Origin of the sequence: Kitasatospora sp. NPDC001527 (assembly GCF_040298605.1) — a bacterium.
GTDB lineage: Bacteria > Actinomycetota > Actinomycetes > Streptomycetales > Streptomycetaceae > Kitasatospora.
The window spans coordinates 1-55,961 of record NZ_JBEPAM010000050.1; the positions used below are offsets into that span (position 1 = coordinate 1).

The following is a 55,961-nucleotide window of genomic DNA, read 5'->3' on the forward strand; positions in this document are numbered from 1 at the left end:
CGCCCCCCCGGGGCCCCCCCGGGGCGCGCGGCCCCCCCCCCCCCCCGCCCCCACCCCCCCCGGGGGGCGGGGGCCCCCCCCCCCCCCCGCCCCTCGGGTCGTCGTTCAGTCCTGCGGCGTGAAGTACGAGACCAGTTCGGCCACGCCCGGCTCGACGTTCTTCCAGGAGCCGGAGAAGCTGAGCACCGCGATCGCGGCGGTCGGGAAGCCGCCGAGCCGCAGCCGCTCCAGCGCGTCCCGGTCGCCCTCGTCGCCGGCCAGCACCTGGGTGAGGCCGAGCACCCCGGGGTTGTGGCCGACCAGGACCAGGTCGGCGTACTCCTCCGGGGTCTCCTGGAGGACGGTGATGATCTCGCCCGGGCTGGCCTCGTAGACCCGGCTCTCGTAGACGGTCCTGCGCGAGCGCTTCGGCAACTCGTGCGCGGCGAGCTTCCACGTCTCCCGGGTGCGCAGGGCGTCGGAGCAGAGCACGTAGTCGGGGTTGATCCCGGAGTCGGCGAGCCAGCGTCCGGCCTCCGGGGCCTGGTGGCGGCCCCGGTCGGCCAGCGGCCGCTCGTGGTCGTCGACGCCGTTCGGCCAGTCGGCCTTGGCATGGCGGAGAACGATGATCCTGCGGGGCGTGTCGGCGCTCATACCCAGCAAGCTTGGCAGAAAAGCCGGCCGGGAGCGCGATGCCGCCCGATGCCGCCACCCGGCGGGGCGGGCGGTGCCATCATGCGGGGTTCAGCGGGACACCGCCCGCCGTCAGCCCAGGTTCTGGGCGACGGTCGCGACGATGACCAGCAGGACGACGATGCCGACGATCACCGCGGCGATCTGGCCGAGCTTCTTGTGGCCGTCGGTGGGATTGGGTTCGAGAACGGGCATGCCCGGATTCTCCCACCCCGGACACGCCCGTCCATCACCGCCCCCGTCAGGCCGCGGCCGGAACCCGCTTCGGAACGGCCTCGTCCTCGATGTGCCGGGCCCGGGCCGCCCGCAGGCCGAACAGCATCTGCGGCACCAGCAGCAGCGCCAGGAAGCCCAGCGGCAGGTACCACTCGCCGGTCGCCTGGTAGAGGCGGCCGATCAGGATCGGGCCGGGGATCGAGATCAGGTAGCCAACGCCCTGGGCGAAGGCCGACAGCTGGGCCACCCCGCCGGCCGTCCGGGCGCGCAGGCCGATCATGGTCAGCACCAGCGGGAAGGCGCAGTTGGACAGGCCCACCAGGACCGCCCAGAACCACGGCGCCCCGGCCGGGGCCAGCGCCAGGCCGAGGTAGCCGACGATGCCGAAGGAGGCCAGGACCACCACGAACAGCCGCTGGTCGCCGCGGCGCGCGGCGAGGTTCGGCAGCACGTAGGAGACCGGCACGCCGATCACCATGGTCAGCGCCAGCAGCACGCCGGAGACGCCCTCGGAGACGCCGGCGTCCTGGAAGATCTTCGGCAGCCAGCCCATCACCACGTACGCGCCGGTGGCCTGGCAGCCGAAGAAGCAGGCCAGCGCCCAGGCGGTGCGGCTGCGGGTGATCGGCAGCTTCACGCCGGCGGCCGAGCCGGCCGACGCTCCGCCGGGCTCCTGGCGCCGGGTGAGCAGCGCCGGGATCCAGAGCAGCAGGGCGAGGGCGCCGAGCGCGGCCCACACCCCGAGGCCGACCCGCCAGTCCCCGCCGAGCGCGGTGGTCAGCGGGACGGCGACGGCCGCGGCCAGCGCGGTGCCGGCCGACAGCGCCATCGAGTAGAGGCCGATCATCGGCCCGACCTTCTCCGGGAAGTACCGCTTGATCACGACCGGGATCAACACGTTGGCGACCGCCACACCGGCCAGCGCGAGCGCGGTCAGCAGCAGGAAGACGGCCGTGTTGCCGGCGAAGGAGCGGGCCAGCACGCCCGCGGTGATCGCGCCCATGCCGGCGGTGACCACGGCGACGGGGCCGAGCCGGCGGGCCAGGCCGGGCGCGGCGAAGCCGAACAGGGCGAAGCAGAGCGAGGGGACGGCGGTGAGCAGGCCGGCCACCGTCGGGCTCATCCCGAGGTCGGCGCGGACCTGGTCGAGCAGCGGCCCGAGGCTGGTGACCACGGGTCGGAGGTTGAACGCGGCGGCGGCGATCGCGAGGGCGAACAGCCAGCCGAGGGAGCGGCGGTCGGTGGGGGCGGGCCGCCCGGCCTGCGGCCGGGCCCCGGCCCGGGGGGACGCGGCGGCGGGATCTGCGGTGTCTGCTGCGGACGACATGCGGGCCATCATAGAATGATGGGATGAATTAGCGCATCCTCGAATTGGCATGATGGCCCGACCCACCCGACCCAAGGAGTCCCCCGTGGCGCTGTCCTCGCCGAGGCGCACCCCGCTGTCCGACCAGGTGATCGCCCAGCTGCGCGGCCAGATCACCTCCGGCGAGTGGCCGGTCGGCTCGCGCATCCCGACCGAGGCCGCCCTCGTCGAACAGCTCGGTGTGGCCAGGAACACGGTGCGCGAGGCCGTCCGCGCGCTCGCCCACAACGGACTGCTGGACATCCGCCAGGGCTCCGGCACCTACGTCCTGGCCACCAGCGAGCTCGCCGGGGTGATGCACCGCCGCTTCGCCGACGTCGACCGCGCCCAGGTCGCCGAGCTGCGGGTCACCCTGGAGACCTCCGCCGCCGGGCTCGCCGCCACCCGCCGCACCGACCGCGACCTCGCCCTGATCGACGCCGCCCTGGCCCGCCGCGAGGACGCCTGGAGAGCCGGCGACGCCGAGGACTTCGTCCAGGCCGACGCCGCCTTCCACCAGGCGGTCGTCGCCGCCGCGCACAACGACGTCCTCGCCGCCGTCTACGCCGACCTCGGCGAGGTCACCCGGGCCCACCTGCGCCACGACGTCGGCCCCGAGCTCATCGCCGAGCGCTACCTCGGCCACGGCGAGATCGTCGACGCCATCCGTGCCCGCGACCCCCAGCGCGCCTCCCACGAGGCCGGACGCGCCATCGGCGCCTGCGCGGACGCCGAGGCCTGACCCCCCGGGGCCGGCTCCCGCCCACGTCCCCGCCGCGATCCCCGTCCCGCCCTCCGAAGGCGCCCCTCACGCCTTGCCGGGGGCGGGATTTGGCGTGCTAACGTCCCGTGAAAATTCGCGGACGGCCGGGCTCCGGCCAGGTGTGCACACAACGGGGAGAACTGATGGCGGATCCGGACCTGAAGCTGGGCCAAGGACCGGCCGGGGGGCCGACGAAGGTGTCGACGGCAGCCATCGACAAAGCCGCCACCTCACTCGACGGCATCGCCAACGACAGCACCGCGGCCGGGAAGACGGCCGACGAGTCGACCGAGGCGGCGGCCTCGAAGCTGAGCGGCTGGGACACCGCGACCGCGCTGCGCGGCGCGCTCAAGGAGTGGCACGAGCAGGTGTCGCAGCTCAACGGCCGGATCAACCAGGAGGCCGGGATGATGCGGCAGACCCACTCCAACTACCTGAGCGTCGAGCACGGCATCGCCACCTCGTTCACCGGAAAGGCGTGAGCGCATGAGCCTGCTCGGATTCGAGGACGTCCTGAAGGCCGACCCGTCCGCGATGGCCAAGGCCGCCGCCGACTGGACGGAGATGGCCCGCAAGTACCAGCTGATCCAGCACCGACTGGAGAACGAGGTGCTCTCCGTCACCGGCGACCAGGGCCTGTGGCTGGGCTCCACCGCGTTCGCCGCCAACATGCACGTGACCTTCACCCGGCAGCAGAGCATCGACGCGCAGACCGAGGCGAAGGCCGTCGCCTCCATCATCACCGATGCGAAGAACGACTTCACGGAGGCGCAGAAGAAGCTGAAGCAGGCCGTCGCCGACGCCCGGGCCGACGGCATGAAGGTGACCGGCACCGGCGCCGTGATGTTCGACGCCAGCACACTCGACCCGGCCACCCGCAGCGCCTACCACCACGAGCCGGACTACCAGCGCGAGCGCAACGACGCCGCCCGCGCGTGGGCACAGAAGATCAAGATCTGTGTGGAGGAGGCGACCGCCGCAGACCAGCGGGCCACCCTCCAGCTGCGCCGCGCCGCCAAGGTCGGCGACCTGATGAACGAGTTCAACGGCCAGGCCGTCGGCGGAGGTGACGAGGCCGACGGCCGGCGCGCCGCCGACCTCGCCTCCCGGCTCAAGGACGGCAAGAAGCTCAGCCCCGAGGAACTGGCCGAGCTCAACAACCTGATGAAGGCCAACTCCGGCAGCCCCGTCTACGGCCAGACCCTGCTCAACGCGCTCGGCCCCGAGGGCACCCTGCTGCTCGCCGACGAGTTGCAGGTCCGGACCAACGACCGGGACGGCAAGAACAAGGGCGAGTACGGCGAGCTGCAGACCAACCTCGCCAACACCATCGGCGGCGCCACCCGGGACACCAACAGCAAGTTCTACCAGGACTTCCGCAAGGGCCTGCAGGAAGCCGGCGTCAAGAACATCAACGAGCGCCACTTCGGCGGCCGGACCGAGCCGATCTACGGCTACCAGACGCTGACCACCCTGCTCCAGCACGGCAACGCCGGGTACGGCTCGCAGTTCCTGAACGACCTCGGCACCGACATCCTCAAGGCCGAGCGCGACGACAGGAACCGCTGGTCCTCGCACCAGTTCAACGGCCCGCGCCCGGACCTGGTGTACGACCCCGTGGACGGCGTGCTCAAGCTGATGGGCCAGAACCCGGAGGCCGCCACCCAGTTCCTCGACCCCAAGGGGCCGGGGGCCGAGGACCGCCTCGCGTACCTGCTGCGCGACCGCGAGTGGCCCACCTCGTACGTCAACACCCTGTACGGGCCGCCGATGGTCGACAAGACCACCCACCAGGCCGGCCTCGCCGCCGCCATCGAGGCCGCCGCCACCGGCGACGTCCCGGGCGAGGGCAGCCACCACGGCGGCCCGCACACCCCGGCGCAGGCACGGGTGATGCAGGGCGTCGTCGACGCGCTGGACGCGGACGGCAAGGGCGCGGAGGACGTGCACGACGACCTGAAGATGCCGCTCGCCAACGCGCTGTCGGACTACGTCGACGACACGCACCAGATTCTCAGCCAGCACCACACCAACGCCGACCACAACGGCGTGTGGGAGGAGAACGGCGAAGGCCACCTCGGCGGGACCGCCGATCACCTCATCCGGGTCATGCGCGGCGTCTCCGACGAACCGGAGGCCTACGCCACGCTCTACAACGCCGAACGGGCCAAGGCCGCCGAGGCCCTGGCCGCCATCCCGGGCAATCACCAGTACGGCCCCGACCGGGCGCACAGCATCGGAGCGGCTCTGGGGGCCTACGACGCGATCCGGTCGGACGTCATCCTGGACGAGAAGGACGACCGGATGGAGTGGGCCGAGAAGACCGGGGAGTTCGCCTCATCGGTGAACGGCGTCGTGACCGGGTTCATCCCGGAGGTCGGGGACGTCGCCGGCGCCTTCGTCGACGCCGGCATCAGCGGCTGGGTGGACGACGTCAAGAAGGAAGCGCAGGACGCGGGCAACACCAAGAACTCCGACAAGCACTTCGCCGCGCTGACCCAGAGCCAGGTGATGGCCGGTGAATGGGGCCGGCGGAACCACCTGAGCGTGGACGCGACCGAGGCGGTCTCCCAGGGGCTGGGATCCGGCCACGACGACGGCCTCACGAACGCGTTGATCGCCCTCGGACGGAACGGCCAGCAATGAGGTTCTCGCGACGTACCTGGGCGATCGCCGTCGGCGCCGTCGTCCTCGTCCTCGGAGTGGGCGGCTATGTCTCCTGGCAGTACCCCAACCTGCTCCTCCCGGACCGGCTCTGCGACGGCGCCGTCTCCGCCGCGGACGCCGAACGAGTCCTCGGCGACGGCAAGATCGTGGTCGCCGACAGCGACGTGTCGACCGACCGCGACGACCCGGACGCCTACTGCGCGATCAGCCTCAAGCGCGGCGGCAAGTACGTCGCCGAGATCCACCTGCGCACCAGGAAGGCCGAGCTGTTCGAGCTCTCGCTACGGGCCGATCCGGCGATGTCCCAGCCGGACCGGGGGCCGGTCGGGGCATTCGGCAACGCCCGCGGCTGGCTGCTGATGGCGCCGGGCTGCCGGCTGGCCGACCTGGACACGCACCACTATCCGAAGCGGGACGCCGACGCGGTCACCGTGGACGTGGTCCGCGACAAGGAGCCCGACCCCTACCGTTTCGTGCGCGCGGACACGAGCGCGTCGCCCGAGTCGCGGCAGGGGATGGCCCGGCTGGCCGCCGACTTCGCGGCGGCGGTCGCCCGCCGCTCCGGCTGCGGGTCGGCGGAGGTCCCCGACGTCCACCTGACCACCGGCGAACAGATCGGGCAACCCGTCGTCGGCGGGCAGCTCTGCGGGGTTCCGGGGGCCACCGCCACGAAGGAGCTCCCACCCGGGACGCGTCAGGACATCAGCAGTCCCACGGCACCGGTCCAGAGCTGCTGGATCCACAACGGCACCCGGCAGGAGCTGCTCTACGAGTTCACCGCCACCCTCGACACCCGCTACCCGGACTTCGCCCTCCACATCGACGACAAGCCGCTGGGGGCGCCGCCGGGCGGCTGGCGGGGCGCCGGTGACGGCAGCACCGTGGTCGCGCCCTGCGGAAGCGGCAGTCTCACCCTGCACGCCTTCGGGTTCGCGATCACCGGTTCGCCCCCGCCCGTCGAGGCCCCGGCCTTCCGTACCTGGGCCAACGCGATGGCCGCCAAGTACGGCTGCGAGCCGGTCGCGCCCACGTAGGTCGAAACGCCGCTGCCCGGAACCCCTCCTCCTCGGGAGGGGTGCCGGGCAGCGGCGTTCGCGGGAGGCGTCAGGCGCCGATGGCGTGCAGGCCGCCGTCGACGTGGACGATCTCGCCGGTGGTCTTCGGGAACCAGTCCGACAGCAGGGCGACGATGCCGCGGCCGGCCGGCTCCGGGTCGTTCAGGTCCCACTTCATCGGCGAGCGGGTGTCCCAGGTGGCGGCCAGGTCGCCGAAGCCCGGGATGGACTTGGCGGCCATCGAGCCGAGCGGGCCGGCCGAGACCAGGTTGCAGCGGATGTCCCGCTCGCCCAGGTAGCGCGCCAGGTAGCGGTTGGTGGACTCCAGGGCGGCCTTCGCCGGGCCCATCCAGTCGTACTGCGGCCAGGCGAACTGCGCGTCGAAGGTGAGGCCGACGACCGCGCCGCCGTCCCGCATCAGCGGCAGCAGCGCCATGGTCAGCGACTTCAGCGAGAACGCCGAGACGTTCATGGCGGTGGCCACGGACTCCCACGGCGTGTTCAGGAAGTTGCCGCCCAGGGCGTCCTGCGGGGCGAAGCCGATCGAGTGGACGATGCCGTCCAGGCTCGGCAGGTGCTCGCGCACCTGGTCGGCGATGTTCGCCAGGTGCTCCTCGTTGGAGACGTCCAGCTCCAGGACCTTGACCGGGTGCGGCAGCTTCTTGGCGACGCGCTCGGTCAGGCTCGGCCGCGGGAAGGCGGTCAGGATGACCTCGGCGCCCTGCTCCTGGGCCAGCTTGGCGGCGTGGAAGGCGATGGAGGACTCCAACAGCACACCGGTGATCAGGATGCGCTTGCCCTCGAGGATTCCGCTCATGTCAGTGACCCATGCCCAATCCGCCGTCGACGGGAATGACGGCTCCGGTGATGTACGCGGCCTCGTCCGAACCGAGGAACCGCACGGTGGAAGCGACCTCGGCGGGCGCCGCGTAACGGCCCAGCGGCACGTCGGCGACGATCTCCGCGCGGCGCTCGTCGCTGAGCACCGCGGTCATGTCGGTGTCCACGAAGCCGGGGGCGACCACGTTGACGGTGATGTTGCGCGGCCCCAGCTCGCGGGCCAGCGAACGGGCGAAGCCGACCAGGCCCGCCTTGGACGCGGCGTAGTTGGCCTGGCCCGGGGAACCGGAGAGGCCGACGACCGAGGAGATCAGCACGATGCGGCCCTTGCGGGCGCGCATCATCAGCTTGGACGCGCGCTTGACCACGCGGAAGGTGCCGGTGAGGTTGGTGTCCAGGACGGACGTGAACGCCTCCTCCGACATCCGCAGCAGCAGGGTGTCGTGGGTGATGCCGGCGTTGGCGACCAGCACCTCGACGGCGCCGTGCGCCGACTCCACCTCGGTCAGCGCGGCGTCCACCTGGGCGCTGTCGGTGATGTCGCAGCGCACCGCGAGCACGTCGTACTTGGCCAGCTGCTCGGGGACCTCACCCGACCGGCTGGTGATGGCGACCTTGTCGCCCGCCTCGGCGAAGGCCTGGGCGATCGCGAGGCCGATGCCCCGGTTGCCTCCGGTGACGAGAACCGAGCGGCTCAACGATCCACCTCTCTCCTGTGTGTGCGCACGCCGTGATGCCCGCGTACCACTCCGTGATGTCCGCGTACGTCGCAACGAGGTACGCGATGCGACGCTATCGGTCGCCGCGCCGCGGCGGCGAATCGGTCTCCCACAGCGCCGCACCGATGGAACTGTCGGTACCCGACAATCCGTGTCCGGCCGGTTTTCGCGCGATTCGCCCACCGCCGCACACCGGATTGTCGTGTCCACTGAGTGGCCCGTTCGGGAACCCGGCGGCGGGGCACGCCCGTTGTGCCCCCTGGTGCGGCACGATGCCGGGGCCGCCGCACCGGGGCCGACCACGGCCCGCAGCCGGACAGGGCCCCGGTGACGAGCGGAGGCGGAACGCGGAATGAGCGAGGCACGGGCCGGGACCACCCATCGACGCGGACGACTGGTGGCGCTGGCCGCGCTGGCGGCCGGTGCGGGAGCGGTCGCCTGGGCGCTGCGCGACCTCCCGGCGGCGTTCGGCCGCCGGCCGGACGGCGAGCGGGAGGAGCGCCTGCGCAACTCCCCCCAGTACCGCGACGGCGTCTTCCACAACGCGCCCTCCGAGCTGGCCCGGACGCCCGCACCGTCCGGCATCGACCCGGACACGGTACGCCGGGTGCTGTTCCAGCGCGACGGCCGCACGCCGGGCCGCCCGGTGCCCACCGTCCGCCCGGCCGACGGCGCGGACGCCGCCGCCGAGGGCGTGGCGGTCACCTGGTACGGGCACGCCTCGGCGCTGGTCGAGATCGAGGGCTCCCGGGTCCTGCTCGACCCGATCTGGAGCGAGCGCTGCTCCCCCGCCGCGCAGATCGGCCCGCGCCGGCTGCACCCGGTGCCGGTGGAGCTGGAGGAACTGCCGCAGGTGGACGCGGTGCTCATCTCGCACGACCACTACGACCACCTGGACATGGCGACGGTCCGGCGGCTGGTGCGCAGCCAGTCCGCGCCGTTCGCGGTGCCGCTCGGCATCGGCGCCCACCTGCGCCGCTGGGGCGTGCCCGAGCACCGGATCATCGAGCTGGACTGGGACGAGACCTGCACGCTCGGCGACCTGGCACTCACCCTGACCGCCGCCCACCACTTCTCCGGCCGGGGCCTGACCCGCAACACCACCCTGTGGGGCTCCTGGGTGGTCGCCGGGCCGAACCGCAAGGTCTACTACACCGGCGACTCCGGCTACTTCGAGGGCTACGCGCGGATCGGCGCCGAGCACGGCCCGTTCGACGCCGCGCTGGTCCAGGTCGGCGCCTACGACCCGGCCTGGGCGGACATCCACATGACGCCCGAGGACGCCGTCCTCGCCCACCGGGAGCTGAACGCCGGACTGCTGCTCCCGGTGCACTGGTGCACCTTCAACCTGGGCCTGCACCCGTGGGCCGAGCCCGTCGAGCGGCTGCTGGTGGCGGCCAAGGAGCGGGGCGTGCCGCTGGCCGTCCCGCGCCCCGGCGAGCGGGTGGACGTCGACAATCCGCCGGAGCTCGACGGCTGGTGGGAGGGCGTCTGCTAGCCGTCCGGCCGCCGCACCGGAAATGCGCTGGCCGAAACCCCTTTGACGGGCAATGATGCGGTTCGGGCCTCCCCTCGCCGTTCGGGGGCGTCCGAACCGCCGTCCGCCCGACCAGGGAGCCCGATTGCCTCCGCTGCCCCCGACCAGCACGCCCCCGTCCCGCGGCGGTGCCCCGCGCGCCGTCGACCCGCTCTTCCTCGGCTACCCGTTGCACGCGCTCGCCGACGCCGCCCTCACCCGGGCCCGCGAACTCGGCGCCGCGCACGCCGACTTCCGCCTGGAGCGGGTCCGCAGCGCCTCCTGGCGGCTGCGCGACGCCCGGCCGGCCGGCACCTCGGACAGCGTCCAGCTCGGCTTCGCCGTCCGGGTGCTGCTGGACGGCGCCTGGGGCTTCGCCGCCGGGGTCGACCTCACCCCGGACGCGGCGGCCCGGGTGGCCGCTCAGGCCGTCGCGGTGGCCCGGCTGTCCGGCGGCATCAGCCGCGCCGCGGGGTCGGCGCAGCGGGTCGATCTCGCCGGGGAGCCGGTGCACCGGGACGCCACCTGGGTCTCCGCGTACGACGTGAACCCCTTCGAGGTGCCGGACGCCGAGAAGACGGCGCTGCTCGCCGAGTGGAGCACCCGGCTGCTGGCCGCCGAGGGCGTCTCGCACGTCCAGGCGACCCTGCTGACCGTCCAGGAGAACAAGTTCTACGCGGACACCGCCGGCACCGTCACCACCCAGCAGCGGATCCGGCTGCACCCGGTGCTGGAGGCCACCTCGGTGGACGGGCGCACCGGGGCCTTCGACTCGATGCGCACCCTGGCCCCGCCGGCCGGGCGCGGCTGGGAGTATCTGACGGGGGTACGGGGGTCGTCCCCCGATGGGCAGAGCCCGACGGGGACCGGCTGGGACTGGGACGCCGAGCTCGCCGAGCTGCCCGTCCACCTGGCCGAGAAGATGAAGGCGCCGAGCGTCGAGCCGGGCCGCTACGACCTGGTGATCGACCCGTCCAACCTGTGGCTGACCATCCACGAGTCGATCGGCCACGCCACCGAGCTGGACCGCGCCCTCGGCTACGAGGCCGCCTACGCGGGCACCTCCTTCGCCACCTTCGACAAGCTCGGCTCGCTGAAGTACGGCTCCGAGCTGATGCACGTCACCGGTGACCGCACCGCCGAACACGGCCTGTCCACCATCGGCTACGACGACGAGGGGGTGGCCGCGCAGTCCTGGGACCTCGTCAAGGACGGCGTCCTGGTCGGCTACCAGCTCGACCGCGCCATGGCGAAGCTCAAGGGCTTCGAGCGCTCCAACGGCTGCGCCTTCGCCGACTCCCCCGGGCACGTCCCGGTGCAGCGGATGGCCAACGTCTCGCTCCAGCCCGTCGAGGGCGGCCCGTCCACCGAGGGCCTGTTCGCGGGCGTCGAGAACGGCCTCTACATCGTCGGCGACCGTTCGTGGTCAATCGATATGCAGAGGTACAACTTCCAGTTCACCGGGCAGCGCGCCTACGCCATCAGGAACGGCGAACTCGCGGGCCAGGTCAAGGACTTCGCCTATCAGGCGACCACCACCGACTTCTGGGGCTCGATGGCGGCCGTCGGCGGCCCGCAGACCTACGTGCTGGGCGGCGCCTTCAACTGCGGCAAGGCACAGCCCGGCCAGGTCGCCGCGGTCAGCCACGGCTGCCCCTCGGCGCTGTTCCGCGACGTCAACGTGCTCAACACCCAGCAGGAGGCGGGTCACTGATGACCGCGACGATGCAGCCCCACGAACTCGTCGAGCTGGCGCTCGGCCTCTCCCGCGCCGACGGCTGCGTGGTGATCGCCGACGAGGAGTCGACCGCCAACCTGCGCTGGGCCGGCAACGCGCTGACCACCAACGGCGTCACCCGGGGCCGGCGGCTCACCGTGATCGCCACGGTGGCCGGCGCCGAGGGCACCGCCTCCGGCGTGGTCTCCCGCGAGGCCGTCGGACCGGACGACGTGGCGGAGCTGGTCCGGTCCGCCGAGGAGGCCGCCCGCGCGGCCGGTCCGGCCGAGGACGCGCAGCCGCTGGTCACCGCCGCCGAGCAGCCGAACTCGCCGCACTTCACCCGGCCGCCCGGGGAGACCTCCATCGAGGTGTTCGAGGAGTTCGGACCGGCCCTCGGCCGGGCCTTCGCCCGCGCCGCCGGGCAGGGCGAGCTGCTGTACGGCTTCGCCCGGCACGAGGTCGTCACCAGCTACCTGGGCACCTCCACCGGCCTGCGGCTGCGCCACGACCAGCCGACCGGCATGGTCGAGCTGAACGCCAAGACCGCCGACCTGTCCGGCTCGGCCTGGGTCGGCGCCGCCACCCGGGACTTCTCGGACGTGGACGTCACCGCCCTGCACGCCGAGGCGACCAAGCGGCTGGGCTGGGGCGCGCGCCGGATCGACCTGCCGGCCGGCCGCTACGAGACGCTGCTGCCGCCGTCCGCCGTCGCCGACCTCATGGTGTACCTGACCTGGTCGTCCGGCGGCCGGGACGCCTTCGAGGGCCGGACGGTCTTCTCCCGGCCCGGAGGAGGCACCAGGATCGGCGAGAAGCTGACCGGTCTGCCGCTGACGCTGCGCTCGGACCCGCTCGAACCGGGCCTGGAGTCCGCGCCGTTCGTGCTGGCGCACGCCAGCGAGGACGAGGCGTCGGTGTTCGACAACGGCCTGCCGCTGACCGCCACCGACTGGATCCGGGACGGCGAGCTGGCCTCCCTGGTCACCAGCCGGCACTCGGCGGCGCTGGGCGGCCTGCCGCTGCGCCCGGCGGTCGACAACCTCGTCCTGGAGACGGCCGGCCAGGAGGCCGCGCCGACCCTGGACGAGATGATCGCGCGCACCGAGCGCGGTCTGCTGCTCACCTGCCTCTGGTACATCCGCGAGGTGGACCCGGCGACCCTGCTGCTGACCGGCCTGACCCGGGACGGCGTCTACCTGGTGGAGAACGGCGAGGTGGTCGGGGCGGTCAACAACTTCCGCTTCAACGAGTCGCCGGTGGAGCTGCTCGGCCGGATCACCGAGGTCGGCCGCACGGAGCGCTGCCTGCCGCGCGAGTGGAGCGACTGGTTCACCCGGACGGCGATGCCGCCGGTCCGGGTCCCGGGATTCAACATGAGTTCGGTCAGCCAGGCCTCCTGAGGCCCTGGCCGACCGGGGGGAGGATCGAGCCGATGGACGAGAAGCGCGTGGTCAGGACCAGCAAGACGCTGTCGCGCATCCTGCGGCACGACCCCGGCCGGGTCGGGGTCACCCTGGACCCGGCCGGCTGGGTCGGGGTGGACGTGCTGCTCGGCGCGCTGGCGGCCCGGGGCACCCGGCTGACCAGGGCCGAGCTGGACCACGTGGTGGCGACCAACAACAAGCGCCGCTTCGCCTACTCGCCGGACGGCCGCTCGATCCGGGCCAGCCAGGGGCACACGGTGGCGGTCGACCTCGGGCTGGCCGCCACCGAGCCCCCGCCGGTGCTGTTCCACGGCACCGCGACCCGGAGCCTGCCGGCGATCCTCCGGGAGGGCCTGCGCCCGATGGCCCGGCAGGACGTCCACCTCTCGGCGGACACCGAGACCGCGACCCGGGTGGGCGCCCGGCACGGCCGGCCGGTGGTGCTCCTGGTGGACGCGGCCGCGATGGCGGCGGCGGGGCACGAGTTCCGGGTGAGCGCCAACGGGGTCTGGCTGACGGACACGGTGCCCCCGGAGTACCTCTCCCAGGGCCATTAGGAGCATGTCCGCGGACCCGGTCTCGTCGGCGGCCGCCTCCCGGCGTACCGTGAGGAGGCCGCGCGGCGAGGCGCGCGGGTGCGTGAACGAGGGCGGTTTGGGACATGGGCAAGAGCGCCGACGGCGAGGTCTACCGGATCACGGGGGCCCGCAGCAGCCTCAGCGAGGACGTCCGAGGACGGCAGCGCCGGTACGTGGCCTCGATGCTGCTGCGGATGCTCTGCGTGCTGCTCGCGGTGGTGCTGTGGGACGTCCAGCGGTGGCTGGCGTTCGCGGCGCTGGCGGGCGGGGTGCTGCTGCCGTACTTCGCGGTGCTGCTCGCCAACGCGGGCCGGGAGCGGGCCCCGGGCCTGCCGTCCACGTTCGACGTGCCGCCGGACACGCCGCTGATGCTGGGCCCGGGCGGCACCGGTGGCCGCGGTGCGGATGTGACGCAGGGTGCTGATGGGGCCGGGCGTGTGCCCACGGATTCTTCACAGGACGTGAGCTGACCGTCCGTTTTGAGCCACTATCCACCCGTTGCCCGGCTGGAAAGCTCAAAAGAAGCTCAGATTAATCATGCAAGACCTCCCCATACCCACCCCACGCCGTGACATACTGCGTACGCGCTCCGCATCCCCCGTCGGAGCGACGGACCGACGCCGGGCGGCTCCCCCCGTGGCTGCCCGGCGTCGCCATGCCCGCAGCCCTCTCCGTCCGGGGTTCGGCTCGCCTCCGGGCCGCTCGCACGTGCTCGGGCTCGCTCGCGGTTCTCAGCAGGGCGCGTGACAGACTGGCGGTGACCACGCCCCGCCGACCGCCGAGGACGACCGACGATGCTGCTGCCCGACGCCCCCCAGCCGCAGACCCCGATCTGCTCCGCCAAGGGCTGCCGCGCGGACGCCGTCTGGGTGCTGGTCTGGAACAACCCCAAGCTGCACACCCCGGACCGCCGCAAGACCTGGCTGGCCTGCGACGAGCACCGCGAGCACCTCTCGCAGTTCCTGGGCGTGCGCGGCTTCCTCAAGGAGGTCGTCGGCTTCGCCGAGTGGACCCCCGAGGAGGACTGAGCCCCGGAGCCCGTCCCCGGCTAGCCGCCGATGGCCGACATCGGGCGGACGGGCTGGTGGAAGTCCGGGTCGTCGATGCCGGCGCCGGCCTTCTTGCCCCACATCGCGGCGCGCCACAGCTCGGCCAGCTCGGCGTCGCCGGCGCCGGAGCGCAGGGCGGTGCGCAGATCGGTCTCGCCGGTGGCGAAGAGGCAGTTGCGGACCTGGCCGTCGGCGGTGAGCCGGGTGCGGTCGCAGGCCCGGCAGAACGGGCGGGTCACCGAGGCGATCACGCCGACCCGGGCCGGGCCGCCGTCCACCAGCCAGCGTTCGGCCGGCGCCGCGCCGCGGGTGGCGGAGGGCTCGGGGGTGAGCGCGAACCGGGCGGACAGCCGCTCCAGGATCTCCTCGGCGGTGATCATCGCGGAGCGGTCCCAGCCGTGCTGGGCGTCCAGCGGCATCTGCTCGATGAACCGCAGTTCGTAGCCGCGCTCCAGGCACCAGGCGAGCAGCCCGGGCGCCTCGTGCTCGTTGACGCCGCGCATCAGCACCGCGTTGAGCTTGACCGGGGTGAGCCCGGCGGCCTCGGCCGCGGCCAGGCCGGCCAGCACGTCCGGGTGGCGGCGGCGCCGGGTGAGGGTGTGGAAGGTGTCCTCGTCGAGGGTGTCGAGCGAGACGTTGACCCGGTCCAGGCCGGCTGAGCGCAGCGCCGCCGCGGTGCGGGCGAGGCCGATGCCGTTGGTGGTGAGCGAGAGCTCCGGGCGCGGGTCGAGGGCCGCGCAGGCCTCGACGATGCCGACCAGCCCCGGGCGCAGCAGCGGCTCGCCGCCGGTGAACCGGACCTCCTGGACGCCGAGGTCGCGCACGGCGACGGTCACCAGCCGGACGATCTCCTCGTCGGTGAGCAGCTCGGGCTTGGCCAGCCACTGCAGGCCCTCCTCGGGCATGCAGTAGGTGCAGCGCAGGTTGCACCGGTCGGTGAGGGAGACCCGCAGGTCGACGGCGCGGCGGCCGAAGGTGTCGAGCAGCACGGCGGTCCCTTCCCGAGTGAGGCGCCGCCGGAAGGCGGCCGGCCCGGCCACCGTCACGGCGGGGCCGGGCCAGCTTAGTCATCGTTTGTCCGTCAGTGGGCGCCCAGCCCGGTGAGCGAGCGGACCTCCAGTTCAGCGTACTTCGCCGGGTCGGCCTCGCGGCGGGCGAGGACGGTGCCGACCCAGCCGGCCAGGAAGCCGACCGGGATGGAGACCAGGCCGGGGTTCTCCAGCGGGAACCAGTGGAAGTCGGAGTGCGGGAAGAGCGAGTTCTTCGCGCCCGAGACGACCGGGGAGAAGAGCACCAGCACCACCGAGGAGATCAGTCCGGCGTAGACCGAGCTGACCGCGCCGACGGTGTTGAACCGCTTCCAGAACAGCGAGTACAGCAGGGTGGGCAGGTTCGCCGAGGCGGCCACCGCGAAGGCCAGGGCGACCAGCGCGGCGGTGTTGAGCTTGTCGGCGAACAGGCTGAGCACGATCGCCACCGCGCCGATCCCGGCGGCGGCCCACTTGGCGACGTGCACCTCCTCGCGCTCGGAGACCTTGCCGCGCCGGATGACGTTCGCGTAGAGGTCGTGGGCGAAGGAGGCCGAGGAGGCCAGGGTGAGCCCGGCGACGACGGCGAGGATGGTGGCGAAGGCGACCGCGGAGATCACCGCGAGCAGCACCGCCCCGCCGGTGGTGCCCGCGCCGCCGCCGAGCTTCTCGGCGAGCTGCGGGGCGGCGGTGTTGCCGGCCGCGTTGGCGGCCTTGATCGCCTTGGGGCCGACCAGCGCGGCGGCGCCGAAGCCGAGCGCGAGGGTCATCAGGTAGAAGCCGCCGATGATGCCGATCGCCCAGAGCACCGACTTCCGGGCGGCCTTGGCGGTGGGCACGGTGTAGAAGCGGACCAGGATGTGCGGCAGGCCGGCGGTGCCGAGCACCAGGGCGAGGCCCAGGCTGAGGAAGTCCAGCTTGCTGGTGCCGGTGGCGCCGTACTTGAGACCCGGTTCGAGGAAGGCGTTGGCCTTGCCGCTGGCGTCGGCGGCGGCGCCGAGCAGGGAGGACAGGTTGAAGTGGTACTTGGCCAGCACCAGCACGGTCATCAGCGCGGTGCCGGCGATCAGCAGCACCGCCTTGACGATCTGCACCCAGGTGGTGCCCTTCATGCCCCCTATGGCGACGTAGAGCACCATCAGGGCGCCGACCGCGACGATCGTCCACCGCTTGGCGCCGTCGCCGCTGACCCCGAGGAGCAGGGCGACCAGGCTGCCGGCCCCGACCATCTGGGCGAGCAGGTAGAAGATCGACACCACGATGGTGGAGATCCCGGCGGCGGTGCGCACCGGGCGCTGGCGCATCCGGAAGGCCAGCACGTCGGCCATGGTGTAGCGGCCGGAGTTGCGCAGCGGTTCGGCGACCAGCAGCAGTGCGACCAGCCAGGCGACCAGGAAGCCGATGGAGTAGAGGAAGCCGTCGTAGCCGAACAGCGCGATGGCGCCGGCGATGCCGAGGAAGGAGGCGGCGGACATGTAGTCGCCGGAGATGGCGAGGCCGTTCTGGAAGCCGGAGAAGGCGCGGCCGCCGGCGTAGAAGTCGGCGGCGTCCTTGGTCTGCCGTCCGGCCCAGACGGTGATGCCGAGGGTCGCGAGCACGAAGACCCCGAACAGGGTCATCGTGAGGCCGCGGTGGTCGGTGGCGGAGCTGGCGAGCAGGTTCATTCGGCGGCCTCCCGGGGGGCACGGACAACCGCACCGCGCGCCTCGCGGATCGCGGCCGCGCTCGGGTCGATCCTCCGGTCGGCGTAGCGCGCGTACCAGGCGGCGATGGCGAAGGTGGAGACGAACTGCAGCAGCCCGAGGACCAGGGCGATGTTGAGGTGCCCGACGACCTTGGTGGCCATCAGGGCGGGGGCGTAGCCGGAGAGCAGCACGTAGAGCAGGTACCAGACCACGAAACCGATGGTGACGGGGAAGGCGAAGCTCCGGAACGAGCGCCGCAGGGTGCGGAACTCCGCGCTCTCCTCGATGACTTGGGTTTCGCTGGGGGCGGTGGTGATCGGCGGCGATTCCACTCTGTCTCCTCACTCCTTCGGCGTAGCGGTCGCACCAGTGGAAACGATCGGACGTGAGCGAAGTCACAATCCGGATGGGCGCCGCGCAATGCTAGGAGGGTCGCGCTTCACTCGGAAGAGTTTGACCGTGATCAGTCAAACATTCACTCTTTCGCCGTAACCGCCCGATCGAAAACCACCTATCCGGGCACACCAAAGGGGTGGCCCGGCGAACCGGACCACCCCTGGTGGCGCGTCAACAGCGGTACGTCAGAAAGCGATCCGCACCTTCAGGGCCGAACGGTCGTCCATCGCCCGGTAGCCGTCCGGAACGCCGTCGAGGTCGACGGTGCGGTCGAAGACCAGGCCCGGCTCGATGGCACCGGACAGGACGTCCGGCAGCAGCTCCGGGATGTAGGCGCGGGCCGGCGCGACGCCGCCGTTGAGCGAGACGTTGCGGCCGAACATCTGGCCGATGTCCACGCCCGCGCTGCCGCCGTGCGGCACGCCCACGTAGCCGACGGCGCCGCCGTCCCGGGCGATCGACACGGCGGTGCGCATCGACTCCTCGGTGCCGACCGCCTCCAGCACGGCGTGCGCGCCCTGCCCGCCGGTCAGCTCCCGGACCGCCTCGACCGCCGCCTCGCCGCGCTCGGCCACCACGTCCGTCGCGCCGAAGCGGCGGGCCAGGTCGGTGCGGGCGGTGTGCCGGCCCAGCGCGATGATCCGCCCGGCGCCCAGCCGGTGCGCGGCCAGCACCCCGCACAGGCCCACCGCGCCGTCGCCGACCACCGCGACGGTGGCGCCCGGCCGCACCCGCGCCGAGACCGCCGCGTGGTGGCCGGTGGCCATCACGTCGGAGAGCGCCAGCAGCCCCGGCAGCAGCTTCTCGTCGCCCTGCGCCTCCTTGGGCAGCTTCACCAGGGTGCCGTCCGCGAACGGGACGCGCACCGCCTCGCCCTGCCCGCCGTCCGAGCCGACCTGCCCCCAGAAGCCGCCGTGCGGGCAGGAGGTCTGCAGGCCCTCGCGACAGAAGTCGCACGTGCCGTCCGACCAGACGAACGGCGCCACCACCAGGTCGCCGGGCCGGAAGCCGCGCACCTCGGCGCCGGCCTCCTCCACCACGCCGAGGAACTCGTGCCCGATCCGCTGCCCGGCCACCCGCGAGGAGACACCGCGGTACGCCCACAGGTCGCTGCCGCAGATGCAGGCGTTCACCACCCGCACCACCGCGTCGGTCGGGTGCCGGACGGCCGGGTCCGGCACCTCCTCGATCCGGATGTCGTTGGGACCGTGGATGACGGTGGCGCGCATGGGGCTTCGTCCTTCGCAGAGGTGCCCGCCGGGGTGGTGCGGGCAACCGGAAAACAATCGACCAGATGTACGACGACTGCACCGTCCACTCTATTCCGGCGCGCCCCTCCCAACCCTCCGGGCGACCCCGGGGTCGCGGCGAACCGCCGTCCGCGGTCACCGGAGGGCCTTATTCTGTTGGACCATGTACGCCTTCCAGCCCGAGACCCCCGAAGCGGCGCCGCGGACCGCGGCCGTCCCGGCCCAGCGCTCCGCCGCCCCCGCCGGCGGTTTCGCGGTGGTGGACGTCGAGACCACCGGCCTCGGCCGCACGGACCGGGTGATCTCGGCGGGCGTCTACCGGCTGGACGAGGACGGCGACGTCGTCGACCACTGGTACACCCTGGTCAACCCGGAGCGCGACCCGGGCCCGGTCTGGATCCACGGCCTGACCGACGACCTGCTGGCCGGCGCCCCGACCTTCCCGCAGATCGCCGACGAGTTCGCCGAGCGGCTGCGCGGCCGGGTGCTGGTCGCCCACAACGCGCTCTTCGACTGGAACATGATCTCCCGCGAGTTCTCCCGGGCCGGCCTGCACGCCCCGGTCGAGCAGCGGCTGTGCACCATGGTGCTGGCCCGCGACCTGCGGCTGCCGCTGCCCAACGGCAAGCTGTCCTCGCTGGCCGCGTACTTCGGCGTCCACCAGCGCCAGGCGCACAACGCGCTGGACGACGCCCGGGTGCTCGCCGAGGCCTTCCGCCCCAGCCTCCGGCTGGCCCGCTCGGGGGGCGTCCCGCTGCCGTTGCAGACCTGCGTGGCCGTCACCGACCTCGGCGAGGACGCGGCCTCCTCGCCCGCCCGCGGCTCCTGGACCGGCGCCGCGTACCGGCAGGCCAAGAAGCGCCCGCCGTGCCCCTACCCGAACCCCGGGCGCTGGGAGGACGGCAAGCCGCTGGTCCAGGGCATGCGGGTGGCGTTCACCGGCGACACCGCCACCGACCGCGAGCTGCTGGAGGACCGCGCCGTCGAGGCCGGCCTGCACATCGCCACCTCCGTGAGCCGGCTCACCAGCCTGCTGGTCACCAACGAGCCGGACAGCTGGAGCGGCAAGGCCCGCAAGGCCCGCGAGGTCGGCACCCCGGTGGTCGGCGAGGACGCCTTCCTCCAACTGCTGCGCGAGGTCGCCCCGCACCCCGGTGCATGAGCCGGTTGTGAACAGGGCGTACCGTGCCCATGTGTACCGTTTTCTGCTCTCCCGGCGCTGGCTGATCACCCTGTTGATCGCCGTGCTGCTGGTCCCCACGACCATCCGGCTGGGGTTCTGGCAGTTCCACCGCCACGAGGCACGGGTGGACCGCAACGAGCTGATCGCCCAGGCCCTGACCGCCGAGCCCGTGCCGTACGACACCCTGTCGGCCACGCCCGGGTTCGCCGTGCCCAAGGACCTCACCTGGCGCCCCGCGACGGCCACCGGGCAGTACGACACGGCGCACGAGTTCGTGGTCCGCAAGCGGACCGACTCCAGCGGGGACAAGATCGGCTACTTCGTGGTCACCCCGCTGGTGCTCGCCGACGGCAAGGGGAGCGTCCTGGTCAACCGCGGCTGGGTGCCCTCCGGCACCTCCGCCGCCGAGTACCCGGCCGTCCCCGCCGCACCGGCCGGCCAGGTCACCCTGACCGGCCGGCTGCGGGCCGACGAGTCCGCCTCCGGGAGCGTCAAGGACCGGGCCGGCCTGCCGGACCGGCAGTTCACCCTGATCAACAGCGCCCAGCAGGCCAAGGAGAGCGGCGCCGCCCTGCTCGGCGGCTACCTGGAGCTCACCGCCACCGAACCGGCCCCGGCCGACCAGCCCGAGCTGCTGCGCGAGCCCAACCACTCCGACATCGGCCCGCACATGGCGTACGCGATCCAGTGGTGGCTGTTCACCGCGCTGATCCCGGTCGGTTTCGTGGTGATGGCGCGGCGCGAGGCCAAGGACCGCCGCAAGGAGGCCGCCGAGGCCGAGGGCCTGACGGCCGCCGTCCCCGCCTGAGCCCGTCCGGGCCCGGGCCCGTTTCCGGCCCGGGCCCGTCCGCTCGGAGCCCGTCCGCTCGGAGCACGTCCGCTCAGAGCACGTCCGCCAGGTCGCGCAGCAGCCGGGCCTTGGCCCGGGCGCCGACCACCGACTTCACCGGCTCGCCGCCGCGGAACACCATCAGCGTCGGCATCGACAGCACCCCGTAGGCCGCCTGGGTCTGCGGATTGTGGTCGACGTCCACGCTGACCACGGTCAGCCGGTGCCCCTCCTCCCGGGCGATCTCCGCCAGCACCGGCACCATCTGCCGGCACGGCGGGCACCAGTCCGCCGTGAAGTCCACCAGCACCGGCCCCTCTGCGGCCAGCACCTCCGCGGCGAAGGTCTCGTCCGTCACCGTCGCCACCCCTGCGATCTGCACCATGGCCTACCTCTTCTCCCACTCGTCCCGGTCGAGGGCCGCCGGTGCGGCCCATTCGCACTGCGGCGCCTCCGTGGCGGCCCCCGCGGCGAGCGCGTCGCGCTCCCGCTCGGCCCGGGCGTACTGCTCGGACACCCGGGCACGGACCTCCTGGAGCCGGTCGATGCACTCGTCCAGCTCGGACAGCTTCCTCCGGTAGACCTCCAGCGAGGCCGGGCAGGAGTCGCCGTGCGGGTGCCCGGCCTGCAGGCACTCGACGAACGGCCTGGTCTCCTCCAGGCCGAAGCCGGAGTCCTGCAGGGTGCGGATCTGCCGCAGCAGCCGCAGGTCCTCCTCGCCGTACGCGCGGTAGCCGTTGCCGGCCCGCCGGGCCGGGAGCAGCCCGAGCTGCTCGTAGTACCGCAGTGCCCGGGTGGTCGTCCCCGCCCGCTTCGCCAGCTCACCGATCCGCATGTCCGGCCCCTGCCCTTCCGGCCGCCGTTCGAACGCCGCCGGGAACGACGGTAGACCTTGACGCGGGCGTCAACGCCAGCGCCGGAGCGGGCCGGTCGGTGCCGGGTGTCGTCCGGTGCCGGGTGTCGTTCAGTGCTGGGTGTCGTTCAGTGCCACGGACCACCCGCTCGGCGCCGTCGGGTCCCGTTACCCGCCGTCCGGGCCGACCCGGCAGGATGGCCCCCATGGATCTCGGACTGCAGAACAAGGTGTACGTGGTCACCGGCGCGACCCGCGGGCTGGGCCTGGCCACGGCCCGGGAGCTCGCCGCCGACGGCGCCCGGGTACTGGTCACCGGCCGGAGCCCGGAGGCGGTGGACGCGGCCGTCGCCGAACTCGCCGCCCTCGGCGAGGGGCCGCGGGCGGTGCACGGACTGGTGGCCGACAACGCCGACCCGGCGACCGCCGAACGGCTGGTCACGGCGGCCGTCGAGCGCTTCGGCCGGCTGGACGGCGTGCTGATCAGCGTCGGCGGACCGCAGGCCGGCCCGGTCGCCACCGCCCCCGAGGAGGCCTGGCGGGGCGCCTTCGAGTCGGTCTTCCTCGGCGCCCTGCGGATCGCCCGCACCGCCGCCGCGGCGCTCGGCGAGGGCGGGGTGATCGGCTTCGTGCTCTCCGGCTCGGTCCGCCAGCCCATCGCCGGCCTCGGCATCTCCAACGGGCTGCGCCCGGGCCTGGCGATGGCCGCCAAGTCGCTCGCCGACGAACTCGGCCCGCGCGGCATCCGGGTGGTCGGCCTGCTGCCGGCCCGGATCGACACCGACCGGGTGCGCGAGCTCGACGCCCTCGGCGGCGACCCCGAGGCCGCCCGCGCCCGGCACAGCGCCGACATCCCGCTCGGCCGCTACGGCACCCCCGAGGAGTTCGGCAAGGTCGCCGCCTTCCTGCTCTCCCCCGCCGCCTCCTACCTCACCGGGGTCATGGTCCCGGTGGACGGCGGCGCGCTGCGCGGGCTCTGAGCACCCCGCCGCGAGCGGCCGCGCGGCTCAGGCGACCCGCGGCCGCTTGTGGCGGTGCCGCCGCCGGGTGACCTCCGGCCGGGACGCGACCACCCGGATCCGCAGGTCCGCGGGCAGCTCCGGCAGGCCCAGGCTGGCCCGCGCCCCGCTGCGCGGGCCGGTCTCGAAGTGCTCGGCGAGCGCGGCCGGATCGCCGCCCGGGGTCATCCGCACCGCCGCCCGCAGCCGCGGGTGCCGCCGGTCGCGGACCAGCCGCACACCCACCCGCTCGACCTCCGGCAGCACGACCGCGTCGCTCTCCACCGCCTCCTCCAGCGCCTTGGTCCGCAGCCGCAGCCGCAGTCCCGGCGTCTCCGGGGTCGGCAGCACCACGGTCGTCGGACCGGTGCGGCGCAACTGCGCCAGCAGCCACCAGGCGATGCCCGCGACCACCACGGCCAGCCCGGCGATCACCACCGGCCACCACCAGGACTCCGCCACCCACCGGGTGCGCGAGCGCCCGCTCACCACCGGCTGGTCGGGCGAGGTGAGCGGCCACCAGGACGGCGGGTCGACGCCGAGGCGCCCGTAGAGATCGAGCCCGCCGGCCAGCACCAGCACCCCGGCGGCCAGCAGCGCCAGCCCGACCACCCCCAGCAGCAGCCGGTTGACCGTGCCCCGGCTCACCCGGCGCCACCGCCCACCGGGGCCGCGGTGTCCTCCGGCGACGGCCCGGCGCGCCGCCGCCGGCCCGCCATCCGCACGTCCAGCCGCAGCGGCCGGGCCAGCGTGACCGCCGCCAGCTCCTCGCGCAGCCGGCGCTGGACCGAGGCCGGATCGGCCGGGCCGGCCAGGGCGATCCGCACCCGGCGCCGGCCGACCCGCACCCGCAGGTGCTCCACACCCGGCAGTTCGGCGGCCCGGTCGGTCAGCAGGGCGGCCACCCCGGCCCGGTCGATGGCCGCGGCGGTGTCCCCGTGCGGGCGCAGCGGAAGCCAGCGGCGCAGACCGGGGGCGAGGGCGAGCCAGAGCAGCCAGCCGCCGAGCACCGCGCCCACGCCGGCGCCGATCAGCACCGCCGGGTCGTCCAGGTGCCGGGTGGCCAGCTCGTCGGCCAGGTCCGCGCGCCACTGCCGGGCCTGGTGCCCGGTCCGCACGGCGATCACGTCGTACAGCAGCCCCCCGGCGACGACCAGCAGCACGGTGGCCACCACGGTGGCGGCGGTGGTGCGCGGGGCACGCGGCCGGCGCACCTTCACCGGCGCGGGCCCGGGCGGCCCGGGGGCCTCCTCGGCCGCCCCTTCCCGGCTGCTCATCGGGCACCGTCCGGGACGAGGTGCTCGACCACCACCACGACCTCGGCCACCCGGGTTCCGGTCAGCGTGCGGGTGTCGGCGGTGACGCGGTCGCGGACGGTGCGGGCGAGGGCGGCGAGGTCGGCCGGGAAGGGCAGGTCGACGGAGACCCGGACGGTGACGGGGGCACTCGGGGTGGCGGGGCCGGTGACGGTGACCCTCGGCGGGCCGCCGCGCGCGCTCCGGCCCTGCCAGGCGTCGGCGAGCGCCTCACGGGCGGCGCGGGCGGCGATCCGGGCGTAGACGCGGTCGGCGATCCGCAGCCGGCCGCGGGCGCCGGGCTCCCGGCGGGAGGGTACCGGGACGAGGGCCGCCATCAGCGGCGCCGGTCGCGGCTGCGCAGCAGTTCGCCGAGCTCACCGGGCTCCAGGTCGCCCTCCAGCAGGCGGCCGACCACGAAACCGACCACCCCGAGCGCCGCCACCAGCAGGAACGCCGCGAAGCCGCCGAAGTATCCGGCGAAGCCGAGCGCCATTCCCACCACCAGGCCGACGATGGCCAGGTTCATCCGTTCCACCTCGTATTCCGCCGTGTTCCGCCGTCTCGCGCCGGCTGGCGCCGCCGACTACTTCAGCTTGGGCCGCTGTCCGGAGGAGGGAACCTCCTCTTCCTCCTCCACGACGTCGGGCTCGTCGGGCAGGTGGACGTCGTTGACCGCGATGTTGACCTCGACGACTTCCAGCCCGGTCATCCGCTCGACCGCGTCGATGATGTTCTCCCGCACCTGGCGGGCGAGTTCGGGGATGACGACGCCGTACTCGACCACCAGCGCGATATCGATGGCGGTCTGCTTCTCCCCCACCTCGGCCTTGATGCCCCGCCCGACGCTGCCGCGCCCGCCGGGGACCCGGTCGCGCATCGCGCCGAAGGTGCGGGCGAGGCCGGAGCCGAGGGCGTGGATGCCGTTGATCTCGCGCGCGGCCATCCCGGCGATCTTCTCGACCACCCCGACGGCCAGCGCCGTGCGGCCGCGCTCGCCGACCGACCCGGAGGCGGCCCCCGGGCTCGCCGGCGAGGCGGCGGGGGTGGGGGCACCGTGCGGGGCGTTCTTGTGCAGGGTGGCGGGCGTCGGAGTGTCAGGCATGGCTCATCTCCCGTCGTGCGGCTCCAGCTATATCGCAAATCGCTCCAACTCTGACATTTCGCCACGAATCCCGCCCCCTGAGCGGCCCGGACGGCCCGAACGCCGCAAGGCCCGGTCCGTGGGTGCGCCCCACGGACCGGGCCTTGCGGTGCGGTCCGGGCCGGTCAGTCGCCGAGGCCGGCGAGGTCGCGCAGCCGGCGGGCCTGTGCCGCCCGTTCGGCCGAACGCTGCTCGTCGTAGGAGCGGCCGGCGGCGCCCTGGAGCAGGGCCTTGGTCTCGATCACGGCGTTGCGCGGGGCGGCCAGCAGGGCGGCGGCGAGGTCGCGGGCGGCCGCGTCCAGCTCGGCGGCCGGCACGGCGAGGTTGGCCAGGCCGATCGCGGTGGCCTCCGCCGCGCCGACCCAGCGGCCGGTGGCGCAGATCTCCAGCGCCCGGGCGTAGCCGACGAGTTCGGTCAGCGGCTTGGTGCCGGTGAGGTCGGGGACCAGGCCGAGCGAGGTCTCCTTCATGGAGAACTGGACGTCCTCGGCGACCACCCGCAGGTCGCAGCCGAGGGCGAGCTGGAAGCCGGCGCCGACGGCGTGGCCCTGGACGGCGGCGACGGTGACCAGGTCGGGGCGGCGCCACCAGGTGAAGGCCTCCTGGTAGCCGGCGATGGTCTCGTCGAGCTCCTGGTCCCCGGAGGCGGCCAGTTGGAGGAAGCCGGGCTCGCCGGGGATGCCCTCCGGGGTGAACATCGCGCGGTCGAGGCCGGCGGAGAAGGAGACGCCCTCGGCGCGCAGCAGCACCACCCGGACGGTCCCGGGCAGCTCGCGGCCGATGGCGGTGAGGGCGCGCCACAGGGCGGGCGACTGGGCGTTGCGCCGCTTGGGCTGACAGAGGGTGACGACGGCGAGTTCGCCGTCGATCTCCAGACGGACGCCGTCCTGCTCCCGGGTCGGGGTCTGCGGATCGGTGGCGGGAGCGGTCATGCGGGGACCTCCGGTGGCGAGGGTGCTTGGCTACCGGAGAGTAACAAAACTGGCGGCGCGACGGCAGGGGTCGGCCGGCGGACACCACGCGGCGACGGGCGGCCGGGGCGGCGCGCCGGCCCGGCATGACGATCGGCGGCCGGTTCGCTCTGGCCGGGGGCGGACGATCAGCGGTCGTCCCTCCGGTCGGCGCCCTGCCGCCGAGTCATCCGTCCAGTGAATTGACGGAGCGTCAGGAACCAGCTCCAGCAGGAGCTTTGTTCTTGCCCCGCGTGGCACCGCCGCGGCCCCGGAGAATCACTCCGGACTCGCTCAGCATGCGGTGCACGAAGCCGTACGAGCGACCGGTCTCCTCCGCGAGGGCGCGAATGCTCGCCCCGGAGTCGTACTTCCTCTTGAGATCGGCCGCGAGCTTCTCACGCGCGGCACCGGTCACCCGGCTGCCCTTTTTCAGAGTCTCGGCCACCCGTGCCTCCTCGTAGCGTTGCTCGGTCAGATTCCCATGATCACCCATCCACCGCGTCCTGGCCACCCATTCGACAAGGTCCATGCCCGGAACGGGCGGTCCTGCGGTGGTGATCCGAGCGCACAAGGGCGCTCACGCTGAGTGCACGCCCCCGGGAGCGTGCCGCCGTTCGACGCGAAAGGGCTGATCAGCAGCGTGGTCCCGGTCACGATCGGGTGGCGGGCCGACGGAAGCTCCTCAAACGGAATGCAGGACCCCTTCATTCCCGGACACGCCGGAAGGACTAGTTTTTCTGGCCCAAAGAGGGGAGGGCCCGTCGACGGCCGGCCGGAGGGCAAAACGAAGGCCCGGTCGTCCGTACGGACGACCGGGCTCCGGGAGAAAGGGATCAGGCCAGCGTGACCAGGTCGGCGTAGGCCGGGCTCCAGAGGTCCTCGACGCCGTCCGGGAGCAGGATGATCCGCTCCGGCTGGAGCGCGTCGACCGCGCCCTCGTCGTGGGTGACGAGCACGACCGCACCGGAGAACTCGCGCAGCGCGCCGAGGATCTCCTCGCGGCTGGCCGGGTCCAGGTTGTTGGTCGGCTCGTCGAGCAGCAGCACGTTGGCGCTGGAGACCACCAGGGTGGCCAGCGCGAGACGGGTCTTCTCACCACCGGAGAGCACCCCGGCCGGCTTCTCCACGTCGTCCCCCGAGAACAGGAAGGAACCGAGGATCTTGCGGACCTGGACCAGGTCCATGTCCGGCGCCGCCGAGCGCATGTTCTCCAGCACCGAGCGGTCCGCGTCCAGCGTCTCGTGCTCCTGGGCGTAGTAGCCGATCTTCAGGCCGTGGCCCGGGATCACCTCGCCGGTGTCCGGCTGCTCCACCCCGGCCAGCATCCGCAGCAGGGTGGTCTTGCCGGCGCCGTTGAGGCCCAGGATGACGACCCGCGAGCCCCGGTCGATGGCCAGGCCCACGTCGGTGAAGATCTCCAGCGAGCCGTAGGACTTGGACAGTCCGCTAGCCGTCAGCGGGGTCTTCCCGCACGGGGCCGGGTCCGGGAAGCGCAGCTTGGCGACCTTGTCGTTCGCCCGCACCGTCTCCAGCCCGGACAGCAGCTTCTCCGCGCGGCGGGCCATGTTCTGCGCGGCCACCGTCTTGGTCGCCTTGGCGCGCATCTTGTCCGCCTGCGCGTTCAGCGTGGCGGCCTTCTTCTCGGCGTTGGCCCGCTCGCGCTTGCGGCGCTTCTCGTCGTCCTCACGCTGCTGCTGGTACTGCTTCCAGCCCATGTTGTAGACGTCGATGGTGGAGCGGTTGGCGTCCAGGTAGAAGACCTTGTTGACGACCGTCTCGACCAGGTCGACGTCGTGCGAGATGACGATGAAGCCGCCCTTGTAGGTCTTCAGGAAGTCCCGCAGCCAGGCGATCGAGTCGGCGTCGAGGTGGTTGGTCGGCTCGTCGAGCAGCAGCACGTCGGAGTCGGAGAACAGGATCCGGGCCAGCTCGACGCGGCGGCGCTGACCACCGGAGAGGGTGTGCAGCTCCTGGTTGAGGATGCGGTCCGGCAGGCCCAGCGCGGCGGCGATGGTGGCGGCCTCGGCCTCGGCGGCGTACCCGCCCTTGGTGAGGAACTCGGTCTCCAGGCGGGCGTACTTCTTCATCGCGTTGTCGCGGGTGGCGCCCTTGCCGTTCGCCATCCGGTCCTCGTTCTCGCGCATCTTGCGCAGCACGCTGTCCAGGCCGCGGGCGGAGAGGATGCGGTCCTTGGCGAGCACGTCGAGGTCGCCGGTGCGCGGGTCCTGCGGCAGGTAGCCGACCTCGCCCGAGCGGGTCACCGTGCCCGCCGCCGGGATGCCCTCGCCGGCCAGCACCTTGGTGAGCGTGGTCTTGCCGGCGCCGTTGCGCCCGACCAGGCCGATCCGGTCGCCGGGGGCGACCTTGAAGCTCGCGGACTCGATCAGGATCCGGGCGCCGGCACGCAGTTCGAGGCCGTTGGCGGAAATCATGGCTGGGACTACTCCTGGGACGTGGGCGGGCGACCGGACGAGGTTCGGGCCGGGAGGCGGGAAGGGGCGTCGTCGACGGGGGCTCGGCGGACCGCGCGGGGCGGCGCCGCTCGCCCGTCAGTGCCCGGAGAGAACAGCCATGACGGCAAGTCTACCGGGCCGCTCGGGTGACCCCCGAGGACGAGGTCCGCTCCGGCCGCTACTGCTGCCGCGCGCCGTCCCCGGCGCAGCCGCCGACCGGCGGGACGGCGGCGAACGGCTCGGCCGGGCTGCCGCAGGCCGCCTCGGGCGCCGCCGCCCGGGTGTCGAAGACCTTGGGCGCGACGATCGGCCCGTCCGAGATCAGCACCCGGCGCCCGTCCAGCGCCTTCATCGTCACACCGGGACCGGCGTTCAGCTGCCAGCCGGTGTTGTCCAGCCGGTAGCCGGAGATCCCGCCGGAGACCTGCTGCCCGCTGCCGTTGGTGCAGCTGCGCGGCACCAGCACCGCGAAGTCGGTGGCCGCCGTGCGCTCCGGGTCGTAGACGCAGTTGCCGGCCGGCTTGGAGTTGTAGCGCAGGTCACCGTCGGCGTCCCGGAAACCCATCGTCAGCTCCGGTGTGACCACCGCCACCCAGGGCGCGGACTCCTGCACGGTGTACAGCGAGGCCGCCGCCCGCACCTTCGCCTGCTGCTTGCGCTGCTCCTCGGTGCGCTTGTCGGCGCCGGGCTCGCCCGCGCCGCGCAGCCAGTCGGCCAGCCCGGGCACCGCGCGGTGCCAGCGCACCTGCTGGTCGCCGGGGCGCACCGAGGTGACCAGGCCGTCGTCCCAGACCACCACGGCGTTCTCCCCGGCCATCTCCAGGTGGAGCGCGGTGGCGCCCTCCCGCTGGTAGGACCAGGCGTGCTCGCCGGTGGCCCGGTGGTACGCCTCCAGGCCCGGGCCCACCCGCAGGTCCAGGTCGGCCGCGTCCAGCGAGGCCGTGGGGTCCGCGCTCGCCTCCGCGGCGCCCTTCGCGGCCACCCGGTCGCCGAACGGGACCGGCTTGTTGGCGTGCGCGGCGGCGCCCGCCACAAGGACCAGCAGCACCGCCAGGGCAGGGAGGATCGATCGGGGGCTGAGGGCACGCGACTTCCAGGACACGGGCGGAGCGTACCTTTCGGCACCCGCGCGAGTCAGCCGGGCTCTCCCGTACGGCCGAACGGCCGAACCCCGCCCGGCGGTTCCCGGCGCCCCGGGCGGGCCCGCCCGCCGACCTGCGCCGTCGGGGCCCGCACCGGCCCGGCGGGCCCCGGAACGGGGCTCCGCGGTAGGGCGCCCGGGGCCACCAGGACCGTTACGGAGGTGATACACGGCACACCTGAACGGCGTTCGAATATCGCCCACTTTAGGGTGACATTCGGCATTTCCTCGCCCGGTCGGCCCTACTGTCGGCAAGGGGTCCGCCACTCTGCGTGGCCCTCCCCGATCCGTCCAGCCCTGCTCCGCCCAGCCCGTGGCACCGTCCGGGGCGACGTCCGAGGAGACACCATGCGATTCGGCCGCCTGGCGCTCGCCGCCGCCACCCTGCTGCTGCTCACCACCGCCAGCGTCCCCGCCGGGACCCCGCTGGGCCAGACCGAGCGGCACTCCCTGTCCTCCGACGCGATCGCGCCCCACGCCCCCGCCCCGCGGCCCGCCGTCCAGCGCCCGGCGCACGAGCCGCCCTTCGGGGCCTTCGTCGGCTCCTGGGACAGCTACATCCCGCAGATCGGCCGCTACGCGCAGTGGCTGGGCGACGCCAACCTCCAGGTCGGCCACACCTATCTGGCGGGCAACGGCTGGGCGGACATCGAGGGCGAGCCGATGGTGCTCGCCATGTGGTCGCAGTGGCGGCAGGCCGACCCGTCCCGGATGCTCGTGCTCGGCGTGCCGATGCTGGTCCCGAGCGAGACAGGCGTGCCGGACGGCGAGGTGGCCCGGCTGCTCGGCCAGGGCGCCCGCGGCGACTTCGACCGGCACTTCCTGCGGCTGGCCCGCCGGCTGGTCGCCCTCGGCGGCGCGGACACCGTGCTCACCCTCGGCTGGGAGATGAACGGCGTCACCTACACCCACCGCTGCAAGCCCGACCCGGCCGCCTGGAAGACCTACTGGCGGCGGATCGTCACGGTGATGCGCTCGGTGCCCGGGCAGCGCTTCCGCTTCGACTTCGCGCCCAACCGGGGGCTGGACGCGATCCCGTGGACCAAGTGCTACCCGGGCGACGACGTGGTCGACATCATCGGCATGGACAACTACGACCAGCCGGCCGGCGGCACCTTCGACGACTACGTGCGCGAGCCGTACGGGCTGCAGGACCAGGTGGAGTTCGCGGCCAAGCGCGGCAAGCAGGTCTCGTACCCGGAGTGGGGGCTGTTCCGCAACGGGGACAACCCGGAGTTCGTGCAGCGGATGGTGGAGTGGATCCGCACCCACGACACCGCGTACCAGACCGTCACCGACTACTGTCCGCACGGCTTCTGGCAGTGCGAGCGCAACCCGCGCTCCAGCGCGCGCTTCCGGCAGCTGATGACCGGCTCCCCCGGGGCCCCGGAACCGGCCGCGCCGGCGGCCCCGGCGGCGCCGGCGCCCTCGGTCGGTCCGGCGTCCCCGGCCTCACCAGCGTCCCCGACCGGGCCGGCGCCGTCGGCCGGCGCGAGCCCCGCTCCGACGGCGCCGCCGGTCCCCGGTCTGCCGGTCGGGCCCGGGATCCCGGTGCCGCCGACCGCTCCGACCGCGCCCACCGCGCCGATCGCCCCCGCCCCGCCGACCCCGCCGGCGGGCCTGCTCGGGCTCCCGTAGCGGCCGGCGGGGCCGGGGCGGGGGCTCAGCTGCGGCGGCGGGCCGCCAGCGCCTCCTTGAGGCGCGGCGCCCGGGTGCTGAGCAGGTGCACCGCCGCCCGCCGGCCGCGTACCGCGCCGCTCCGGGCGGCGGCCGCCGGGGCCGCGCCGCGCGGGCCGAACAGCAGCCGTTCGTTGGGCAGCCGGTCCGGGCGCCAGCGCTGCTTGTACGGCTCCTGGCCGCGCAGCAGGCTTATCACCGGGATCCCGGCGCCCAGCGTCTCGTCCAGCGCGGCACCGAACAGCAGGCCCGCGATGTCCAGCCGCTCCCGCAGCTCCGGGTGCGCGCCGTACAGGTAGAGGCCGCTGAAGGACGGACAGAGCAGCACCAGGTCGACGGCGACCAACTCGCCGTCCAGCCAGAACTGGTGGACGGCCGCCCGGCCGGTGGCGACCAGCCCGGCGGTGGACTCGGCGAGGTGCCGGGCGAACCGCTCGGTGCGGTGCTCCGGGGTGACGCCGCGCTCCTGCCACTGCAGGAAGTGCAGCCGCAGCAGCCCGTCCAGCGCCCGCGGCACCTCCTGCGGGCTCGTCGCCCGCACCTCCACACCCGACTCGGCGATCTTGCGCAGCTTGACCCGGGTGCGCTGGGCGGTCTTGCCCGGCACCCGCTTGAGCAACTGGTCCATCGGGGCGGCCGGCAGGTACTGGCAGAGCGAGTCGGCGTACCGGCGGCGGCGGCCGCGCCACTGGTCGAAGACCCGCTGCACGGCGGCCTCCGGGCGGACCTCGCGCAGCTCCAGGCTGTGCCAGGGGCGGGTGAGCGGCAGGGCCGCGGCGAACTCGGCGGCGGCGCGGTCGGCGCAGTCGTCGTCCAGCAGCACGTCGGTGAAGTCGATCAGCCCGGCGCCGAGGCCGGTCAGGCCGCCGAACGGGCCGCCGCGCCGGCGGAAGGCGCCCGCGCCGACCAGCCGGCCCTCCCGGCGCACCAGCACCACCAGCAGGGCTCCGGGGGTGCCGTAGTGGCGCCACCAGGAGCACTGCCAGGCGGCGGACTGGAAGAAGGTGGCCGTCCGGCAGCGGGCGACCAGGTCGTCCCACTCCTCGGCCAGGGTGTCGAGGGCGTCGTCCTCACGGCGCAGCTCGGTGGTCCAGCGGGGGGCGCGGGCCTGGGCGGGCAGGCCGGCCACGGGGGTGACGGCCTCGGTGCTCATCGTCCGCTCCCGGAGGCCGCCCCGGCCCCGACGGGCTCGGGCTCGGGTACCGCGGCGGGGTCGGGTACGGCGGCGGGCTCGGGTACGGCGGCGCGCGGACGCGGGGTGGTCGCGGCCGGCGCCTCCCCCGCGGGGGCCGCTCCCGCCTCGGCCGGCGCGCCGTTCCGGCGGCGGGTCATCATCACCAGCGCGCCGATCAGCACCCCGGCCGCGCCGCCGACCGCGACGTCCAGCCGGCCGGAGGGCGTGGTCGGCTTCTCGGGCTCCGCGGCGGCGGCCAGCGGGACCAGCCGCACGCCGGTCTCCTTGCTGGTGGTGTTGGCGAAGGCGACCAGCGAGCGGGACACCGCGTCGGCCGCCAGCACGGCCTCCTGCGGCCGGTCGCCGGTGCCGGTGATCTCGATCATCGGGGCGTCCGGCGAGGTGGTGCCGTGCACCAGGGTCTCCAGCTCGCCCAGGCCGTGCCCGGTCTCGGCGGCGGCCCCCGCGAGCACCTGCGGCTGACCGGCCAGCCGGCCGTACGCCTGGGCGAAGTTGACCGCGGTGACGGCCTCGCCCTGGTTCTCGGGCACCACGATCACGTAGGAGTTGGCGGCGTACGAGGGCTGGGCCACGAGGGCGTACCCGGCTCCGGCGACGGCACCCAGCGGCACCGCGAGGACCACCGGCCACCAGCGGCCGACCAGCCGGCGGACACTACTGCGCGGTTCGGTCATGGGGAACTCCTTGGCTGTGGGGGCCGCCCGGCCGGCGGCCCGGGGACTGCGGGGGTGCTGTCGGCTCAAACCCCGGCCAGCCGGTCGTAGAGGGCACCGAGGTCGGCGGCCACCCGGACGATGTCGTAGTGGCCGACCGCGGGGGGCCGGGGCAGCGGGTCGGTGGTGTGGCCGTCGAGGCGGCGCCGGTCGCGCAGGTCGCGCAGCGCGGCCGTGTAGGCGGCGGCCTCGGAGGGGATCCGGCGGGCCTGCGGGGCGGCGCCGGGCGGCAGTTCGTCCAGCGCCGGGCAGGCGCTGTGGCGCACCGGCAGGCCGGCCGCCAGCCCCTCCAGCACGCCGAGGCCGAAGGTCTCCTCGGCGGAGGGGGCGGCGAGCACGTCCAGGGCGGTGAGCAGGTCGGGCACGTCGTCGCGCTCGCCGGTGAGCACCAGGCGGTCGCGCACGCCGAGGGCGGCGGCCCGCCGCTCCAGGGCGGTCCGCTCGGGGCCCTCGCCGATCAGGACCAGGCGGGCCGCGCCGTCCAGCCCGGCCAGCGCCTCCAGCAGGACCGGGAAGCGCTTGCCCGGGACCAGCCGGCCGATCCCGCCGACCACCCAGCTCCCCGGTGGCAGGCCGAGTTCGGCGCGCACCCGGGCGCGGGTGGCGGCCCGGTCGGCGGACGGGCGCCGGTAGCGGGCGGCGTCGATGCCGTTGGGGATCAGCTCGACCCGGGCCGCCGGGACGCCCCAGGCGTGCAGGGTTCCGGCGACCTGCCGGGAGACCGCGACGGTGGTGGTGCCCAGACGTTCGGCGGCCAGGTAGAGGCCCTTGACGCCGCGGGTGACCGGGCGGCCCTCGATCACCCCGGCGTGCAGCGAGTGCTCGGTGGCGACCACCGCCCGCACCCCGGCCAGCCGGGCGGCCGCCCGGCCGTACAGTCCGGCCCGGTAGAGGTGGGTGTGCACCAGGTCGTAGCGCCCGGCCCGGATCCGGCCGGCCAGCCGGGGCAACGCGCCGACGTCCCGGTTGCCGCGCATGCCGAGGTGGTGGACGGTGACGCCCTCGGCGCGCAGCGCGGCGGCCACCGCACCGGGGTTGGTCAGCGCGAGCACCTCGCAGTGCTGGTGGGCCGGCAGGTGGCGGAGCAGCAGCTGGAGCTGGCGCTCGGCTCCCCCGGAGGCGAGGCCGGTGACGATGTGGAGGATCCTCACTGCCCTCTCCGGCGGCGGTCGGCGCGCGCCGCCAGGCGCTGGCGGCGCAGCTCGGCGACGGTGTCGCGCAGCCGGTGGCGGCCGCGCTTGGCGCGCAGGCGCCAGGCGCCGTCGCGGTCGCCGACGTAGCAGCGCGGCAGCGCGTACCGGCCGGTGAGCGGGGAGTGCCCGATCGCGCAGGCGTAGTCGTAGCCGGCGTCCCGGACGGCCTGGGTGGCGGCCAGGTCGACCGCGCCGTAGGGGTAGCAGAAGCCGGTGACCGGCCCGTCGACCACCTCCTCCAGGACCCGGCGGCTCTCCCTGGTCTGGGCGGCGAGGACGTCGGCGGGCAGGCCGGTGAGCGCCTGGTGGCCGAGGCCGTGCGAGCCGATCTCCCAGCCCGCGGCGGCGAGGTCGGTGACCTCCTGGACGGTGAGCAGGGTCTTCCGGGGGCCCTCGGTGTCCCAGTCGTTGGCGCGGCCGAGCAGGTCGGCGACCACGTACGCGGTGGCGGTGAAGCCGTACGCCTGGAGGATCGGCACGGCGTACCGGGCGAAGTCGGCGTAGCCGTCGTCGAAGGTGAGGCCGACCAGCCGGTCGGCCCGCCCGGCCGCCCGGGCCCGCATCAGCTCCCGCACCGAGACCCCGCGCCGGCCGCGCCGGTGCAGCCAGGCGATCTGCTCGGCGAACCGCTCGGGGCTGACGGTCAGCTGGTACGGGTCCTCCTTCTCGACGGCCACCGAGTGGTACATCAGGATCCACGGCGAGGTGGTCTCGGTGAGCGGCGCCTCGGGCAGCGGGCGCCGGCTTCTGGGCAGTTGCGCCGGTGGTCTGCGGATGGCGGAGCGCGGCGTACCGGTCCGTGACGCGTCGGTGCGCGGCAGGTCGGTGCGCCGGCCGACGGCCGCCGGGGCGGCGAGCCGGCGTGCGCCCGACGGGAACGACCGGACTGATCCCCGTTCAGCATCCATGGGGAGGCTTCCCTTCATCGGCGACAGGTGACGGGCCGGGGACCGGTCCCAGGACCCGCAGGGCGGCACGGACGGGGCCGCGGACCTCGCGGGCGCCCAGGCCGGTGCCCAGGGCGGCGAAGGCCAGCGCGACGGTGAGCCCGCCGAGCGCGGTGGAGAGCAGGGGGTCGGCGGCGAGGCCGGCGGCGGGCGTGCCGAGCGCGGCGGCGCCCGCGGCCGCGGCCAGCAGCCGGGCGTGGCCGCCGAGGACGCGGCGCAGCCGCAGCGGGATGCCGCGCAGGACCAGGCCGTGCAGCAGCAGCGCCGCGGTGGTGGTGATGCCGGCCGCGTTGCCGGCGGCCAGGCCGAGGGCGCCGAACCGGGGGGTGGCGAGCAGGCCGACGGTGACGGTGACGACCAGGCCGAGCGCCATGGCGGCGGCCGGGTACCAGTCGAGCAGCCGGCGTCCGCCGTCCTCGGGGCTGGGGTCGCCGGCCCGCCGGACCACCGGGCGCAGGGAGAAGTAGGGGCGGATCATCACGCCGATCAGCGCCTGGGCGAGCAGTCCGAAGCTGTAGACCCGGATGACGGCGGCGGTGGCGGCGGTGTCCCGGGGACCGAAGGCGCCGCGTTCGAAGAGCAGCTCGACCACCGAGGGGGCGCAGGCCATCAGGAAGGCGGTGCCGAGCAGGACGACCGCGGCCGCCTGGCCGAGGTCCTTCTCCACCCGGTCGCGGGCGGCGGTGACGTCCCCGGCGGCGAGCGCCCGGGCGACCAGCGGGAAGGTGACGGTGCAGATCAGGATCCCGGCCGTCATGGCGAGCTGGGAGACCTTGGCCGCGTAGTTGAGGTGCGAGATGGTGCCGGGCGGCAGCGCCGAGCCGAGGAACCGTTCGATGAAGACCTGGGCCTGGCGGGTGAGGGTGAACACGCCGACCGGCAGCAGGGCGAGCGGGATCAGCACCAGGGCGTTGCGGGAGCGCCGGGCGGCGCCGGGGCGGCCCGGGCCGGACCGCAGCCGGCGCAGGAACGGGCCGACCAGCAGGCCGGCCATCAGCAGGCTGCCGAAGGCCACCCCGATCGCGGCGGCGCGCACCCCCCACAGCGCGTGGCAGGTGAGCAGCACGCCGAGGATGCCGAGGTTGTAGGCGACGTAGATGCCGGCCGGGGCGGTGAACCGGTGGTGGGCGCGCAGGGCGGCGGCGAGGTAGCCGGCCACGCCGAACGGCAGCACGGTGATCGCGGTGATCCGGGTGCAGGTGACGGCGAGGTGCGGGTCGGCCAGGCCGGGGGCGAGCAGGCCGACGAGCCGGGGGGCGCCGAGCGCGGCCCCCAGCGAGAGGGTGGAGAGGGCGAGCAGCAGCCAGGGCAGGGTGGCGCGGACGAGCTGGCGCACCGGGTCGGGGCCGTCGGGGCGCTCCTCGCGGAGCACCAGGGCGAGCGCGAAGGCGGGCACCATGAGGAAGGACATGGCGTCCTCGATGAGCAGCGGCGCGGCGGTCTCGGGCACCGTCCAGGCGACCAGGAAGGCGTCGGTGCCCTGGTTGGCGCCGAAGTAGCGGGCGAGCAGGAGGTCGCGGAGCAGGCCGAGGGCGGAGCCGGCGGCGCTGAGGACGGCGGTGACGCCGAAGGCCCTGGCGAGGAAGCCGCGGCGCGGGCCGGCGGCGGGCGCGGCGGCGGGCGGTGCCTGCCGGGGGGCGGGCAGCGACGGGGAGCCGAGCGTGGTCGGCCGGTCGGTGGTCATGCGCCGGCTCCGGTTGTCGCCCGCTCGCCTCCGGGGCGCTCCGACCCGCTGCCCTTCGGCTCGGGGCGGGACGGGCGGGCCGGGCGGGTGGTCACGGGGCGGGCGGCGTGGGCGGCGAGGCCGAGGACGACCGAGGTCAGCACGGTGGTGGTGCCGCCGATGTCGGCGTAGAGGAAGTCGACCAGGACCCAGGTGAGCAGGGCGAGCGCGGCGAGGCCGGGGCCGCGGGCGGTGCGCAGGCAGCCGAGGAGCAGGCCGAGGAAGAGCAGGCCGTAGGCGGCGATGCCGAGGAGGCCCTGTTCGCTGAGCACCAGGAGGTACATGTTGTGCGGGGAGAGCAGCGGTTCGCGCTGGAAGCCGATGGTGGCGTCGGCGGCGTCGCTGCCGGAGGAGAGCCGCAACGGGGCGTGGCTGTCGCGCAGTTGCTGGAAGGCCTTGGGTCCGGCGCCGGAGACGGGGTGGTCCTGCCAGATCCGCCCGGCGGTGGCCCACAGGTCGTAGCGGTCGGAGACCGACTGGTCGGGGGCCTCGGAGACGGAGCCGATCGAGCTGAGCCGGGCGGTGACGCCGGAGCCGCCGAGGCCGAACCCGCCGACCAGGACGACGGCGGCGGCCGTGCCGAGCACCGCGCCACGGACGGCGAGCCGGGCGTCGGCGCGCAGCAGCAGGACGGCGGCGGCCGCGGCGGTGGCGATCCAGCTGCCGCGGCTGAAGGAGACGGCGAGCGGGAAGGCCAGGAAGGCGGCGGTGACGAACAGCGCCCGCCGCCACCGGGCGTCGCGCTCGCCGAGGCCCAGCGCCAGGGCGGCGAGCAGGCCGTAGCTGACGACGGTGGACATCGCCATGATGTCCAGGGCGCCGAAGGTGCCGACGGCGCGGATCGGACGGCCGGTGTAGGAGGCGCCGGTGCCGGTGAGGAACTGGTGGGCGCCGACCACGCCCTGGATCAGGGCGGCGGTCACGAACGAGCCGAGGACGAGCCGCTGGTCGGTGCGGTCGCGCAGGGAGCAGAGCACGGCGGCGGGCACGAGCACGAAGACCTGGGTGAGCCGGACGAAGCCGGTGAGGCTGGTCGCCGGGTCGATGGAGCCGAGGGTGGCGACCGCGGCGGCGAGCACGATCGCGCCGAACCGCACGGCGTCGGCGCGGCCGATCGCCGGGGTGCGCCCGCGCAGCAGGTTCACGGCGGTGAGCGCGACCAGGGCGAGCGAGGCGAGGTCGGCGGCCGTGACGTGGACGGCGGCGGCGACGTCCTTCTCCCCGGTGGGGACGCACACCAGCAGCACGGTGGCGGCGGCCGGCAGGCTGGGGCGTTCGTGGACGACGCGCCCCGCGCGCCGTAACAGCTCGGCGGGGCGCGGGGGTGCGGCGAGGGTCAGGGCCACGGCGTTGATCAGCTCCCGTCCGGGTGGAGCATGAGGGCCGCGGTGCGGCACAGGATCTTGACGTCCTGCCAGAGGCTCCAGCTCTCGATGTAGCGGTTGTCGAAGCGGGCCCGGTCCTCGATCGAGGTGTCCCCGCGCAGGCCGTTGACCTGGGCAAGGCCGGTGAGGCCGACCGGGACGCGGTGGCGGTCCGCGTACTCGGGGTAGGCCTGGCTGAACCGCATGACGAAGTAGGGGCGTTCGGGGCGCGGGCCGACCAGGCTCATGTCGCCGCGCAGCACGTTCCACAGCTGCGGGAGCTCGTCGAGGGAGCTGCGGCGCATCAGCCGGCCGACGGCGCCCATCCGGTGGTCCTGGGAGATGTTCCAGCGGGTGGCGGACTCGTGCTCGTTGCTCGGCCGCAGGGTGCGGAACTTGAGGACGGTGAAGACCCGGCCGTCGAGCCCGGTGCGCTGCTGGCGGAAGAGCACGCCGGGGCCGGTGTCGAAGCGGACGGCGAGCGCGCACAGGGCGAGGACGGGCGCGAGCAGCAGCAGGCCGATCGCGGCGGCGGTCACGTCCAGGGCCCGCTTGGCGGCCCAGCCGGGACGGCGCGTCGCGGCGCGGCCGACCCGCAGGCAGGGGAAGCCCCAGAGGTGGTCGGCGCCGGCCAGTCGTCCGGCGGCGAGCGAGCCGTACTCGCGCAGCGCGGGCACCAGCCAGACCTGGCAGCCGAGCCGGGCGGCGTCGCGGAGGGTGGCGGCGGTCTCGGCCTCGTCGGCGGCGCCGGCGGTGGCCACCACGTGGTGGACGCGGTGGCGGCGGATCTCGCGTTCCAGGACCTCGCGACCGCCGAGCACCGGCAGGTCGGTGTCGCCGGCGAGCAGCGGCGGGTCGGCGTCGAGGAAGCCGACCGGGCGCATCCCGTACTCGCCGCGCTCGCTGAGGGCGGCGGCGACCCGGCGGCCGAGCCGGCCGGCGCCGAGCACCAGGACCGGGCTGGGGCGGCTGCGGCGGATCCGGCGCACCAGGTGGTAGAGGAGGGCGCGGCCGAGGACGGCGAGCACCAGCTGGGTGCCGAGCAGGACGGTGAGCCGGGCCGGGGTGGCCGGGCCCGAGTCGGGCCAGCGGCCCTCCAGGCAGCCGGCGAGGCTGATCGCGAAGGCGGTGGCGACGACGGCCCGCGCGGTGAGGGCGGGCAGTTCGTCGAGCACGGAGAGGGTGAGCCGGGTGCGGTAGAGGCCGCCGGCCAGGTTGAGCAGGACCAGCAGGGGCAGCAGGGCGGCGACACCGAGCAGCGGTGCGACCCGCACGGCCGGGTCGAGGGCGCGGTTGGCGGTACCGGTGGCGGTGCACAGGGCGAGCGCGTCGACGGCGACCAGGGCGACGGGCAGTGCGAGCCGGGTGCGGACCGGGCGGCGGTGCCGGCGGGGCGGCGGGGCGGTGCGGGTCTGGGCGGACCGCGTCGGGCGGTCGAGCAGCCCGGTGGCGGGGCGGGGCGCTCCGGACAGGGGCCGGCCCGGCCGTGGCACGCTGTCGTGGTCAATGGTCATCGGCGGACGAACTCCCCTGCTGTGTGCCCGGGGTGACGGCGGTCCGGCACCGGTTGGCCCGGGGCGGCCGTCCCGGCCCGGTGAGTGCGGTCCTGACAGCTCCTGCTGCCGCTGACGGCATTCGGTTTTCCCGCGAATTCCCGGCGCGAAATCGAAACGAAGCAGGCAAACTCAGACGTTACCGAAAACCTGGTTGAATGCTGGAAGTTGACTTGCCGTTTCATTCCAGCCGCCCATTAATAGGTATTTCGGATTTAGCCCCCCACCCACAACCGGTGGAGGGTGCGAATACGTCGGCGCCTGAACGGCGGGGCATTCACGGCATGTGAAACGATCAGATCCGCTGCGGGACACGGGCCCGGCGCCGTCCGGGCACCGGCCCGGCGCCCAGCAGATCCCGGTAGAGCGCGTCGACCTGTTCGACGACCGATCGAACGTCATGACGGGCCGCGGCGTGCTCGCGCAGCCGGGCACCGCGTCGCTCGCATTCGATCGGATCGGACAGCGCTTCGGCCATTCGGGTGATGAGCGCGGAGACGTCCTCGGAAGGCACCAGGGCGCCGGCGCGTTCGGACGGCGGCAGGCACTCGCGGGCCCCGGGCACGTCGGTCAGCAGCACCGGCCGGCCGGAGGCCATCGCCTCCAGCGGGGCCAGCGCCATGCCCTCCCAGCGCGAGGGCAGCACCACCAGATCAGCCGCGGCCAGCCAGGGCCGCGGGTCCGCGACATCGCCGACCAGCCGGACCCGGGACGGCTCGGCGCCCTCCCGGACCACGGCGGCCAGCCGGGCCTCCTCCGGGCCGCCGCCGACCAGCGCCAGCCGGGCCGCCGGCACCCGGCGCCGCACCTCGGGCCAGGCGGCGAGCAGCACGTCCTGCCCCTTCTGGCGGCAGAGCCGGCCCACGCAGACCGCGAGCGGGGCGGCCGGCTCCAGGCCGAGCGCGATCCGGGCGGCCCGGCGGTCGGCGGGCGCGTAGTGGCGCACGTCCACGCCGTTGGGCACCACCGCCCAGTCGGCGTGCAGCCCGGCGGCGACGCCGTCGGCCCGCTCCTGGACGGAGACGCAGAGCAGCCGGTGCGCCCAGCGGGTCGCGTACCGCTCCCAGCGCAGGGTGGCGGCGGCGAGCGCGCCGTCCACGGCGGCGAAGGACCAGGCGTGCGGCTGGAAGACGGTCGGCACCGCGCCGCGCACGGCCAGCCGGCCGGCCAGTCCGGCCTTGGCGCTGTGCAGATGGAGCACGTCGGGCCCGGCGGCCCGGACGATCCGGCGCAGCCGCCAGACCTCGGCGGCGGTGGCCGGGCCGGGCGAGCGCCGGGCCGGCCACTCCTGGACCAGCGCGCCGACGGCGGCGGCCTCCTCGGCGAGCCGGCCGCCGGGCGGACAGGCGACCAGCACCCGGTGGCCGGCCTCGCGCTGACCGCGGACCAGATCGACCACGACGCGGGCCACTCCGCCGTCGACGGGCTGCGAGATGTGAAGGATCGTCATATGCACAAGCGGCGAGCCTAGGCTGGCCGCGCGGCGCCCGGTGGCCGTCGTCACCCGCAGGTGGCGGGGCGTCCACCCGTACGGCACGCCGCTCGTACGGGTGGACGAACTCGTCGAATTCCTGGACGAGTCGAGGGTGAGGTCCGAAAGACCGGAACCCGGTGGTCCAGCGGGGCTCAGCGGACCTCGGCGGCCAGGTTGGCGAGCACCTGGTCGTGGATCCGGTTCAGGCCCTTGGGCGCGAAGGTGCGCTCGAAGAAGCCGCCGATACCGGTCGCGCCCTGCCAGGTGGCCGTGACGGTGACCTTCGTCCGGCCCTCGCCGGCCGCCGCGACGGTCCAGGTGATCACCATGCTGGAGTTGGCGTCCTTCTCCACCAGCTGGTCCGGGCGCGGCGCCGAGACGGTGAACAGGCAGTCGCGGATCCGCTTCTCGGTGGCCTGCAGCTTCCAGTGCACCTGGGTGCCGGCCCCGGCGCCGCCGACCCGGACCTCGTACTCGCTGTACTGCTCGGGCAGCAGCTTGGGGCGGGTCACCTGGTAGTCGGCCAGGGCCTCGTACACCCGCTCGGGGGCCGCGTCGTAGACCCGCTCGGTGGTGGCCTGCACCTGTCCCATGGTCGTGCTCTCCTTGTACGGTCGTCCGGCGCCGGATTGTCGTCCGGGTGGTACCGGCAAGCCAATCACAGCGGACCCCGGACGGCGGGCGGCGCCCTCCCCGGCGGAGCGGACGTTAGGGTGGCGGATGTGCTCGAACAGGTGACAGCAGTGCGCTACGTCGACCCGCTGCGGGCCGGCGGTTCCGTGCCCGGTGTGGTGGAGACCGACGACCTGGGCACCTACGTGGTGAAGTTCAGCGGAGCCGCCCAGGGCCGCAAGGCGCTGGTGGCGGAGGTGATCGTCGGCGAGCTGGCCCGGCGGCTCGGCCTGCCGGTGCCCGAGCTGCGGCTGGTCGACTTCGACCCGGCGGTCGCCGACGGCGAGCCGGACCCCGAGATCCAGGAGATCCTGCGGGCCAGCCGCGGGCTCAACCTCGGCATGGACCTGCTGCCCGGCGCCCGCGACTTCCGGCCCGGCATGATCGAGGTCGACCCGGTCGAGGCCGGCCGGGTGGTCTGGCTGGACGCGCTCACCGGGAACGTCGACCGGACGGTGCACAACCCCAACCTCATGGTCTGGCACCGGAAGCTGTGGCTGATCGACAACGGCGCCGCACTGGTCTTCCACCACCGCTGGTCCGCCGCCGAGGCGTCCGTCGGCAAGCGGTACGACCTCAGCGCGCACGCCCTCGGCGGGTACCGCCCGGACGTCGCGCTGGCCGACGAGGAGCTCGGGCCGCTGGTCACCGTCGGGCTGCTGGAGGAGGTACTGGCGCTGGTACCGGACGCCTGGCTGGCCGACGAGCCGGGATTCGGCTCGGTCGGGGAACTGCGCCGGGCCTATGTGAACCACCTGGCGGCGCGGGCGGTGCTCTCCGCCGAGTGGCTGCCGGAGGGGTTCTCCACCCCGGAGCAGCTGCGCGAGGCGGAACGGCGGCGGGCGGCGCGGACCAGGGCGGGGCGGCCGGCCTGGCTGCGGGAGGTGCCGGACCTGCACGGCAAGCCGTCGGTGGAGACGGTCCGGGAGCACCACTTCGAGTGATCCGGGCACGCGAACGGGGGCGGGACTCGACGTCCCGCCCCCGTTCGGCGGCTCAGGGTGTCAGCCGGTCAGCCGTGGCTCACCGCCACCACTGGGCGGCCTTCTCGGCGTTGATGATGCCCGCGCCGTAGAAGCCGTTGTCGTCCACGCCGCCCTCGCAGGTGGCGGTCCACTCGCCGGCGCCGCCCGGGTTGTACGGGGCGGTCGGGCAGCCGTGCGACTCGGCCTGGTTGGTCAGCAGCTCGGTGAGCTCGTCCGCGTTGGCCCACGGGTGGGTGCTGGCGAGCAGGGCGAGCACGCCGGCGGCGTGCGGCGAGGCCATCGAAGTGCCCTGCATGTAGCCGTACTTGCCGCCCGGGATGGTGGACAGCACGCGGCCGTTCTGGTCCGGGGTGTTCGGGAGCTGGTAACGGCGGTCGCCACCGGGGGCGGCCACGGTGACCTTGTTCTTGCCGTAGCTGGAGTAGTACGCCTTCTCGCCGTTGACGCCCACCGAGGAGACCACGACGACGCCGTCCAGCTCGGTCGGCAGGTTCAGGCAGTCCTGGGTGATCGGGCGCTCACCGGGGGTGGTGTCGTCCGGGCTGGCGACGTCCTTGGTCTTGTGGGCCAGGTCGATGTTCTCGTTGCCGGCCGCGGCCACGTTGAGGACGCCCTTGCGCTGCGAGAACTCGACGGCGCGGCGGACGGCGGTGGTGATCGCCGCCTGGTCCGCGTCGTTCTGGCAGTTGAACATCCACGGGTCGACGAAGTAGCTGTTGTTCGTGATCTTGAACTTGTGCTCACCGGCCCAGACGAAGCCGCAGATCGCGTACTCCGGGTAGATGAAGCCGCCGTCGTCGACGACCTTCACCGCGGCGAGCTTGACGTTCGGGGCGATGCCCTCGATGCCCTTGCCGTTCTTGGCGGCGGCGATGCTGCCGGCCACGTGGGTGCCGTGGTCACCGTCGACGCCCGGCTGCCAGGCCTCCCAGGCGGTGTTCGGCTTGCCGCCGTCGATGCAGGAGACCGACTGCGAGGCGTCGATGTTGGCGGCGAGGTCCTCGTGGGTGCCGTCGATGCCGGAGTCCAGCACGCCGACGGTGACCTTGTCACTGCCCAGGGACAGCTTGTGGGCCTTGTCCACGCCGATCTGACGCATGTCCCACTGGTTGGCCCACAGGGGCTCCTCGCCGGCGGCGGCGGTACCGGTCGGGGCCGCGGCGACCTCGGCGACCCGGTCCTCGGAGGCGGTGATGCCCTTGGTCCGGCTGGCACCGACCGACTCGACGCCCTTGGCCTGCCGCAGCTTGGCGGCGAACCTGGTGTCGTTCGAGCGGGCGATCACCACGCCGATCTGCTCGTAGGAGTACACGACGGTGCCGCCGAGGGTCGTGATCGCCTTCTCGACCTTCTGCACCTGGCCGTGGTTGGCCTTGGTGTTGACGACGTAGCTGAGCAGCGGACCGGTCGTCGGCTCCGACCCGGAGGCCGCGACGGCGGTGCCGGACGGCAGCGCGAGGGCGCCGGCGGTGGCGAGCACGAGGCCCACTGCCGCGTACCGGGTCCGGCTGATCCGAGGAACACTCATAGGGGTTGGCCCTCCCGAGTCGTCATGCAGCAGCTGCGGTTGGCAGGTGCACTTGGAATGATCGGGACGCTAGTGAACAAGTGTTGCAATCCGCAAGAGGTAGTCATCTAATCGTCACAAATGGTCCACCCACGGAAGGTATGACTCCGCTCTTCCTGGGCAGGGCCGGGCGATCGGACGACCGCGGGAGCACACCGCGTCGGGAGCCACACCCTAGTCAGCGCGACCGAGGGGGGAACAGGAGTCCGGGGCGGCCGGAAGCGGCCAGTGGCGGATCGTCGCCAAGCGGCGGCGGCGGACGGTCAGAGCGCGTACAGTCGGCGGGCGTTGTCCGCCGCCACCCGGCGGGCCGGCCGCTCGGCGTCGGCCGCGGCGCACGCGCCGTCGGCGCGCCAGCCGTCCGGCAGGGCGCCCGGGCCGTGCCGGAACCGGGCCGCGCCGACCAGGTACGGCCCGGGCAGGCCGTAGGCGTCCGTGGAGAACGGCAACTTGCCGAACGGGACCGGCTCCAGCATCTCCCCGCGCACCGCCGCCGCGCGGGGGCCGACGTGGGAGGTGGTCAGACCGGGGGCGGTGTACCCCAGCGGGAAGGCCTGGGCCACCAGACAGGTGTCCGGGCCGGCGGCGGCCAGCAGCCGGCGGGTGGCCTCCGGGGCGCCGAGTTCGCGCCGCCGGGCGAGGTACTCCGCGGCCGGGGCGTGCGCGGGCAGCCCGGGCGCGGGCGGGCACCAGCGGCGGACCGCCAGGCCCAACGCGCCGTCGAACGGCGAGGCGCCCGGCGCGGGCGGACGGTCGGACTCGGTGAGCAGCCCCGCCGGCGCCTGGTCGGACAGCTCGGCCGTCGGCACGCCGTGGCAGTGGTGGTCGACCAGCGCCGGGACGTCCGGTGACGGCACCGGTCAGTACCGCCAGCGGGTGGCGGCGGCCAGTTCCTCGGGGGTGGCGTCGGCGTACTGCTCGCGCTCGGCCTCGCGGACGGCGAGCACGGCGCCGTGCAGCGGCTCGCCGAGTGCCTCGCGCAGCAGCGCGGAGCGGCGGAAGGCGGCGAGCGCCCCGGCGGGGCCGGAGGGCAGCCGGGGGACGGTGCCGGGCGCGGCCTGCGCCGGGTCGCCGGTGAACTCCGCCGGAAGCGCGAGGCGTTGGTCCAGCCCGGCGAGGCCGGCGGCGAGCACCCCGCCGACCGCCAGGTAGGGGTTGGCGGTGGCGTCGAAGCACTTGATCTCGGCGTTGGCGGCCGAGGCTCGCTCGCCGGTGGAGCCGGTGACCAGGCGCAGCGCGGCCTCCCGGTTCTCCAGGCCCCAGCACTGGTAGGCGCCGGCCCAGTGCGAGGGGACCAGCCGCAGATAGCTCGCCGGGCTGGAACAGCCGAGCACCAGCAGCTCGGGCAGCGCGCCGAGGACCCCGGCGAGGAAGCCCTCGGCCTCGGCGGTGAGGCCGTGCGGGCCCGGGCCGCCGTGGGCGAGGTTGTGGCCGTCCCGCCAGAGGCTGAGGTGGAGGTGGCCGCCGTTGCCGACCCCGCCGGCCTCGACCGCCGGGGCGAAGGAGACCCGCAGGCCGTGCCGGGCGGAGACGGCCCGCACGGTGTGCCGGATCAGCACCGAGGTGTCGGCGGCCTCGACCGGCCCCTCGGGGGCGACCGACACCTCGAACTGGCCGGCCGCGTACTCGGGGTGGATCTGGAGCACGGTCAGGCCCTGCTCGGTGAGGGCGCGGAGCACGTCGCGCAGGTAGTCGGAGAGCTCGGTGAGCCGCTGCATGCCGTAGGCCGGGCCCGCCGTCGGGTAGCGGGGCTCCTCCTGGGGCGGGCCCGCCAGCGCGACCACCCACTCGATCTCGATGCCGGCCTTCAGCGCCAGCCCGCGCTCGGCGGCGGCCGCGACCGTCCGGCGGGCGAAGAGCCGCTGGCAGCCCGGGTGCGGGGCGCCGCCCTGGGTGTAGCGGTCGCCCGGCGCCCAGGCCCAGCCCGGCTGGGCGGCGAGCGGGACGATCCGCTCGACGTCGGGGTAGAGCCGCAGGTCCCCGGTGGGGCCGCCGATCAGCGGGCTGGTGACGATGGTGTCGTCGGCGAGGAAGACGTCGAAGCAGGGGGCGGCGCCCACCCCCCACTGGGCGGCGTGCACCAGGCCGCCGAGCGGAACGGCCTTGACCCGGGCGATGCCGGCGTTGTCCACCCAGGTGACGGCGACGGCCTCGGCCCCGGCGGTGCGCAGCCGGTCGACCGCCGCCTGGGCGCGCTCCCCGCGCTCGGCCCGGTCGGCCCGGGGCGGCGGCACGGCGTCGCCCTCGGCCTGCCCGGCCGCCCAGGGGGTGGACCCGGAGGGGGGCTCGGGGCGGTCCGTGGCCACGGTTCCAGTGCTCATGGCCCCATGCTCCCCCGCCCCGTGGGGGCGCGTAACTCCCCTATCGGGTGGTCCGAACGGACGTCCGTCCACCGCCGTCCCCCGCGCGGGTGATCGCCCGCCGGTGAGCGGCGGAGAAACAGCGCCCGGCCCCCTTCCTACCGGCGAGTAGCTTCGCTACAGTGTCGGCACGCACCACCGTCGGGCTTCGGGAGCCGCACCGACGGGGGCGCCGTCCGCCGCGCGGGACTCGCGCGGAGCGGGCGGCGTGTGGCGGTGCTTTCGTTCACCGGCCGGTGCCGCGGATCGCGGCCGCGGCCGGGGCATCTCTCCTCCGAGTTCAGCGTGTGTTCAGAACCGCTTCCTCACGCGAGCGCCTGAGTACCACGGCACACCCCCAGCATGTCCGGAGCGGACCGGCGGCTGCGCGGTGGCCGCAACCGTCATCCCCCCGCCCCGCGCGCGGACCCTCCTCCGGGGGCGCGCCCTCCGGAGCGCGCGCGGGCCTTCCATGACAAGGAGTCAGGACTGATGGAGCGTCCCTTCCCCACGGTGGCCGTGGTCGGCCTCGGCACGATGGGTGCCGGCGTCGCGGTCGCGGTCGCCGGCACCGGCCGCCGGGTCATCGGCATCGAGGCCGACGCCGCCTCGGCCGCCCGGGCGCTGGCCCGGATCGAGCAGGCGACCGCGCACGCGGTGACCCGCGGGCGGCTCACCGCCGAGGAGCGGACCGGGCTGCTCGCCCGGATCGCCGTCGGCCACGCGCTGGACGCCGCCGCCGGGGCCGACCTCGTGATCGAGGAGGTCCCCGAGCAGCTGGAGCTGAAGCGGGAGGTCTTCGCCGAGCTGGACCGGATCTGCCCGGCCTCGACCGTGCTCGCCACCGGCACCACCGCGCTGTCGGTGACCCGGATCGCCGCCGCCACCGCCCGCCCCGACCGGGTGCTCGGCCTGCACTTCTTCAACCCCGTGCACACCATGAAGCTGGTCGAGGTGGTGCGCACCGTGCTCACCGCCCCGCAGGTGGCCGAGGAGGCCGCGGCCTTCGCCCGGGACCTCGGCAAGGAGCCGGTGGCGGCCGGCGACCGGGCCGGTTTCGTGGTCAACGGCCTGCTCTTCGCGTACCTCAACCAGGCCGCCGCGATGTACGAGTCCAAGTACGCCACCCGGGAGGACATCGACGCCGCGATGCGGCTCGGCTGCGGCCTGCCGATGGGCCCGCTGGCGCTGCTCGACCTGATCGGCGTGGACACCGCCCGCACCGTCCTGGAGGCGATGTACGAGCAGTCCAGGGACCGGCTGCACGCGCCCGCGCCGATCCTCGGCCAGCTGGTCGCGGCCGGGCTGCTGGGCCGCAAGACCGGCCGCGGCTTCTACACCTACGAGGCGCCCGGCTCCTCGAAGGCGGTCGACGCGGTCACCGGCCCGGCGCGGCCGGAGGCCCCCGGCCGTCCGGTGCGCAGCGTCGGCGTCTGCGGCTCGGGCACCATGGCCACCGGCATCGTCGAGGTGTTCGCCAAGGCCGGCTACCCGGTCATGCTGGCCGCGCGCAGCCTGGAGAAGGCCGAGCGGGCCAAGGCGCGGCTGGCGAAGTCCCTGGAGCGCTCGGTGGCCAAGGGCCGGCTGAGCGGGGAGCAGCGGGACGCCGCGCTGGCACTGGTCACGCCGGTCGGGCAGTACGGCGAGCTGGCCGAGGTGGACCTGGTGGTCGAGGCGGTCGCCGAGGACCTCGCGGTCAAGCGCGAGCTGTTCACCGCCCTGGACGCGATCGTCAAGCCGGGCGCGGTGCTGGCCACCACCACCTCCTCGCTGCCGGTGATCAGCTGCGCCTCGGCCACCACCCGGCCGCAGGACGTCATCGGCATGCACTTCTTCAACCCGGCGCCGGCGATGCGGCTGGTCGAGGTGGTCTCCACGGTGCTGACCGCGCCGGACGTCACGGCGACCGTGCTGGAGCTGTGCGCCTCGGTGCGCAAGCACCCGGTGGAGTGCGGGGACCGGGCCGGGTTCATCGTCAACGCGCTGCTCTTCCCCTACCTGAACGACGCGGTGCGGATGCTCCAGGAGCACTACGCGACGGTGGACGACATCGACACCGCGATGAAGCTCGGCTGCGGGTACCCGATGGGCCCGTTCGAGCTGCTGGACGTGGTCGGCCTGGACGTCTCGCTGACCATCGAGCAGGTGCTGCACCAGGAGTTCCGCGAGCCGGGTCTGGCGGCGGCGCCGCTGCTGGAGCACCTGGTGGCGGCGGGCTGCCTGGGCCGCAAGACCGGCCGCGGCTTCCGCGACCACGCGCGCCGGTGACCACGCCGCCGCCCCACGGGGGGCAGCCCGGCCGGCCGCCGTTCCGCCAGGAGCGGGCCGGCTGGGGGCCGGGCGCGGTCTCGGCGCACTGGCCCAGACCCGCGGTGAGCGGCCCGGTCGCCCCGGTGCGCCGGGCCAGGCCCGCCGGCGCGTCGCCGGGGACGTGTAGCGTTCCGGGCATGGATCGGGTTCAGTCAGTCTCCCCGCAGCAATCCGCGCCGGCACGCGACGGCCGACCGGCCGGGACCGGCCAGGACGGGGCCCCGGGCAGCCGCCGGGCGGCGGCGCAGCGCCAGCAGATGCGCCAGGACCTGGCCACCGCCGCCATGGAGCTGTTCGCCTCGCAGGGCTACGAGGAGACCACGGTCGACCAGATCGCGGCGGCCGCCGGGGTGGCCCGGCGGACCTTCTTCCGGTACTTCCGGTCCAAGGAGGAGGCGATCTTCCCGGACCACGACGACACCCTGGTCCGGGTGGCCGACCTGCTGGCCAGCGCCGAGCCCGAGGAGCACCCGCTGGACGTGGTCTGCCGGGGCATCAAGGAGGTGCTGCGGATGTACGCCTCCACGCCCGGGGTCTCGGTGGCCCGCTACCAGTTGATCCGTCAGGTGCCCGCGCTGCGCGAGCGGGAGATCGCCGTGGTGGCCCGGTACGAGCGGCTGTTCACCCGTTACCTGCTGGGCCGCTTCGACACCGCCGGGGAGATCCCCTCGGGCTGGCAGCGGGCCGGCGAGGACGACTCGATGCTGGCCGAGGTGTCGGCGGCGGCCGTGGTCGCGGCCCACAACCACGTGCTGCGGCGCTGGCTGCGGGCCGGCGGGCGGGGCGACGTCGAGGCGCAGCTGGACCACTCCTTCGAGGTGATCCGGCGGACCTTCTGGGCGTCCAGCGAGCCGGGGGCGCGGCGGCGCGGTGCCGTAGTGGCACCCGGTGCCAGTGTGACCGACGGGGAGCCCGCGACGGCGAGCGCACTGAGTGCCACCCCCGGAGGTGAGGTGCTCATCACAGTCGCCCGTACGGACGCTCCGCTGGACGTCGTGGTGGAGGCCGTACGGGCCGCCCTGGAGGGCGCCAAGCAGGCCTGAGCGCAGGCGTTTTCGCAGGTCACCGCAGTTTCGAGGGCCCGTGCCGAGGGATCGGCACGGGCCCTTTCGTCACCTCGGAACGGCCCTGCCACGGGCTCCGGAACCGGCCGGAATTGCTGGCACGCCGTGTCTTTACGAGTGGCACAGGGTGCCACTACCTTGTTACCCACCAGTCGCGGCGCCGCGGCTCCCCACCTCGGCGCGCCGTCGTACCGGCGTTCCCCCAACCCCGGGAGCGACCCACCGCAGTGCCAGGCCCACCAGCCGCCCACCCACCACCCCGTTCAGCGAAGCCGGTGTCCGCTCCCGGCTCCCCCAGACGCCCTGTGCCCTCGACACAGGTACGCCTTCGGAGGCAGCCATGAAGGAAATCCTCGACGCGATCCTCAGCTCCGACAGCACCTCGGCGGACTTCGCCAACGTGAAGCTGCCGGAGTCCTACCGGGCCGTGACGCTCCACAAGGACGAGGAGCAGATGTTCGCCGGCCTCGACAGCCGCGACAAGGACCCCCGCAAGTCCCTCCACCTCGACGAGGTCCCGCTGCCCGAACTGGGCCCGGGGGAGGCCCTGGTCGCCGTCATGGCGAGCGCCGTGAACTACAACACCGTGTGGAGCTCGATCTTCGAACCGGTCTCCACCTTCGGCTTCCTGGAGCGCTACGGCCGGCTCTCCCCGCTCACCAGGCGCCACGACCTGCCGTACCACGTCGTCGGCTCCGACCTGGCCGGCGTGGTGCTGCGCACCGGCGCCGGGGTCAACGCCTGGAAGCCCGGCGACGAGGTGGTCGCGCACTGCCTGTCCGTCGAGCTGGAGTCCTCCGACGGCCACAACGACACGATGATGGACCCGGAGCAGCGGATCTGGGGCTTCGAGACCAACTTCGGCGGCCTGGCCCAGCTGGCCCTGGTGAAGACCAACCAGCTGATGCCCAAGCCCGCCCACCTGACCTGGGAGGAGGCCGCCTCCCCCGGCCTGGTCAACTCCACCGCCTACCGCCAGCTGGTCTCGCGCAACGGCGCCGGCATGAAGCAGGGCGACAACGTGCTGATCTGGGGCGCCAGCGGCGGCCTCGGCTCCTACGCCACCCAGTACGCGCTGGCCGGCGGCGCCACCCCGATCTGCGTCGTCTCCAGCCCGCAGAAGGCCGAGCTCTGCCGGGCGATGGGCGCCGAGGCGATCATCGACCGCTCCGCCGAGGGCTACCGGTTCTGGAAGGACGAGCAGAACCAGGACCCGCGCGAGTGGAAGCGGTTCGGCGGGCGGATCCGCGAGCTGACCGGCGGCGAGGACGTCGACATCGTCTTCGAGCACCCCGGCCGGGAGACCTTCGGCGCCAGCGTCTACGTCACCCGCAAGGGCGGCACCATCGTCACCTGCGCCTCCACCTCCGGCTACATGCACCAGTACGACAACCGCTACCTGTGGATGTCGCTCAAGCGCATCGTCGGCTCGCACTTCGCCAACTACCGCGAGGCCTGGGAGGCCAACCGGCTGATCGCCAAGGGCAAGATCCACCCGACCGTCTCCAAGGTGTACTCGCTGGAGCAGACCGGCCAGGCCGCGCTGGACGTGCACCACAACAAGCACCAGGGCAAGGTCGGCGTGCTCTGCCTGTCCCCCGAGGAGGGCCTGGGCGTGCGCGACGCCGAGCTGCGCGCCAAGCACCTGCCGGCGATCAACCTGTTCCGTGAGCTCGACGAGCGGACCGTCCAGCACAGCCGTGAGCTCGACGAGCGGACCGTCCAGCCCGGCCGGAACATCTGAGGACGATCCGATGAGCGACCAGAAGCGCGACCGCCCCTGGCTGATGCGCACCTACGCCGGGCACTCCACGGCCGAGGATTCCAACGCGCTGTACCGGCGGAACCTGGCCAAGGGTCAGACCGGCCTGTCCGTGGCGTTCGACCTGCCGACCCAGACCGGCTACGACTCCGACCACGTCCTCGCCCGCGGCGAGGTCGGCCGGGTCGGCGTGCCGGTCGGCCACGTCGGCGACATGCGGACCCTGTTCGACGGCATCCCGCTCGAACAGACCAACACCTCCATGACCATCAACGCCACCGCGATGTGGCTGCTGGCGCTCTACCAGGTGGTCGCCGAGGAGCAGGGCGCCGACATCGCCAGGCTCACCGGCACCACCCAGAACGACATCGTCAAGGAGTACCTGTCGCGCGGGACGCACGTCTTCCCGCCCGGCCCCTCGGTGCGCCTGATCACCGACATGATCGCCTACACGGTCGGGAACATCCCGAAGTGGAACCCGATCAACATCTGCAGCTACCACCTCCAGGAGGCCGGGGCCACCCCGGTCCAGGAGATCGCCTACGCGATGTGCACGGCGATCGAGGTGCTGGACGCCGTCCGCGACTCCGGCCAGGTGCCGGCCGAGCGGATGGGCGAGGTCGTCGCCCGGATCTCCTTCTTCGTCAACGCCGGCGTGCGGTTCGTCGAGGAGATGTGCAAGATGCGGGCCTTCGGCCGGCTCTGGGAGAAGGTCACCCGCGAGCGGTACGGCATCGAGGACCCCCGGCAGCGCCGGTTCCGCTACGGCGTCCAGGTCAACTCGCTCGGCCTGACCGAGGCGCAGCCGGAGAACAACGTCCAGCGGATCGTGCTGGAGATGCTCGCCGTCACCCTCTCCAAGGACGCCCGCGCCCGCGCCGTCCAGCTGCCCGCCTGGAACGAGGCGCTCGGCCTGCCCCGCCCCTGGGACCAGCAGTGGTCGCTGCGGATCCAGCAGGTGCTCGCCTACGAGTCCGACCTGCTGGAGTACGGGGACCTCTTCAACGGCTCCGAGGTCGTCGAGGCCAAGACCGCCGAGCTGCTGGCCGGCGCCGAGGCCGAGATCGCCAAGGTACTGGGGATGGGCGGGGTCATCCCGGCCGTCGAGTCCGGCTACCTGAAGTCCAACCTGGTCGCCTCGCACGCCGCCCGCCGGGCCCGGATCGAGTCCGGCGAGGACCGGATCGTCGGGGTGAACTGCTTCGACACCACCGAGGAGAGCCCGCTCACGGCCGACCTCGACACCGCGATCATGGTCGTCGACCCGGCCTCCGAGCAGTCCGTGCTGAACGCCCTGGAGGCCTGGCGCGGGCAGCGCGACGAGGCCGCCGCGCTGCGCGCCCTGGAGGAGCTCAAGGCCGTCGCCGCGACCACCGCGAACCTGGTACCGGCCACCCTCGCCTGCGCCCGCGCCGGGGTCACCACCGGCGAGTGGGCCTTCGCCCTGCGCGAGGTGTTCGGCGAGTACCGCGCGCCCACCGGCGTCGGCGGCGCCCCGGTCGCGGTGGCGGCCGAGCCCGGCGGCGAGCTGGCCGCGGTCCGCGAGGCCGTCGCCGCGACCGCCGCCGAGCTGGGCACCGGCAAGCTGCGCCTGCTGGTCGGCAAGCCCGGCCTGGACGGGCACTCCAACGGCGCCGAGCAGATCGCCGTCCGGGCCCGCGACGCCGGGTTCGAGGTGGTCTACCAGGGCATCCGGCTCACCCCCGAGCAGATCGTCTCGGCCGCCGTCGCCGAGGACGTCCACTGCGTGGGCCTGTCGATCCTCTCCGGCGCGCACTCCGAGCTGGTCCCGGACGTGCTGCACCGGCTGCGCCGGGCCGGGGTGGAGGATGTCCCGGTGATCGTGGGTGGCATCATCCCGGCAGCGGACGGCGAGGTCCTCAGGGCCGCCGGCGTCGCCGCCGTGTTCACCCCGAAGGACTTCGGCATCACGACCATCATCGGCCGGATCGTGGACGAGATCCGGCTGGCCAACAGGCTCCAGCCCTGGACGCCCGCCCCGGCCACGACGACCAGCTGACCCGGAAGGAACCACCCGCTCATGTCCCACCCGTCGCCCGCCACCACCCTTCTTTCGAGCGGCTCCGCCGCGACCCCCGACCGCCTGCGCCCGCGCCGCTCCTGCCTCGCCGTCCCCGGCAGCAACCCGCGCTTCCTGGAGAAGGCCCAGGGCCTGCCCGCCGACCAGGTCTTCCTCGACCTGGAGGACGCCTGCGCCCCGCTGGTGAAGGAGAGCGCCCGGCACAGCATCGTCGACGCGCTGAACAACGGCGACTGGGGCGGCAAGACCCGCGTCGTGCGGGTCAACGACTGGACCACCCACTGGACCTACCGCGACGTGATCACCGTCGTCGAGGGCGCCGGCCCGAACCTCGACTGCATCATGCTGCCCAAGGTCCAGGACGCCGAGCAGGTCAAGGCGCTCGACCTGCTGCTCACCCAGATCGAGAAGACCATGGGCTTCGAGGTCGGCCGGATCGGCATCGAGGCGCAGATCGAGAACGCCAAGGGCCTGATCAACGTCGACGCGATCGCCCAGGCCTCGCCCCGGCTGGAGACCGTCATCTTCGGCCCGGCCGACTTCATGGCCTCGATCAACATGAAGTCCCTGGTGGTCGGCGAGCAGCCGCCCGGCTACCCGGCCGACGCCTACCACTACATCCTGATGCGCATCCTGATGGCCGCCCGCGCCAACGACCTCCAGGCGATCGACGGCCCCTACCTGCAGATCCGCAACCAGGAGGGCTACCGCGAGGTGGCCGGCCGCGCCGCCGCGCTGGGCTTCGACGGCAAGTGGGTGCTGCACCCGGACCAGGTCGCCGCCGCCAACGAGATCTTCTCGCCCTCCCAGGAGGACTACGACCACGCCGAGCTGATCCTCGACGCCTACGACTGGTGCACCTCCGAGGCCGGCGGCTTCAAGGGCTCCGCGATGCTCGGCGACGAGATGATCGACGAGGCCAGCCGCAAGATGGCGCTGGTCGTCTCCGGCAAGGGCCGCGCCGCCGGTCTGCAGCGCACCTCCAAGTTCGAGCCCCCGCAGGCCTGAGCACCGCCCTCCCGAGACCCCAGAGGAACCAGCCACATGCAGTTCGGACGCACCTACGAGGAGTTCGAGGTCGGCGCGGTGTACAAGCACTGGCCCGGCAAGACGGTCACCGAGTACGACGACCACCTCTTCTGCCTCCTCACCATGAACCACCACCCGCTCCACCTGGACACCAACTACGCGGAGCGGACCACCGACTTCGGCCGCAACGTGGTGGTGGGCAACTACGTCTACTCGCTGCTGCTCGGCATGTCCGTGCCGGACGTCTCCGGCAAGGCGATCGCCAACCTGGAGATCGAGTCGCTGCGGCACGTCGCGCCGACCTTCCACGGCGACACGATCTACGGCGAGACCACCGTGCTCGACAAGTGGCCGTCCAAGTCCAAGGACGACCGCGGCATCGTGTACGTCGAGACCAAGGGCTACAAGCAGGACGGCACGGTCGTCTGCGTCTTCCGCCGCAAGGTGATGGTGCCGACCGCGACCTACATCGAGGCGCGCGGCGGCGAGCAGCCCGGCCGCCCCGCCCCGCTCGGCTGAGCCCGGCTCCTCCCCCAGAGCCCCGGACGGGCCGGCCGCCGTCATCGGCCGAGCCCCACCC

At 74.0% G+C, this 55,961-nt stretch carries 52 protein-coding genes and 1 pseudogene; 21 read left to right on the plus strand and 32 right to left on the minus strand.

Features of this window, described 5'->3' with window-relative positions:
• Positions 1–105: 105 nt before the first annotated feature.
• The 3 genes from ABT238_RS31765 to ABT238_RS31775 all read right to left on the minus strand — a co-directional run bounded on the left by ABT238_RS31765 (position 106) and on the right by ABT238_RS31775 (position 2,224).
• Positions 106–633, minus strand: coding sequence for a SixA phosphatase family protein (locus ABT238_RS31765; RefSeq protein WP_350569536.1), 528 nt, complete (start codon positions 631–633; stop codon positions 106–108).
• A 111-nt stretch (positions 634–744) separates the two neighbouring features.
• Positions 745–867 (minus strand): SGM_5486 family transporter-associated protein, encoded by a 123-nt coding sequence (locus ABT238_RS31770; RefSeq protein ID WP_350569534.1) that lies wholly within the window; start codon positions 865–867, stop codon positions 745–747.
• 46 nt (positions 868–913) lie between these two features.
• Entirely contained in the window at positions 914–2,224 is a 1,311-nt protein-coding gene (locus ABT238_RS31775; protein WP_502891480.1) for a CynX/NimT family MFS transporter, read from the minus strand.
• Between the two features lie 76 nt (positions 2,225–2,300).
• Here ABT238_RS31775 and ABT238_RS31780 point away from each other — a divergent pair, with 76 nt between their 5' ends.
• The 4 genes from ABT238_RS31780 (at position 2,301) to ABT238_RS31795 (ending at position 6,697) form a co-directional block, all read left to right on the plus strand.
• Positions 2,301–2,975, plus strand: a complete 675-nt coding sequence (locus tag ABT238_RS31780) for a FadR/GntR family transcriptional regulator (RefSeq protein ID WP_350569530.1) — start codon at positions 2,301–2,303, stop codon at positions 2,973–2,975.
• Between the two features lie 164 nt (positions 2,976–3,139).
• On the plus strand, positions 3,140–3,478 hold the full coding sequence (locus tag ABT238_RS31785; RefSeq protein WP_350569528.1) for a hypothetical protein: 339 nt from the start codon (positions 3,140–3,142) through the stop codon (positions 3,476–3,478).
• Positions 3,479–3,482: 4 nt separating this feature from the next.
• Positions 3,483–5,642, plus strand: coding sequence for a DUF6571 family protein (locus tag ABT238_RS31790; protein WP_350569527.1), 2,160 nt, complete (start codon positions 3,483–3,485; stop codon positions 5,640–5,642).
• Complete coding sequence (locus tag ABT238_RS31795) at positions 5,639–6,697, plus strand: hypothetical protein (protein ID WP_350569526.1); 1,059 nt, start codon at positions 5,639–5,641, stop codon at positions 6,695–6,697. Before ABT238_RS31790 ends, ABT238_RS31795 begins: the two co-directional genes overlap by 4 nt.
• A gap of 70 nt (positions 6,698–6,767) precedes the next feature.
• Here the strand turns inward: ABT238_RS31795 and fabI are convergent, their stop codons facing one another.
• Together fabI and fabG are read right to left on the minus strand one after the other, a co-directional pair.
• A complete protein-coding gene (gene fabI, locus ABT238_RS31800; protein ID WP_350569525.1) occupies positions 6,768–7,535 on the minus strand; it encodes an enoyl-ACP reductase FabI in 768 nt (255 codons plus the stop codon).
• A gap of 1 nt (position 7,536) precedes the next feature.
• The gene (fabG, locus tag ABT238_RS31805; protein WP_350569523.1) at positions 7,537–8,256 is read right to left on the minus strand and encodes a 3-oxoacyl-[acyl-carrier-protein] reductase; all 720 of its coding nucleotides are present in this window, start codon (positions 8,254–8,256) and stop codon (positions 7,537–7,539) included.
• A gap of 373 nt (positions 8,257–8,629) precedes the next feature.
• On the opposite strand from fabG, the gene ABT238_RS31810 reads away from it, so the two are divergent.
• The 6 genes from ABT238_RS31810 to ABT238_RS31835 all read left to right on the plus strand — a co-directional run bounded on the left by ABT238_RS31810 (position 8,630) and on the right by ABT238_RS31835 (position 14,543).
• On the plus strand, positions 8,630–9,775 hold the full coding sequence (locus ABT238_RS31810) for an MBL fold metallo-hydrolase (protein ID WP_350569521.1): 1,146 nt from the start codon (positions 8,630–8,632) through the stop codon (positions 9,773–9,775).
• A 133-nt stretch (positions 9,776–9,908) separates the two neighbouring features.
• The gene (locus ABT238_RS31815; RefSeq protein ID WP_350569554.1) at positions 9,909–11,507 is read left to right on the plus strand and encodes a TldD/PmbA family protein; all 1,599 of its coding nucleotides are present in this window, start codon (positions 9,909–9,911) and stop codon (positions 11,505–11,507) included.
• Complete coding sequence (locus tag ABT238_RS31820) at positions 11,507–12,913, plus strand: metallopeptidase TldD-related protein (protein ID WP_350569519.1); 1,407 nt, start codon at positions 11,507–11,509, stop codon at positions 12,911–12,913. The genes ABT238_RS31815 and ABT238_RS31820 overlap by 1 nt, the downstream gene beginning before the upstream one ends.
• 32 nt (positions 12,914–12,945) lie before the next feature.
• Entirely contained in the window at positions 12,946–13,494 is a 549-nt protein-coding gene (locus tag ABT238_RS31825; protein ID WP_350569517.1) for an RNA 2'-phosphotransferase, read from the plus strand.
• Between the two features lie 104 nt (positions 13,495–13,598).
• Positions 13,599–13,985: a DUF3099 domain-containing protein gene (locus ABT238_RS31830; protein ID WP_350802234.1), complete on the plus strand. Its 387-nt coding sequence runs from the start codon at positions 13,599–13,601 to the stop codon at positions 13,983–13,985.
• A gap of 324 nt (positions 13,986–14,309) precedes the next feature.
• The gene (locus tag ABT238_RS31835) at positions 14,310–14,543 is read left to right on the plus strand and encodes a hypothetical protein (RefSeq protein ID WP_350569513.1); all 234 of its coding nucleotides are present in this window, start codon (positions 14,310–14,312) and stop codon (positions 14,541–14,543) included.
• Positions 14,544–14,563: 20 nt separating this feature from the next.
• Here the strand turns inward: ABT238_RS31835 and moaA are convergent, their stop codons facing one another.
• From moaA to ABT238_RS31855, 4 genes are all read right to left on the minus strand, one after another.
• Positions 14,564–15,553, minus strand: a complete 990-nt coding sequence (gene moaA, locus ABT238_RS31840; protein WP_350569511.1) for a GTP 3',8-cyclase MoaA — start codon at positions 15,551–15,553, stop codon at positions 14,564–14,566.
• Positions 15,554–15,645: 92 nt separating this feature from the next.
• Positions 15,646–17,256 carry a monocarboxylic acid transporter gene (locus ABT238_RS31845; RefSeq protein WP_350569510.1) on the minus strand — a complete coding sequence of 537 codons (1,611 nt, stop codon included), beginning with the start codon at positions 17,254–17,256 and terminating at the stop codon, positions 15,646–15,648.
• Positions 17,253–17,609 (minus strand): DUF485 domain-containing protein, encoded by a 357-nt coding sequence (locus tag ABT238_RS31850; RefSeq protein WP_350569509.1) that lies wholly within the window; start codon positions 17,607–17,609, stop codon positions 17,253–17,255. The genes ABT238_RS31845 and ABT238_RS31850 overlap by 4 nt, the downstream gene beginning before the upstream one ends.
• Positions 17,610–17,858: 249 nt before the next feature.
• Positions 17,859–18,902 (minus strand): zinc-dependent alcohol dehydrogenase family protein, encoded by a 1,044-nt coding sequence (locus tag ABT238_RS31855; RefSeq protein ID WP_350569507.1) that lies wholly within the window; start codon positions 18,900–18,902, stop codon positions 17,859–17,861.
• Positions 18,903–19,086: 184 nt separating this feature from the next.
• On the opposite strand from ABT238_RS31855, the gene ABT238_RS31860 reads away from it, so the two are divergent.
• The gene (locus ABT238_RS31860; protein ID WP_350569506.1) at positions 19,087–20,085 is read left to right on the plus strand and encodes a DEDDh family exonuclease; all 999 of its coding nucleotides are present in this window, start codon (positions 19,087–19,089) and stop codon (positions 20,083–20,085) included.
• 31 nt (positions 20,086–20,116) lie between these two features.
• Positions 20,117–20,914 (plus strand): SURF1 family cytochrome oxidase biogenesis protein, encoded by a 798-nt coding sequence (locus ABT238_RS31865; RefSeq protein WP_350569505.1) that lies wholly within the window; start codon positions 20,117–20,119, stop codon positions 20,912–20,914.
• Positions 20,915–20,987: 73 nt separating this feature from the next.
• Here ABT238_RS31865 and trxA read toward each other — a convergent pair whose 3' ends face one another.
• On the minus strand, positions 20,988–21,320 hold the full coding sequence (gene trxA, locus ABT238_RS31870) for a thioredoxin (protein WP_350569504.1): 333 nt from the start codon (positions 21,318–21,320) through the stop codon (positions 20,988–20,990).
• Positions 21,321–21,323: 3 nt separating this feature from the next.
• Positions 21,324–21,770 carry a MerR family transcriptional regulator gene (locus ABT238_RS31875; protein WP_350569502.1) on the minus strand — a complete coding sequence of 149 codons (447 nt, stop codon included), beginning with the start codon at positions 21,768–21,770 and terminating at the stop codon, positions 21,324–21,326.
• A gap of 224 nt (positions 21,771–21,994) precedes the next feature.
• Between ABT238_RS31875 and ABT238_RS31880 the strand changes: the two genes are divergently transcribed.
• Positions 21,995–22,768, plus strand: a complete 774-nt coding sequence (locus ABT238_RS31880; protein WP_350569500.1) for an SDR family NAD(P)-dependent oxidoreductase — start codon at positions 21,995–21,997, stop codon at positions 22,766–22,768.
• A 27-nt stretch (positions 22,769–22,795) separates the two neighbouring features.
• Here ABT238_RS31880 and ABT238_RS31885 read toward each other — a convergent pair whose 3' ends face one another.
• From ABT238_RS31885 to ABT238_RS31925, 9 genes are all read right to left on the minus strand, one after another.
• Positions 22,796–23,434 carry an alkaline shock response membrane anchor protein AmaP gene (locus ABT238_RS31885; protein WP_350569498.1) on the minus strand — a complete coding sequence of 213 codons (639 nt, stop codon included), beginning with the start codon at positions 23,432–23,434 and terminating at the stop codon, positions 22,796–22,798.
• Entirely contained in the window at positions 23,431–24,063 is a 633-nt protein-coding gene (locus tag ABT238_RS31890) for a DUF6286 domain-containing protein (RefSeq protein ID WP_350569496.1), read from the minus strand. Before ABT238_RS31890 ends, ABT238_RS31885 begins: the two co-directional genes overlap by 4 nt.
• The gene (locus ABT238_RS31895; RefSeq protein ID WP_350802235.1) at positions 24,060–24,419 is read right to left on the minus strand and encodes a hypothetical protein; all 360 of its coding nucleotides are present in this window, start codon (positions 24,417–24,419) and stop codon (positions 24,060–24,062) included. Before ABT238_RS31895 ends, ABT238_RS31890 begins: the two co-directional genes overlap by 4 nt.
• Positions 24,419–24,610 carry a hypothetical protein gene (locus tag ABT238_RS31900; protein WP_350569493.1) on the minus strand — a complete coding sequence of 64 codons (192 nt, stop codon included), beginning with the start codon at positions 24,608–24,610 and terminating at the stop codon, positions 24,419–24,421. Before ABT238_RS31900 ends, ABT238_RS31895 begins: the two co-directional genes overlap by 1 nt.
• Positions 24,611–24,667: 57 nt before the next feature.
• The gene (locus tag ABT238_RS31905) at positions 24,668–25,186 is read right to left on the minus strand and encodes an Asp23/Gls24 family envelope stress response protein (protein ID WP_350802236.1); all 519 of its coding nucleotides are present in this window, start codon (positions 25,184–25,186) and stop codon (positions 24,668–24,670) included.
• A gap of 164 nt (positions 25,187–25,350) precedes the next feature.
• The gene (locus tag ABT238_RS31910; protein ID WP_350569488.1) at positions 25,351–26,157 is read right to left on the minus strand and encodes an enoyl-CoA hydratase/isomerase family protein; all 807 of its coding nucleotides are present in this window, start codon (positions 26,155–26,157) and stop codon (positions 25,351–25,353) included.
• A 232-nt stretch (positions 26,158–26,389) separates the two neighbouring features.
• A complete protein-coding gene (locus ABT238_RS31915; RefSeq protein WP_350548483.1) occupies positions 26,390–26,623 on the minus strand; it encodes a helix-turn-helix domain-containing protein in 234 nt (77 codons plus the stop codon).
• Positions 26,624–27,011: 388 nt separating this feature from the next.
• Complete coding sequence (locus ABT238_RS31920; protein WP_350569486.1) at positions 27,012–28,610, minus strand: ABC-F family ATP-binding cassette domain-containing protein; 1,599 nt, start codon at positions 28,608–28,610, stop codon at positions 27,012–27,014.
• Between the two features lie 199 nt (positions 28,611–28,809).
• On the minus strand, positions 28,810–29,733 hold the full coding sequence (locus tag ABT238_RS31925) for a PQQ-binding-like beta-propeller repeat protein (RefSeq protein ID WP_350802237.1): 924 nt from the start codon (positions 29,731–29,733) through the stop codon (positions 28,810–28,812).
• A gap of 387 nt (positions 29,734–30,120) precedes the next feature.
• Between ABT238_RS31925 and ABT238_RS31930 the strand changes: the two genes are divergently transcribed.
• Positions 30,121–31,410: a glycoside hydrolase family 26 protein gene (locus tag ABT238_RS31930; RefSeq protein WP_350569483.1), complete on the plus strand. Its 1,290-nt coding sequence runs from the start codon at positions 30,121–30,123 to the stop codon at positions 31,408–31,410.
• A 25-nt stretch (positions 31,411–31,435) separates the two neighbouring features.
• Here ABT238_RS31930 and ABT238_RS31935 read toward each other — a convergent pair whose 3' ends face one another.
• The 9 genes from ABT238_RS31935 to ABT238_RS31975 form a co-directional block, all read right to left on the minus strand.
• Positions 31,436–32,602: a GNAT family N-acetyltransferase gene (locus ABT238_RS31935; RefSeq protein WP_350569481.1), complete on the minus strand. Its 1,167-nt coding sequence runs from the start codon at positions 32,600–32,602 to the stop codon at positions 31,436–31,438.
• A complete protein-coding gene (locus ABT238_RS31940; RefSeq protein ID WP_350569479.1) occupies positions 32,599–33,318 on the minus strand; it encodes a YveK family protein in 720 nt (239 codons plus the stop codon). The genes ABT238_RS31935 and ABT238_RS31940 overlap by 4 nt, the downstream gene beginning before the upstream one ends.
• A gap of 65 nt (positions 33,319–33,383) precedes the next feature.
• The gene (locus ABT238_RS31945; protein ID WP_350802238.1) at positions 33,384–34,508 is read right to left on the minus strand and encodes a glycosyltransferase; all 1,125 of its coding nucleotides are present in this window, start codon (positions 34,506–34,508) and stop codon (positions 33,384–33,386) included.
• On the minus strand, positions 34,505–35,458 hold the full coding sequence (locus ABT238_RS31950; RefSeq protein WP_350569476.1) for a polysaccharide deacetylase family protein: 954 nt from the start codon (positions 35,456–35,458) through the stop codon (positions 34,505–34,507). The genes ABT238_RS31945 and ABT238_RS31950 overlap by 4 nt, the downstream gene beginning before the upstream one ends.
• Entirely contained in the window at positions 35,448–37,181 is a 1,734-nt protein-coding gene (locus ABT238_RS31955; RefSeq protein ID WP_350569474.1) for a lipid II flippase MurJ, read from the minus strand. The genes ABT238_RS31950 and ABT238_RS31955 overlap by 11 nt, the downstream gene beginning before the upstream one ends.
• Positions 37,178–38,566, minus strand: coding sequence for an O-antigen ligase family protein (locus tag ABT238_RS31960; protein ID WP_350569472.1), 1,389 nt, complete (start codon positions 38,564–38,566; stop codon positions 37,178–37,180). Before ABT238_RS31960 ends, ABT238_RS31955 begins: the two co-directional genes overlap by 4 nt.
• Before the next feature lie 8 nt (positions 38,567–38,574).
• Positions 38,575–40,098 carry an exopolysaccharide biosynthesis polyprenyl glycosylphosphotransferase gene (locus ABT238_RS31965; RefSeq protein ID WP_350569470.1) on the minus strand — a complete coding sequence of 508 codons (1,524 nt, stop codon included), beginning with the start codon at positions 40,096–40,098 and terminating at the stop codon, positions 38,575–38,577.
• A 334-nt stretch (positions 40,099–40,432) separates the two neighbouring features.
• Positions 40,433–41,587 carry a glycosyltransferase gene (locus ABT238_RS31970; protein ID WP_350569468.1) on the minus strand — a complete coding sequence of 385 codons (1,155 nt, stop codon included), beginning with the start codon at positions 41,585–41,587 and terminating at the stop codon, positions 40,433–40,435.
• Between the two features lie 176 nt (positions 41,588–41,763).
• Positions 41,764–42,204: an SRPBCC family protein gene (locus ABT238_RS31975; RefSeq protein WP_350569467.1), complete on the minus strand. Its 441-nt coding sequence runs from the start codon at positions 42,202–42,204 to the stop codon at positions 41,764–41,766.
• A 129-nt stretch (positions 42,205–42,333) separates the two neighbouring features.
• Here ABT238_RS31975 and ABT238_RS31980 point away from each other — a divergent pair, with 129 nt between their 5' ends.
• Positions 42,334–43,227, plus strand: coding sequence for a HipA family kinase (locus tag ABT238_RS31980; RefSeq protein ID WP_350802239.1), 894 nt, complete (start codon positions 42,334–42,336; stop codon positions 43,225–43,227).
• 79 nt (positions 43,228–43,306) lie between these two features.
• Here the strand turns inward: ABT238_RS31980 and ABT238_RS31985 are convergent, their stop codons facing one another.
• From ABT238_RS31985 to ABT238_RS31995, 3 genes are all read right to left on the minus strand, one after another.
• A complete protein-coding gene (locus ABT238_RS31985; RefSeq protein WP_350569465.1) occupies positions 43,307–44,797 on the minus strand; it encodes a S8 family peptidase in 1,491 nt (496 codons plus the stop codon).
• Between the two features lie 302 nt (positions 44,798–45,099).
• On the minus strand, positions 45,100–45,693 hold the full coding sequence (locus ABT238_RS31990) for a hypothetical protein (RefSeq protein ID WP_350802240.1): 594 nt from the start codon (positions 45,691–45,693) through the stop codon (positions 45,100–45,102).
• Positions 45,694–45,696: 3 nt separating this feature from the next.
• Entirely contained in the window at positions 45,697–47,157 is a 1,461-nt protein-coding gene (locus tag ABT238_RS31995; protein ID WP_350802241.1) for a type I glutamate--ammonia ligase, read from the minus strand.
• A gap of 510 nt (positions 47,158–47,667) precedes the next feature.
• Between ABT238_RS31995 and ABT238_RS32000 the strand changes: the two genes are divergently transcribed.
• The 6 genes and pseudogenes from ABT238_RS32000 to ABT238_RS32025 all read left to right on the plus strand — a co-directional run bounded on the left by ABT238_RS32000 (position 47,668) and on the right by ABT238_RS32025 (position 55,900).
• Positions 47,668–49,443: a 3-hydroxyacyl-CoA dehydrogenase family protein gene (locus ABT238_RS32000; protein WP_350569459.1), complete on the plus strand. Its 1,776-nt coding sequence runs from the start codon at positions 47,668–47,670 to the stop codon at positions 49,441–49,443.
• A gap of 179 nt (positions 49,444–49,622) precedes the next feature.
• Positions 49,623–50,528 (plus strand): TetR family transcriptional regulator, encoded by a 906-nt coding sequence (locus ABT238_RS32005; RefSeq protein ID WP_350569458.1) that lies wholly within the window; start codon positions 49,623–49,625, stop codon positions 50,526–50,528.
• Positions 50,529–50,889: 361 nt separating this feature from the next.
• Positions 50,890–52,224, plus strand: a pseudogene (gene ccrA / locus ABT238_RS32010) (crotonyl-CoA carboxylase/reductase); the annotation flags it as partial.
• Positions 52,225–52,303: 79 nt separating this feature from the next.
• Positions 52,304–54,331, plus strand: coding sequence for an ethylmalonyl-CoA mutase (locus tag ABT238_RS32015; RefSeq protein WP_350569457.1), 2,028 nt, complete (start codon positions 52,304–52,306; stop codon positions 54,329–54,331).
• Between the two features lie 21 nt (positions 54,332–54,352).
• Positions 54,353–55,360 carry an HpcH/HpaI aldolase/citrate lyase family protein gene (locus tag ABT238_RS32020; protein ID WP_350569456.1) on the plus strand — a complete coding sequence of 336 codons (1,008 nt, stop codon included), beginning with the start codon at positions 54,353–54,355 and terminating at the stop codon, positions 55,358–55,360.
• 36 nt (positions 55,361–55,396) lie between these two features.
• On the plus strand, positions 55,397–55,900 hold the full coding sequence (locus ABT238_RS32025; RefSeq protein ID WP_350569454.1) for a MaoC family dehydratase: 504 nt from the start codon (positions 55,397–55,399) through the stop codon (positions 55,898–55,900).
• Positions 55,901–55,961 lie beyond the last annotated feature (61 nt).

Excerpts from the sequence above, each read along its gene's own strand:
- ABT238_RS32015 (WP_350569457.1), top strand. The coding sequence starts at position 52,304 with ATGAGCGACCAGAAGCGCGACCGCCCCTGGCTGATGCGCACCTACGCC.
- ABT238_RS32005 (WP_350569458.1), top strand. The coding sequence starts at position 49,623 with ATGGATCGGGTTCAGTCAGTCTCCCCGCAGCAATCCGCGCCGGCACGC.
- ABT238_RS31890 (WP_350569496.1), bottom strand. The coding sequence starts at position 24,063 with ATGAGCAGCCGGGAAGGGGCGGCCGAGGAGGCCCCCGGGCCGCCCGGG.
- ABT238_RS31790 (WP_350569527.1), top strand. The coding sequence starts at position 3,483 with ATGAGCCTGCTCGGATTCGAGGACGTCCTGAAGGCCGACCCGTCCGCG.
- ABT238_RS31765 (WP_350569536.1), bottom strand. The coding sequence starts at position 633 with ATGAGCGCCGACACGCCCCGCAGGATCATCGTTCTCCGCCATGCCAAG.
- ABT238_RS31940 (WP_350569479.1), bottom strand. The coding sequence starts at position 33,318 with ATGACCGAACCGCGCAGTAGTGTCCGCCGGCTGGTCGGCCGCTGGTGG.
- ABT238_RS31985 (WP_350569465.1), bottom strand. The coding sequence starts at position 44,797 with ATGAGTGTTCCTCGGATCAGCCGGACCCGGTACGCGGCAGTGGGCCTC.
- ABT238_RS32025 (WP_350569454.1), top strand. The coding sequence starts at position 55,397 with ATGCAGTTCGGACGCACCTACGAGGAGTTCGAGGTCGGCGCGGTGTAC.
- ABT238_RS32000 (WP_350569459.1), top strand. The coding sequence starts at position 47,668 with ATGGAGCGTCCCTTCCCCACGGTGGCCGTGGTCGGCCTCGGCACGATG.
- ABT238_RS31770 (WP_350569534.1), bottom strand. The coding sequence starts at position 867 with ATGCCCGTTCTCGAACCCAATCCCACCGACGGCCACAAGAAGCTCGGC.
- ABT238_RS31975 (WP_350569467.1), bottom strand. The coding sequence starts at position 42,204 with ATGGGACAGGTGCAGGCCACCACCGAGCGGGTCTACGACGCGGCCCCC.
- ABT238_RS31835 (WP_350569513.1), top strand. The coding sequence starts at position 14,310 with ATGCTGCTGCCCGACGCCCCCCAGCCGCAGACCCCGATCTGCTCCGCC.
- ABT238_RS31920 (WP_350569486.1), bottom strand. The coding sequence starts at position 28,610 with ATGATTTCCGCCAACGGCCTCGAACTGCGTGCCGGCGCCCGGATCCTG.
- ABT238_RS31995 (WP_350802241.1), bottom strand. The coding sequence starts at position 47,157 with ATGAGCACTGGAACCGTGGCCACGGACCGCCCCGAGCCCCCCTCCGGG.
- ABT238_RS31825 (WP_350569517.1), top strand. The coding sequence starts at position 12,946 with ATGGACGAGAAGCGCGTGGTCAGGACCAGCAAGACGCTGTCGCGCATC.
- ABT238_RS31955 (WP_350569474.1), bottom strand. The coding sequence starts at position 37,181 with ATGACCACCGACCGGCCGACCACGCTCGGCTCCCCGTCGCTGCCCGCC.
- ABT238_RS31880 (WP_350569500.1), top strand. The coding sequence starts at position 21,995 with ATGGATCTCGGACTGCAGAACAAGGTGTACGTGGTCACCGGCGCGACC.
- ABT238_RS31895 (WP_350802235.1), bottom strand. The coding sequence starts at position 24,419 with ATGGCGGCCCTCGTCCCGGTACCCTCCCGCCGGGAGCCCGGCGCCCGC.
- ABT238_RS31795 (WP_350569526.1), top strand. The coding sequence starts at position 5,639 with ATGAGGTTCTCGCGACGTACCTGGGCGATCGCCGTCGGCGCCGTCGTC.
- ABT238_RS31810 (WP_350569521.1), top strand. The coding sequence starts at position 8,630 with ATGAGCGAGGCACGGGCCGGGACCACCCATCGACGCGGACGACTGGTG.
- ABT238_RS31905 (WP_350802236.1), bottom strand. The coding sequence starts at position 25,186 with ATGCCTGACACTCCGACGCCCGCCACCCTGCACAAGAACGCCCCGCAC.
- ABT238_RS31775 (WP_502891480.1), bottom strand. The coding sequence starts at position 2,224 with ATGGCCCGCATGTCGTCCGCAGCAGACACCGCAGATCCCGCCGCCGCG.
- ABT238_RS31785 (WP_350569528.1), top strand. The coding sequence starts at position 3,140 with ATGGCGGATCCGGACCTGAAGCTGGGCCAAGGACCGGCCGGGGGGCCG.
- ABT238_RS31900 (WP_350569493.1), bottom strand. The coding sequence starts at position 24,610 with ATGAACCTGGCCATCGTCGGCCTGGTGGTGGGAATGGCGCTCGGCTTC.
- ABT238_RS31930 (WP_350569483.1), top strand. The coding sequence starts at position 30,121 with ATGCGATTCGGCCGCCTGGCGCTCGCCGCCGCCACCCTGCTGCTGCTC.
- ABT238_RS31820 (WP_350569519.1), top strand. The coding sequence starts at position 11,507 with ATGACCGCGACGATGCAGCCCCACGAACTCGTCGAGCTGGCGCTCGGC.
- trxA (WP_350569504.1), bottom strand. The coding sequence starts at position 21,320 with ATGGTGCAGATCGCAGGGGTGGCGACGGTGACGGACGAGACCTTCGCC.
- ABT238_RS31830 (WP_350802234.1), top strand. The coding sequence starts at position 13,599 with ATGGGCAAGAGCGCCGACGGCGAGGTCTACCGGATCACGGGGGCCCGC.
- ABT238_RS31845 (WP_350569510.1), bottom strand. The coding sequence starts at position 17,256 with ATGAACCTGCTCGCCAGCTCCGCCACCGACCACCGCGGCCTCACGATG.
- ABT238_RS31910 (WP_350569488.1), bottom strand. The coding sequence starts at position 26,157 with ATGACCGCTCCCGCCACCGATCCGCAGACCCCGACCCGGGAGCAGGAC.
- ABT238_RS31935 (WP_350569481.1), bottom strand. The coding sequence starts at position 32,602 with ATGAGCACCGAGGCCGTCACCCCCGTGGCCGGCCTGCCCGCCCAGGCC.
- ABT238_RS31855 (WP_350569507.1), bottom strand. The coding sequence starts at position 18,902 with ATGCGCGCCACCGTCATCCACGGTCCCAACGACATCCGGATCGAGGAG.
- fabI (WP_350569525.1), bottom strand. The coding sequence starts at position 7,535 with ATGAGCGGAATCCTCGAGGGCAAGCGCATCCTGATCACCGGTGTGCTG.
- ABT238_RS31950 (WP_350569476.1), bottom strand. The coding sequence starts at position 35,458 with ATGGATGCTGAACGGGGATCAGTCCGGTCGTTCCCGTCGGGCGCACGC.
- ABT238_RS32020 (WP_350569456.1), top strand. The coding sequence starts at position 54,353 with ATGTCCCACCCGTCGCCCGCCACCACCCTTCTTTCGAGCGGCTCCGCC.
- ABT238_RS31965 (WP_350569470.1), bottom strand. The coding sequence starts at position 40,098 with ATGACCATTGACCACGACAGCGTGCCACGGCCGGGCCGGCCCCTGTCC.
- ABT238_RS31875 (WP_350569502.1), bottom strand. The coding sequence starts at position 21,770 with ATGCGGATCGGTGAGCTGGCGAAGCGGGCGGGGACGACCACCCGGGCA.
- ABT238_RS31860 (WP_350569506.1), top strand. The coding sequence starts at position 19,087 with ATGTACGCCTTCCAGCCCGAGACCCCCGAAGCGGCGCCGCGGACCGCG.
- ABT238_RS31970 (WP_350569468.1), bottom strand. The coding sequence starts at position 41,587 with ATGACGATCCTTCACATCTCGCAGCCCGTCGACGGCGGAGTGGCCCGC.